Origin of the sequence: Labrys sp. (in: a-proteobacteria), from assembly GCF_047605565.1 — a bacterium.
Taxonomy (GTDB): domain Bacteria; phylum Pseudomonadota; class Alphaproteobacteria; order Rhizobiales; family Labraceae; genus Labrys; species Labrys neptuniae.
Genome location: NZ_JASGFM010000021.1, coordinates 1 through 56,008, shown reverse-complemented (window position 1 = coordinate 56,008; position 56,008 = coordinate 1). Strand labels below are relative to the sequence as shown.

Genomic DNA, 56,008 nt, shown 5'->3' with positions numbered 1-56,008 from the left:
TCTCTATCGCTGGGGTGCAGAACGCGAGATCACCGCCCTCTTCGTCGACATCCGCGCCTTCAATGCGATGACGAGGCTGCAGATCCCCTACGATATCGTGCTTTTGATGAACCGCTTCGTGCAGGAAATGACCCAGGCCGCCGAGGCCCATGGCGGGCGCGTCGATGCCTTTGCGGCCGACGGGCTGATCGCGATCTTCGGCCTGGGTGACGAGCCCTCCCGCGGCGCTGCCGATGCCATCCGGGCGGCCCGGGGCATGCTCAAGAGCGTGGAAGGCCTCAACACCGAATTCGGGGCGGCCCTTTCGATCCCCCTCAGGGTGGGCATCGGCATCCATTCCGGCCCCGCCATCATCGCCCGGGTCGGCGACAGCGAGCGCGGCATGCGCCTGGTCGCGCTCGGCGACACCGTCACCATCGCCGGCCGGCTGGAAGCCGCCACCAAGGACTACCTCACCGACTGCCTGATCTCCGAAGAAGCCATGCTGCGTTCGGGCATGTCGCTGCGCCGCCAGAACGGCAAGCATCTGCACATCGTCGGCCGCGACAAGCCGATCACGCTCTATACGCTCGACGAGACGCCGGTACCGGCCGAGTGAAGGGTCACGCCGGCCCTTCAGCGCAAGCCTTCCCGGATCGTCGCCGGGAGCGGCGTATCGGCTGGAGCGGGCTTGGGCGGCGTCGCAGATTGCAGAGGTGAGGCAGGCTGCGCGGTGCGCGGGCGACTGCGGGCCTCGGCCGCCCGTCGCTGGTTGGCATCATACTCCCGCCGGGCCCTGCGACCCTCCTCTATGCCCCATTGCCGCGCCGTGCGGACCAGCCAGGCATCGGCGGCAGCCTTGCCGTTGCGCAACACGCGGCGGCGGTATTCGGGTTCGATCTCGCGCATCTTCTGCTGCACGCGCGCCGGATTCGGCCGGACGGGAATCGCCTGCGCGGTCTGAGCATGAACCGGAGGAACAGCCAATCCGGACATGCCGGCGAGGCCGACGAGCGCAGCCATGGCCAGCAACGGGATCTGCCTCTTCAGCTGCATTCATCTTCCTTCCGGACCGGGACCGACAGGATTGTCGCCTCAGATTCCCTGAAGTCGTCGCCATCGTCAAACCCGGCTGGGATCCGGTACGGTCCCGAACGGGATTTTTCCGGCATCCGGCACGCCATATCCTGCCGGAACCGCCATCACTCGAATTTGAGCGCGGCCTGTCGCACTCCCGCCAAATCTGCGCTACACACGGGCTCAAGCCACCGGCCTTGACCCGGTGTGCCGGATGGAGAAGACCGTGCTTGACCTGACTGCGATTGGAACCAAATCCGCCGCCCCCAAGCTGCTGCACCGCGTGCGTGACAAGGTGACGGACCAGATCCAGAAATCGCCCCTGGCCCGCAAGGCGTTCACCTATGCCGCCAGCCATATTCCGCTCAGCTATTTCAAGAAATTGCCGACGATCATCGTCGTCGACGTCACCAATTCCTGCAATCTGCGCTGCCCCGTCTGCCCGGTCACCTTCGCCATGACGCGTCCGCGCGGCCTGATGAAGATGGAGATCTTCCGGCAGATCGTCGACGATTTCGTCGACGAGCCGCTCAAACCGGCGATGTATTTCAACTTCTCCGGCGAGCCGACCATGAACAAGGCGCTGCCCGAGATGATCGCCTATGCCAATGAGCGCGGGCACGACACCTTCGTCTCGACCAATGCCACCAAGCTTTCTTCCGAGCTGATCGAGAAGATGCTCCAGGCCGGGCTCGGCCGCATCAACCTGTGCATCGACGGCTTCGACGCCGAGGCGCAGGAATCCTACCGCGTCGGCTCGAAGTTCGAGCAGGTGAAAGCCAATATCGAGAACTTCCTCGCCATCAAGCAGCGCCTCGGCAACACCAAGACGGTGACCGTGCTGCAGACGCTGCTGACCTCCTATTCGGAAAAGCAGATCGACGCGATGGTGGAGTGGGCGGACAATATCGGCTTCGACCAGGTACGCTTCAAGACCTTCAGCCTCGGTTCCTACACCGACGACGACCAGCAGACGAAATATGGCCACCTCGTGCCGAAGAACCATGATCTGCAGCGCCACCAGAACGAGAAGATCAGCCTGCTCTGCGACGTGCCGCTCTATCAGACCGTGGTGTTCTGGGAAGGTGACCTCGGCCTGTGCTGCATCGACTATGACCGCATGATCAAGCTGCCCAATGTCGACAAGGTCGGCTTCAAGCAGGCCTATCTGTCGGACGAGGCGGCCAAGGCCAGGCGCCACGGCTATACTAAGCAGTTCGATATCTGCCAGAGCTGCTCCTATTCCAACGCCGACAATATGGGCTTCAAGATCAAGCTCAACAAATTGCGCCGGCAGAGGGCCGCCGAGCTGCAGAGCAAAGCGGCGTGAACGCCCGGCTGCGCAGCGTCGCCGGCGCGAGCTTCGCCGTCGCCGACGACAAGGACGGCTTCTGGGACAAGGCCGAGAGCGGGGCCTGGGAGCCCGAGACACTGGCGAGTGTGCATGCGCTCGCCGGTCCCGGTACGTTGTTCATCGATATCGGCGGCTGGATCGGACCGATCACCCTGACGGCCGCCGCACTCGGAGCCGATGTTCTCGCCTTCGAACCCGATCCACGCGCCTTCGAGCTCATCAGCGCCAATGTCGCCGCCAATCCGGTGCTGGCATCGCACATCCGCCTCCACCATGCCGCGGTGTCGCCGACGCCGGGGCGCGTCAGGCTGGGTTCGCCCAAGAAGCCCGGCGACAGCATGGGCAGCATCCTGGCCGCCGACAGCGGCGCCGCGCTGTGGGAGGCGGAGGCGATCCTGCCCGCCGACATCGCCGCCATGGCGAAGAATGCCAAGCGCATCGTGCTCAAGATGGATGTGGAAGGGGCCGAGTATCAGCTCCTGCCGCATCTGGCCTCCCTCCTCGGCCCGCGCACCGTGGCAGCCCTGATCGCCTTCCATCCCCGCCTGCTCGCCAAAGCCGGCCGTTCGGCCGCTGAGATCGAAACCCTGACGGCGACGGCCCAGTCGGCACTTGCCGCCTACACGCTGCGCAGCCTTGATTGCGAGGGCGCGCCGATATCCCGGCAGGCCAATTCCACCGTGCTGGCAACGCGAAAGTAGCGGCTTGCCGATACGGGGCCATTGACCGGCTCTTCCGCCTGTGTCGTGAATTGGTTGCAATCCGGTCGGCAGCACGCGCTATGTGCGACCGCCTGACGGCAGCGGGAGCAAGGCGGGTTCGCGGCTGAAGGCTCGTTTGCGCCAGCTCTGTGTTTCCAGCCAATCCGGCGGGATTGGCTATAGCGTCTTTGCGATTCTCGGCGTAGCCCGCAAATCGCAAAACGCCTTGGGAGGACGTTCGTCTTGAGACTGCCTGGCGGGTTGCGTTGGCTCTTCGTGGTTTTCGCCTTGGCCGCCTGGCCGTGCTGGGCGCAGGGAACGCCGTCTCCTGCCGCTCCCGCGCCTCCCGCCATGAGCCAGCAGCAGATGGACACGATGGTCGAGGCCATCAGCCAATCCGTGATGAAGAAGCTGCAGGCCCAGGGCGCCCAACCTACTCCGCCCAGCCCCGACGGCAGCGGCATGCAGATGGCAAGTGCCCAGCAGACCGAGATGTTCATGCATGTCGGAGGCCTCGTCACCGGCCTGCCGGCTCTCTGGGCCGAATTTGGCAAGCTCGTCACCAGGCTCGATGCCGATTACAACGATGGCCGGGGCCTCGGCCGCTATTTCCTGCTGCTGATCGGCGCGCTGGCGGCAGCCCTCGCGGCAGAATGGGTGGTCCGGCTGCTGCTGACGCCACTACGGCGCCGGCTGGTGATCCGGATGCACGGCCTGCATGGCATCAGGGCGCTGCTCGGCCTCGGAGCCCTGGAACTGCCGCCCCTGATCGCGCTGTGGATCGTCGGCAATGCCAGCGAAGCGGCTCGCTTCATGGGTGACCTGCCGCAGACCCGCTTCTCCATCGCCATGCTCAAGACCATGCTGATCTGGCGCCTGCTCCAGGCCGTGTTCCGCTTCACCCTGCAGCCCCGCCTGCCCGAGGCCCGCCTGCCCGATCTCGGGGACGCCGATGCGCGCGCGATCTACCGTGGCGCTTCCTTCGCGATCCTGCTGCTTTTGTTCAACGCCGTGCTCGCCGATGTGCTGCGTGCCCTGCAATCCCCGCCGCTGGCGGTCGGAACCGCCCAGCTCTATGGCGCCGTGGTCATGATGCTGGGCATGGTGGCCGTCTGCATCCGCCTCAACGGCCCGATCGGCCGCTGGTTCATCGGCGTCGCCAATCCCGCTCAAGCCAGCCCGGTCAAGACCGCGATCGCCAAGCACTGGTTGCTGGGGGCCCTGCTGCTGTTCGCCCTGTTCGTCACCGCCGATATCTACGCGGCCGTGGCCGGCCAGACGCGCATCTCCGGTGCCCTGATGCTGACGCTGGCGATCCTGGTGGCCCTGCTGGTGGTCGAATCGCTGGTGCACCGTATCCGCATCATGCTCCAGCACCAGACCGATGGCGTCCGTCTGATCCATCCAAGGGGCGCGGAAGCGCTGGCGCGCTGCGCCCGCTTCGGCGTGCTGATCCTGGCGATCGGTGCCCTCGGCCGCACCTGGGCCGTCGATGTCAGCGGCGTCATGGCCGGCGATGACTTCAACCGGGTGGCGCGTAACCTGTTCTCCGCCGGACTGACAGCCTTCGCCGCCTATTGCGCCTGGGAGCTGGTGCGCTACATCACCGACCGTTATTCCGCGGGCCGCAGCGGCCCGGCCCTGCCGGGCGCAGCTGATGCCGAGGACGACGCCCCGGTTTCCACCGCCTCGCGCATTGCCACCATGATGCCGGTCTTCCGCATCGGCCTGGCGATCGCGATCTCCATCCTGGCCGTGCTGACCGTCCTGTCCCAGCTCGGCGTCAACGTGACGCCGCTGATCGCCGGCGCCTCGATTTTCGGCCTTGCCATCTCCTTCGGATCGCAGACGCTGGTGAAGGACGTGGTGTCGGGCGTCTTCTTCCTCATCGACGATGCCTTCCGGGTCGGCGAATATATCGATGTCGGCAAGGCCAAGGGTACCGTCGAGGGGTTCACCCTGCGCTCGCTGCGCCTGCGACACCAGAACGGCCCGGTGCATACCATCCCCTATGGCCAGCTCGGCCAGGTCACCAATTACAGCCGCGACTGGGCGACCATCAAATTCCCGCTGCGCTTCGCGCGCGAGACCGATCTGGAAAAGCTGCGCAAGGCGGTCAAGAAGATCGGCCAGGACATGCTCGAGGATCCCGAGATGAAGGAGGAGTTCCTCACCCCCCTGAAGATGCAGGGCGTGTTCGACATCACCGACAACGCCATCGTCGTCCGCTTCAAATTCACGGTCAAACCGAACAAGCCGACATTCATCCAGCGCGAGGCGCTCAAGCGCCTGGTCCGCATCCTACCCGAACAGGGCATCGAGTTCTCCACCGGCACCGTGGCGGTGCGCACGCTCGACGGGGAGGGCCGTGCCGGCCTCGGTGCCGCCGTCGCCGCCAATGCAGCCTTGGCCTTGCCTCCGGCCGCAGCCGGATAGGCCCGTAAAGATAGGAGGTGAGGAGGGCTGGCGCCACCTAACCCTTCCCCAAACGCGCATCCGGGTGTAGCAGACACCTACTTGATTTGTGCTGGCGGATTGTCGCGATGACGTTTCTACCCGATCTCCATACGCTTGCCCTCTATTCGGCCGCCTGCATCTTCCTCTTCATCACGCCCGGTCCCGATATGAGCCTGTGGCTGGCCAAGACCATCTCCGGCGGCCGGCGCGGCGGCACCGCCGCCATGCTGGGCACGCAGGTCGGCTGCCTGTTCCATACCTTCTTCGCCGCGGTCGGCCTGTCGGCCGTGCTGGCGGCCTCGGCCACCGCCTTCACGGCCCTGAAGATCGTCGGCGCACTCTATTTGCTCTGGCTTGCCTATGGCGCCATCCGCTCCGGTTCGGCCCTGAACGTGCGCGACGAGGGCAAGCAGGAGGCCGGATTCTGGCCGACCTTCATGGTGGGGCTCGGCATCAACCTCACCAACCCCAAGGTGGTGCTGTTCTTCCTGACCTTCCTGCCGCAATTCGTCGATGCAGCCGACCCCCATGCCTCCCAAAAACTTTTCTTTTTGGGACTCTATTTCATTGCCATCAATCTGCCGTTTGCGTTTCTATTGATTCTCGGGGCTGAGAAGGTGGTGTCGTGGCTGAAGGCCCGCCCGCGGGTCTTGCGAGGCATCGACTTCACCTTCGCCGGTGTCTTCGGGCTTTTCGCCTTCAAGATCCTGACCACGCAGACCCGCTGACGGAGTTCGCCTAAAGCGTTTTGCGATTTGACCGAATCGCTCCAAGTCGCAAAATCGCTTTGAATCAAAGAGTTAAAGTAAAAGCGTTTCTGCTCGAAATGCGCCTGGCTCTGGGGAGTTGTTGCTTGCCGTCGTTCCTGCGCCGAGCCCTGCTGGGCCTGGCAACCATCGTCGCTCTGATCGGTTCGGCCGTTGCAGCCGAGGCTGCCTGCGAGGACATGACCTCAAAGGGGCGCAGCTACATCGTGTGCCGTTTCGATCTGTCGAACGACAGTCTGGCCCTCTATTGGCGCGGTGCCGACGGCACGCCGCTCGGCAGTCCGGACCGGCTCGCCCAGGAACTGGACACCCAGGGCAAGAAGCTGATCTTCGCCATGAATGCCGGCATGTACGACAAGGCGCTCGGCCCTGTCGGCCTCTATGTCGAGAATGGCCGCATCCTGCACAATGCCAATACCCGCAACGGCTTCGGCAATTTCCATCTCAAGCCCAACGGCGTGTTCTATTTCGGCGACGGCAAGGCCGGCGTGATGGAGACGAGCCGGTTCCTGAAAGCCCGCATCAATGCCCGCTTCGCCACGCAATCGGGCCCGATGCTGGTGATCGACGGCCAGATTCATCCCAAGATCCAGCCGGACGGGCCGTCGGAGAAGATCCGCAATGGCGTCGGCGTGCGCGACGGCAAGATCGTGATCTTCGCCATCTCGGCCGAGCCGGTGAGCTTCCACGATTTTGCCGAGCTGTTCCGCGACCGGCTGGGCACCCAGAACGCCCTCTTCCTCGACGGCTCGATCTCCACCCTCTACGCGCCGCCCATGCCGGCGATCGGCGGCTGGACCACGCTGGGGCCGATGGTGGGCGTGACGGAAGGACCGTAGCGCCGGCGCGACGCGCTCCTGCTTGCCGCAAGGCTGTTAGTTTTTACACTCTTTTCCAGACGGGCATTTTTGACTACATCAGCCGTCAAAATCGCGTCACACTCTAGGAACAGCCATGGCTCCCCGCACGCTCTATGACAAGATCTGGGACGATCACGTCGTCGAAACCTCCGCCGACGGGACGAGCCTGCTCTATATCGACCGCCATCTCGTGCATGAGGTGACCAGCCCGCAGGCCTTCGAGGGCCTGCGCGTTTCCGGCCGCCAGGTGCATTCGCCCCAGCGCACTTTGGCCGTGGTCGACCACAACGTGCCGACCTCCGACCGCTCCAAGGGTATCGACGACCCCGAAAGCGCCATGCAGGTCAATACCCTGGCCCAGAACGCCAAGGATTTCGGCGTCGAGTACTATTCCGAACTCGACAAGCGCCAGGGCATCGTCCACATCGTCGGCCCCGAGCAGGGCTTCACCTTGCCCGGCACCACGATCGTGTGCGGCGACAGCCATACCTCCACCCATGGCGCCTTCGGCGCTCTCGCCCATGGCATCGGCACGTCCGAGGTCGAGCATGTGCTCGCCACGCAGACGCTGATCCAGAAGAAGGCGAAGAACATGCGTGTCACCGTCGACGGCAAGCTGCCGGATGGCGTGACCGCCAAGGACATCATCCTGGCCATCATCGGCGAGATCGGCACGGCCGGTGGCACCGGCCATGTGCTGGAATATGCCGGCGAGGCCGTCCGCGCCCTCTCGATGGAGGGCCGCATGACCATCTGCAACATGTCGATCGAAGGCGGCGCCCGCGCCGGCCTGATCGCGCCCGACGAGAAGACCTACGCCTATCTGAAGGATCGCCCCAAGGCGCCGAAGGGCGAAGCCTGGGATAGGGCCCTGGCCTATTGGAACACGCTTTACACCGAGGATGGCGCGCATTTCGACCGCGAGGTGAAGCTCGACGCCGCCGCCCTGCCGCCGATCGTCACCTGGGGCACCAGCCCCGAGGACGTCGCCTCGATCATGGGCAAGGTGCCGCATCCGGACGATGCGCCGAACGAGCACAAGAAAGCCGCGATCCAGCGTGCCCTGGCCTATATGGGCCTGCAGGGTGGTGAGCGCATCCAGGACCTGGCGCTCGACCGCGTCTTCATCGGCTCCTGCACCAATGGCCGTATCGAGGATCTGCGCGCCGTCGCCGGCATCGTTGCGGGCCATACGGTCAACGCCAACGTCAATGCCATGATCGTGCCGGGCTCGGGCCTGGTGAAGATGCAGGCCGAGGCCGAGGGTCTCGACAAGATCTTCCGGGCCGCCGGCTTCGACTGGCGCGAGCCGGGCTGCTCGATGTGCCTGGCCATGAATGCCGACAAACTCAAGCCCGGCGAGCGCTGCGCCTCCACCTCGAACCGCAATTTCGAGGGACGCCAGGGCTACAAGGGCCGGACCCACCTGGTCTCGCCGCAGATGGCCGCCGCTGCCGCCATCGCCGGCCATTTCGTCGACATCCGCGAATGGGAAAAGATCGCGGCCAACGCGTAAGCGGGCAGCGCCCTCCCGCGCTTTCCCCATATGCGGGAAGAGAGCAAGGGTGCGTCCGTCAAAAAGGGGGCTGAATTGGCTCCGACATTTGTCATTGCCGGGCTTGACCCGGCAATCCAACCCCTTCCCCGCAGGCATCACAGACGAGGCCTCTGGATGCCCGGGTCAAGCCCGGGCATGACAAAGGTGGCGTTTCAGTTATTTCTAGGCGAGACCTAGAGCAAAACGCGTTCAAGTGTGAACGCTTATTCACTCTAACTCTTTGTTTGGACGCGTCTTTGCGATTCTTGGTGACGCCGTCAAATCGTAAAACGCTATAAGGGTGAGGGGCGGCGCGACCGTGCACGAACAAGTCCTCATGCCCCAACTCTCGCCCGCCGATGCCCGTCGTCTGCCGCCCTTTGCCCCCGGCATGACCATCGGGCTGTTCGGCGGCAGCTTCAATCCGCCCCATGAAGGCCATCGCCATGCCAGCCTGGTGGCGCTGACGCGGCTCGGGCTGGACCGGGTCTGGTGGCTGGTGACGCCGGGCAATCCGCTCAAGGACAACCGTGCCTTGCCCCCGCTGGAGCTGCGGGTGGCCGCCGCCCGCCGGCTCGCCGATCACCCGCGCATCGAAGTAACCGGCATCGAGGCCGATATCCACACCCGCTATACCTATGACACCATTGCCTGGCTGCAGCGCCGCTGCCCGGACGTGACCTTTGTGTGGATCATGGGCGCCGACAATCTCGCCGGCTTCCACCGCTGGCAGCAATGGCAGGCCATCGCCTCGCGGGTGGCCATCGCCGTGGTGGCCCGCCCCGGCGCCACCACCAAGGGCCCGCTTGCCAAGGCGGCTCGTGTACTTGCCGCCTATCGCGTCCCCGAATATCAGGCCGCGACGCTGAAATATCGCCGAGCCCCAGCCTGGATCTTCCTGCACGCACCGCTCGACGCCAATTCCTCAACCGCTTTGCGGGCCAGCGGCCAGGGCTTGCCCACAAGGTAAAAATTAACCACTTATTAACCATGTCGGAGCAGGCTTAATTCTATTGGCGTCATTGAATCGACGCGATGGCTTGCTAATATTGTGGAGCGAGTGGAATTCGCGGAGGTCCGCGAATCAATGAGCAAGAGGGTGTGCCCCTGACCACGTTGGTGAGACGCGAAGCGGACGTGATTCCGCTTCATCCCGTGAGCCGAGCGATCCGCCCGGACGTTGAAGCTACGGTTCGCCTGATCCTCAATGGCCTCGATGACATGAAGGCCGAGGAGATTGTGGAAATCGATCTGCGCGGCAAGAGTGCAATCGCCGACGTCATGATCATCGCGACAGGCCGGGTGGCCCGCCATGTCGCCGCGATCAGCGATCGCATCGCCAAGGATCTCAAGGAAAACGGACACGGCAATCCCCGCATCGAAGGCGTCCCGGTCTGCGACTGGGTGCTGATCGATACGGGAGACGTCATCGTGCACGTGTTCCGCCCCGAGGTCCGCGCCTTCTACAATCTCGAGAAGATGTGGTCGTCAGGCCGCCCGAACGAACTGCTTCCGAGCTGACCTGAATGCGCCTGATGATCTGCGCCGTCGGCCGGCTCAAAGCCGGCCCGGAACGCGATCTCGTGGCCCGTTATGCAGAGCGGCTGAACGCCAGTGGCCGGAGCCTCGCCCTCGGCCCGCTCGACATCATCGAAATCGACGAAAGCCGCGCCCGGCGGCCCGAAGACCGCAAGGCCGAAGAGGCCGACAAGCTGCTCTCGGCCGCCGGCCAGGCCTCCATCATTGCCCTGGATGAAACCGGCAACTCGCCCGGCAGCGAGGCGTTTGCCGCCAAGATCGCGGGCTGGCGGGACAGTGGAACCCAATCCCTTGCCTTCCTGATCGGCGGCGCCGATGGTCATGGTGACGCGATCCGGTCGCGCGCGATCCTGTCGCTGTCCTTCGGCAAGATGACCTGGCCTCACCAGATCGTGCGCATTCTCCTGGCCGAGCAGCTCTATCGCGCTGCCACCATCATCGCCGGCCACCCCTACCACCGGGTGTGACGCACGCTCGCCCCGAGACCATCTTCCCAAAAGCCCCCCTGACCGTGCCGGCACTTCCAAAGCCTGGCGCGAAGGCACAAAGTCGCCGAGGCCAATGACCGGGCCGATCTCAACCACCGCCGTCGCGAACGCCTCCCCCACACATCGTCCTTTTGTCGGCGATCCGTGGAGTTCGAATAAATAATGCAAGGTACCTTGCATTAAAAGGTACCTTGCATTATTCTCCATCTCGAAGCATAGGGAGGCCATGACCGATTCCATCGATATCCAGCTCAAGAAGGGCGCCCTCGAGCTCTGCGTCCTCGCTCTGCTGCACCGGCGTGAAAGCTATGCCTATGAGATCGCCAGCACGCTCACCGAGCGGGTCGGCATGGGCGAAGGCACCATCTATCCGCTGATGCGCCGGCTGCAGACCGAGGGACTGGTCAGCACCAGGCTGGAAGAATCGGCCAGCGGCCCGCCGCGCAAATATTACCGTCTGACGCCCGCCGGCCAGGCCGCCTATGCGGCCCGCCAGCGCGAATGGCGGGATTTCGTCACCGCCGTCGACCGACTAATGGAAGGCATGCCATGACTCGCCAGGACTTCTCTCGCCAGGAATTCCTCGACGCGTTGAAGGCCGGTCTCGATGGGCTGCCGTCGGCGGAGATCGAGGACGTCCTGCGCGACTATGCCGCCTATTTCACCGATGCGCAGGAGGCCGGGCGCAGCGAGGACGACGTGGTGCAGATGCTCGGCGATCCCGTCCAGCTCGCCCGGGCGCTCAAGGCGGAAAGCGGCCTGCGCCAGTTGCAGGCGCGACCGAGCCCGTCGACCGTGCTGGGCGCGATCGCCGCGCTCACCGGCTTGGCCATGCTCGACCTCTTCGTGCTGCTGCCGGTTCTTTCGATCCTTCTGGTGGTCTTTCTCGTCCTCGGCCTGGTCGCCTTCGCCCTGGCGCTCGGCGGCTCGGCGATGGTGCTCCATTCGGCTTTCATGTGGGATGGCGCGCCCCTTCTCGCCCATCTCGGACGGGCCTTCATCGGCTTCGGTTTCATCGCCATGGCGGTGTGCCTGAGCTGCCTCTTCCTGCTCGGTCTCAATGCCGGACTGAAGGCGATGGCCGCCCATGCCCGGCGCTATACCCGCTTGCTCACTTCCCCTCCACGCTCCGTCGCCACGCCGTGACAATGTTCGCGCCCCGCAGGCGCCATGGGAGGCACCATGCCCTCGAAACTCGGAAAACTGGCGGCCTTCTCCTTCCTGATCGCCTTGGCCTGCCTGTTCCTCGGCACCAGCCTTGCAGGCCCGAATTACGGCTCACCGTGGCGAGGCTGGCACCGAGCGGCGCTGACGGGATGGGGAAGCTGCCCCGAAACACCGCAAAGCAGCGATGCCAAGGCCGGTTCGGTCACCTTGCCTTGGGACAATGACGGCTCGCTCGTCATCGCCGTTCCGGCCAGCGTGAGCTATGCTCCCGGCTCGCAATCCAGCGCCGTGATCAGCGGTGATCCCGCCCTGATCGGCCATGTCCGCCTTTCGGCGGGCCGCCTTGAGCTGGACGAGGACTGCGATCTCCCGGACGGCGCCATCGCGGTGCGGCTGACAGGTGGCACCGTCAGGGACTGGACGGTGAATGGATCCGGCGAACTCCATCTCGCGGCGATCGCGCAGGATCGACTCGATCTTCGCCTCCATGGCAGCGCGCAGGCGACCGGCGAAGGCTCGGTGGACCAGTTGAACCTGCGCATCTCCGGCTCCGGCAACGCGGATCTGGCCAAACTCTCCGCCAAGGCGGCCGAGATCCGCATCAGCGGCAGCGGCGAGGCAGGCATCGCCGCCAGCGAGAGTGCCGACGTCACTCTTTCCGGCAGCGGCAATGTCACACTGCGCGGCAAGCCCAGGCTTACGACACAGATCCACGGCAGCGGCCGGATCGAGGCAATTCCATAAATCACAGTGTGACTAGACGGAATCACCTCGACGCAAGGAACGGGAACAAGCAAGTGCCGTCACCAGAACGCGCTTTGCACTAGCCGCCCCGACTCAAAGCACTGATTCCTTCCCGTCGCCTCGAGCGGCGTCGGGGATGGCTGTCCCTTCGCGTCCCGCGTCCACGGATAAACCCGTGGAATTCCAGGCTTATTCCGGTCGAAGTCTCGCTGTTCCCATCTCCCCGTCACACCTTGCAAGGAGGCGCTCATGCGACCCCATAGCTTTTCCGTTGCCTTGGCTATTCTTCTGACCGGCATGACCACGGCCGGGCTGTCAGGCCCGGCGGAGGCCCAATCGACCTGTGGCGCGCCCGGGAAGGGCAGCGAGGGATTGGGCACATCGGGCTGGCCGGTCGCCACGCCCGACGATGTCGGCCTCGATCCGCAAAGCCTGTGCACGCTCGCCCAGAGGCTCGACTTGGCGAAGGAGGACAATGTCCATGCCGTGCTGATCGCCCGGCACGGCAAATTGGTGTTCGAACGCTATTTCACCGGCTCCGATTCCCATTGGGGCCAGCCCGAAAAGGACGTTACCTTCGGGCCGGACGTTCCGCACGATCTGCGTTCGATCACCAAGAGCGTGGTGTCGCTGCTGGTCGGCATCGCCGTGGGCGAGGGCTGGGTCGCCTCGATCGACCAGCCGGTGCTGGGGCTGCTGCCCGCTTATGCCGATCTGAGCACCCCGCAAAAACAGGGCATCACGCTGCGTCATCTTCTCACCATGTCGCCGGGCCTGGCCTGGAGCGAGCAGCTCCCCTACAGCGATCTTCGCAATAGCGAGAACGGCATGGACATGGCCAAGGATCCCTGCCGCTATGTGCTGGAGCAGCCCGTGACCCATGACCCCGGCACGGTATGGACCTATAGCGGTGGGACCACCGGCTTGCTTGCCTGTGTGCTGCGCCAAGCCACCGGAAAGCCTCTTGACGCGTTCGCCCGCGAAACCCTGTTCGAGCCCTTGGGCATCACCAAGGTCGACTGGGCGCGTTATCCGCAAACTGGCGAGCCGGTTGCGGCTTCGGGCCTGCGTCTCCTGCCGGCTGACACCTTGAAATTCGGCCAGCTCGTGCTCGACAAGGGCGCCTGGAACGGCAAGCAGATCGTGCCGGCCACGTGGATCGAGATGGCGACGGCGCCGCAGGTCAATGCTCCCAACGCGATGTTCTACGGCTTCCAGTTCTGGCTCGGGCGCTCCCTGGTCGACCGCCGCACCATCGAATGGATCGCCGGCTTCGGCTATGGCGGGCAGCGCCTCTTCATCGTGCCGTCGCTCGACCTTACCATGATGGTGCAGGCAGGGCGCTATGGCGGCCAGGACGAGGGCGGATTCGCCGCCGCCATCCTCAACCGCTACGTGCTGCCGGCTGCCAAGCCGTAGGTCGCACGGAGTGTCAGGACCCGATCGCCGCCCTGATCAGCGCCTTGGCATCCTCGCTGGCCCACTCGGCCGGGCCGGCCATGGCGCCGATGCGGCAGCCCTGCTTGTCGATCAGCACCGAGGTCGGCAGGCCCTGGCCGAGGCCCTCGTTGCGCAGGCTCTGCAGGATGCCGGTCGAGGGATCGGCATAGCGATGCAGCTTGTCGATCTTGGTCTCGTTCAGGAAGGCCTCGACCCGCTCGGGTCCCTGCGTGTCGATATTGACGGCCACGACCTCGAAATCCTTGCCGCCGAGATCGGCCTGCAGCTGATTGAGAGCCGGCATTTCCTTGCGGCAGGGCACGCACCAGGTCGCCCACAGGTTGAGCAGCACGGTCTTGCCCTTGAAATCGGCCAGGGTCGTCTTGCTGCCATCCGCCTTCTGGAAGCTGATCGGCACCAGCGGCTGGGGCGCCTTGGAAACGGCGAGGGCCGCCACCTCGCCCTTGGCCAGCGGGTCGACGCGAGCGGCAATCGCCGCCGAAGCAGGGCAGGACGCGCTTTCCTGATTGCCCGAGCCGCCCTTTGTCCCGTATACCGCGGCAACACCCACCACGGCTCCCGCCAGGATTGCCGCGCCGATCAGCCAGCGCCGGTTCGATCCTTGCGGTGGCTGACTCTCAGAATGTTCCTGCCGACTATTCTCGTTCACTGAAAGCCTATCCGGATGAGCAACAAAATGTGGGGCGGCCGGTTCCAGTCGGGACCGGACGCGATCATGGAAGAGATCAACGCCTCGATCGACTTTGACAAGCGCCTATGGGCCCAGGACATCCGCGGCTCTCTGGCGCATCTCGCCATGCTGGAAAAGCAAGGGATCGTCGCCGCCGCCGATGCCAAGGCCATCGCGGATGGTCTAGAGGCGGTCCGCGGCGAAATCGAGAGCGGCTCGTTCACTTTTTCGCGTGCGCTCGAAGACATCCATATGAATGTCGAGTCGCGCCTGGCAGCGATTGCCGGGCCGGCGGCCGGCCGCCTGCATACCGCCCGCTCGCGCAACGACCAGGTCGCCACCGATTTCAAGCTGTGGGTGCGCGACACCATCGACGATCTCGACGCCCAGCTGAAAGACCTGATGACCGCGCTCGCCGAGAGGGCGCTCGCCTTCGCCGGTGCCGTGATGCCGGGCTTCACCCATCTGCAATCGGCCCAGCCGGTCACCTTCGGGCATCATTTGCTCGCCTATGTCGAGATGCTCGGCCGTGACCGCGGCCGCTTCGCCGATGCGCGCCGTCGTCTCAACGAATGCCCGCTCGGCGCCGCCGCGCTCGCCGGTACCTCCTTCCCGATCGACCGCCATGCCACGGCCAAGGCGCTCGGCTTCGACCGCCCCACCGCCAATTCGCTCGATTCGGTCTCCGATCGCGACTTCGTGCTGGAGGCGCTCGCCGCCGCCTCGATCACCGCCATGCATCTCTCCCGCTTTGCCGAAGAGATCGTGATCTGGACGACGCCGCAATTTGCCTTCGTGGCGCTGTCGGACAAGTTCACCACCGGCTCGTCCATCATGCCGCAGAAGCGCAATCCCGACGCAGCCGAACTGGTGCGCGGCAAGGCCGGCCGGGTCATCGGCGCGCTGGTCGGCCTGATCACCATGATGAAGGGCCTGCCGCTCGCCTATGGCAAGGACATGCAGGAGGACAAGGAACCGGCCTTCGACGCGCTGCAGACCCTGTCGCTGTGCACGGCGGCCATGGCCGGCATGGTCAGGGACATGGTGCCCGACCTCAAGCGCATGAAGGCGGCGGCTGGCTCGGGCTATGCCACCGCCACCGACCTTGCCGACTGGCTGGTACGCGAGCTCAACCTGCCCTTCCGCGAGGCCCATCACGTCACCGGCCGCCTGGTCGGCATCGCCGCCGAAGCCAAGCTGCCGCTGGAGAAGCTCTCGCTGGCGCAGATGCAATCGGTGGAGCCACGTATCCATCAGGGGCTTTTCGCCGTACTCGGCGTGGAAAAGTCGGTCCGCAGCCGTATCTCCTATGGCGGCACGGCGCCTGTCAACGTCAAGGCCCAGGCCAGGAAGTGGCTGAAGGCACTGGCGAAATAGCCGAAGCGCGGACATCACAGCAACATGCTTGCATGTTGCGATGTCCGCTCTTGGAACCACCATGCCGACAGGATAGGAAGAGCGGACAAGATGTCCGCGCTCCAAAGAACACCAAATCAAAATTCGTGCTACACAGCGTCAAACACTGGAGTTCCCCATGGCTGGTAATGCGTTCCGCATCGCGCTTGCTTTGACGCTGGTCACGACCCTCGGCCTGGCTGGTTGTGGCCGCAAGGGCAAGCTCGAGCCGCCGCCCGAGCAGCATGTCACGACCGGCGATGGCAATGGCTACAACAAGAAGAAGGATCCGGGCTATGTGAAACCGGACCGCAAGCTGCCGATGGACTTCCTGTTGAACTGATTTCGAACCGAACCGACCATGCATCACTTCACTTATCGCAACGGCGTGCTTCATGCCGAAGATGTCGCACTGCCGGCGATCGCCGCCGCCGTCGGCACGCCCTTCTACTGTTATTCGGCCGCCACGCTGCGCCGGCACTACAAGGTGTTCGCGGGCGCCTTCAGCGATGTGCCCTCGCTGGTCTGCTTTGCGGTGAAGGCCAATTCGAATCTCGCCGTGCTGCGCCTGCTTGCCAAGCTCGGCGCCGGCATGGACGTGGTTTCGGAGGGTGAGCTGCGGCGCGCCCGCGCCGCCGGCGTGCCCGCCAGCAAGATCATGTTCTCGGGCGTCGGCAAGCTCGTGCGCGAAATCGACTATGCGCTCGACGAGGACATCCTGTGCTTCAACGTCGAGTCCGAGCCCGAACTGGAGCTCTTGTCGCAGCGCGCCAGCGCCAAGGGCCGGATAGCCCGGGTGTCGCTGCGCATCAACCCGGACGTCGACGCCAAGACCCACAAGAAGATCTCCACCGGCAAGTCGGAGAACAAGTTCGGCATCCCGATCGCCCAGGCCCGCGCCATCTATGCCCGTGCGGCCAAGCTGCCGGGCATCCTGGTCACCGGCGTCGACATGCATATCGGCAGCCAGATCACGGCGCTCGAGCCCTATGATGCCTCGATCGAACGCCTGGTCGGCCTGGTCAGGGACCTCAGGGCCGACGGCCATGTCATCGATCACATCGATTTCGGCGGCGGCCTCGGTATTCCCTATCGCGACGACAACGAGCCGCCGCCCCATCCCGACGACTATGCCGCGGTGGTCAAGCGCTATGCCAAGGATCTCGGCGCCACGCTGGTGTTCGAACCCGGCCGCCTGATCGCCGGCAATGCCGGCATCCTGGTGAGCGAGGTCGCCTTCGTGAAGGAGGGCGAGGGCAAGACCTTCGTCATCGTCGACGCCGGCATGAACGACCTGATCCGCCCGACGCTCTATGAAGCCTATCATGCGATCTGGCCGATCAAGGAACGCCCGCTCGGCGGCGCCATGGTGACGGCCGACGTGGTCGGCCCGGTCTGCGAGACCGGCGACTATCTCGCCCTCGACCGCGATATCCCGGTGGTGGCGCGCGGCGACCTGGTGGCGGTGATGTCGGCTGGCGCCTATGGCGCCGTGCAGTCGGGTACCTACAACACCCGTCCCCTCATCCCGGAAGTGCTGGTGGACGGCGACAAGTTCGCGGTGATCCGGCCTCGCCCGAGCTATGACGAACTGCTCGGGCTCGACAAGGTGCCGGACTGGCTGTGATCCCGCGACGGGAACGAGCTCCCGGGAACAGAGAGTGTTTCCGGGAACAACTCGCTTCCCGATCTTGTCGTAAGGCCGTCATTCCATCTGGAACTCCGAGGATCCATGCGCAGTCTCGTTGCACTTTCCCTTCTCGCCAGCGTCGCCGCGGCCACGCCCGCCTTGGCGGACGCCTATCGCTGGCAGCTTCGCCAGTCGCCGGAATCGGTGGTCGTGGCCTATGAGGTGCCCGACACCGACGACCAGCCGCTGGGTCTTTTTTGTGAACCCGAGGGCAAGGCCTTCTCGATCACCTATCGGCCTGGTGCCGACAAGATCCGCAAGGGCTGGAGCGGCGTGGTCAGTTTCAGTTCCGACGGCGGGCAGGTCGATGTGCCCATGCAGGCGGTCGAGGACGAACTGAGCGGGCTCACCTTGGAAGCCAAGGCAGCCTTCGACCCGGACTGGACCGTCGTCCTCGGCAAGGGCCGCACCCTCAAGATCGCCTTCAGTGGCCAAAGCGAGAGGATCAAGCTGGCCGGCGTCGCCAAGGGAGCCGCTGCGCTGGCCAAGGCCTGCGGTCGATAGGACGATTGCTTTTGTAGCGCAGTGCCGCCCCTCACCCGTACCCTCCCCCCCGTAAGAACGGGGCGAGGGGGCACGGGCGTCGCGCTCGATCCTCAGACCCTTCATCTCGCCCGGCGGTTGAGCGAGACGATCGGGGTTGTATATGAAATACGCGATCAAAGTCCCCCTCGCCCCGTTCTTACGGGGAGAGGGTATGGGTGAGGGGCTACGCTACCCCGACAATTTCTGCGGGAAATGGTCCCTCGATCAGCCCTTTTGATCCGCGCTTGCTCCGTGCTCACCCGGCAATGCCGAAGCACTTGGCCAGCTTCGCCGCGACGGCGTCATAAGTCGCCGCTTCCTTGGCTGGATAGGTCAGGCGGAAGGCGCGGATGGTCTCGACCGCGCCTGTTTTGTCCTTCTGCAAGAGGACCTTGGCATAGAAGATCTCGCCATCCTTGCGGCCTGAGACCACCACCCCGCTCTTCGCCGCGCTGCGGTAGGTGATCTTGCCGTCACCGGCGACGCCGTTGACGATCACCTCGATGTCTTCCTCGGCTGCATTGTAGGAGCCCCATACCCGCAGGCTCGCGCCGGAAGGGGCCGAGAAGACGCGTCCGTCGCCATTGTCGGCCTCGGGTTCCGCCGTCATGAGGTCGGACGGATAGCAGATGCGGTAGCCGAAACGCGCATTGGCGTAGTCGCTCCAGTCACGCGCCGCCGCCGGCCCGGTCGCAATGGTGAGGCTCAGGAGCGGGGCGATCAGGGCGCAGAAACGGATCAGGCGGCGCATCGGCCTCTCCTTGCGATATGAACGCCATCGCGGCGGAGAGGCTCCGCGCGACGGCTGTCCTGTCTTAGGTTGCTTGGCCCGGGCCGACTGTTCTGCAGGGAACCAGCGCGGCCGGCTCAATGCCGGCGCCGGCGGCGCACCTCTTCGCCACCGCCTGCCTTGGGCGGGGCGACCAGCGGACCGATCTCGGCGATCACCTTGGCCGCATCCGGGCGCTCGGCGCGGACATGGCCGTCGATGGCCTGGCGCATGGCGGCGAGATGGGCCGGCGAGGTGCCACAGCAGCCGCCGATGATGCGCGCGCCTGCATCGATGGCGAGCCGCGCATAATTGGCCATCAGCTCCGGCGTGCCGGAATAGTGGATATGATCGCCGTGGAATTGCGGGATGCCGGCATTGGCCTTGGCGATCACCACCACATCGGGATTGGCCTCGGTCATCGACAACACGGAGACCAGCAGGTCGGAAGCCCCGACGCCGCAATTGGCGCCGACCGCGACGGGATTGGGATCTACGCCGCCGGCAACCTCCGGCATGGCCGAGGGCGGAATGCCCATCATGGTCTTGCCGGCCGTGTCGAAGCTTGCCGTCACCGTATAGGGCATGCCGGCCTTGACCGCCGCCTTGGCCGCGGCGCGCATCTCCTCGGCGGCCGACATCGTCTCGATCCAGATCACGTCGGCGCCGCCTTCCTTGAGCCCTTCGATCTGCTCGACGAAGATCTCGACGGCCTCGTCCTCGGTCAGCGGCCCGAGCGGCTGGAACAGGTCGCCGGTCGGGCCGACCGAGCCGGCCACCACCACCGGACGGCCCGCGCCGTCCGCAACCTGGCGTGCATTGCGCGCCGCCGCGGCATTGAGTTCCTTCACGCGCCCGTCGAGCTTGTGCAGCGCCAAGCGCCGGCGATTGCCGCCGAAGGAATTGGTCAGGATGATATCGGCCCCGGCATCGACGAAGGATTGATGCAGCGCGTGGATGCGGTCGGGATGGTCGAGGTTCCACATCTCCGGCGGATCGCCCGACATCAGGCCCATCTCGAACAGATTGGTTCCGGTGGCCCCATCTGCGAGCAGCACGGGCTTTTGAGCCAGAAGTTCGGTCAGGCGCATGGCGTGTCCTTCATCGAGAAACCATGCTTCCACATAGGCCTTTGCGGGCGCGATTCAAGCAGGAATGTCCGGGAACGGCCTCGCTCCCAAAAACAGCAACGCCGGGACAAGCCCGGCGTTGCAGAAGCGGTGAAGGAAGAGACGGCCTCAGTTCGGCACGCCCGCCTTCGGATCCGGCGGGAAATAAGCGCTCTTCTGCACGCCATGCAGCAGGTCGATCGCCTTGTTGAGCTGGGTATCGTCCTTCTCGTTGGCGGGCACATAGGCCGAGGAGCCGCCCTCTTCGGTCTTGTCCGCATCCGGATTGGCCAGATGGCCCTTCAGGCCGGACTCGCCCTTGGTCTGATCCTTGCCCTTGAGATCGTCCGGCACGTTCTCCTGCACCACGATCTCCGGATCGATGCCCTTGGCCTGGATCGAGCGTCCGGACGGGGTGTAGTAGCGCGCCGTGGTCAGGCGCAGCGCGCCATTGCCCTGCAGCGGGATGATGGTCTGCACCGAGCCCTTGCCGAAGGAACGCGTGCCCAGGATGGTGGCACGCTTGTGGTCCTGCAGGGCGCCGGCGACGATTTCCGAAGCCGAGGCCGAGCCGCCATTGACCAGCACGATCACTGGCTTGCCATTGGTCAGGTCGCCGCCACGGGCGGAATAGCGCTGCACGTCATCGGCCTGGCGGCCGCGCGTGGACACGATCTCGCCGCGCTCGAGGAAGGCATCGGAGACCTGGATCGCCTGGTCGAGCAAGCCGCCCGGATTGTTCCGGAGGTCGATGATGTAGCCCTTGAGCTTGTCCTGCCCGATCTCCTTGCTCAGCTTGTCGATATTCTTCTTCAAGCCGTCGAAGGTCTGCTCGTTGAACTGGGTGATGCGGATATAGCCGATGTCGTCGCCGGTCTTCTTGGCCTTGACCGACTGCACCTTGATGATGTCGCGCACCACCTTGATGTCGATCGGCTCGCCCTTGTTGCGCAGGATCTTCAGGGTGATCGGCGTGTTGACGGCGCCGCGCATCTTGTCGACGGCCTGCTGCAGCGTCATGCCCTGCGTCGCCTCGCCGTCGATGGCGGTGATCAGGTCGCCCGCAAGCACGCCCGCCTTGGAAGCCGGCGAATCATCGATCGGCGAGACCACCTTGATGGCACCGTCTTCCTGGGTCACCTCGATGCCGAGACCGCCGAACTCGCCCTTGGTCTGGACCTGCATGTCCTGGAAGCTCTTGGCATCCATATAGCTCGAATGCGGATCGAGCGAGGTCAGCATGCCATTGATGGCCGCTTCGACCAGCTTGCCGTCCTCAGGCTGCTCGACATAGTCCGAACGCACCCGCTCGAACACGTCGCCGAACAGGTTGAGCTGCTTGTAGGTGTCGGTGACGGCGGCGTTGGCACCGCCCATCAGCAGCAGGTGGGGCTGCGTTACCGCGATCGTCGCGATCGCGCCCATGGCCACGCCGCAGAACAGAATGGGAAGCTTGCGAATCATCCGCGTGCCTTCTCGCCTTGATTGGCCCACCACGGGGTGGGGTCTATGGAAACACCGTCTTTGCGAAACTCTATATATAGGGCGGGTTGCCTTGCGCTTGAAGCACCGCCAAACGCCGCAGCCGTCGCCTGCATTCCCGTATCTGTCTTACCCAAGCCCGCCTGTGATCCCGGATCGGCATCCGATCCCAGAGACGGACCTGAACCCATGGCGGCAACCGGCTCGCCCGTCAAGACAAACTGGCCCAGCCCCACATTGATCTTATCCATGCCGGCCATCACGATATGATACCCGCCACCGGCATTGATGATCAAGAGTTGGCCGTAGGAGCGGAACTTGCCGGCGAAGACGACCCAGCCGTCGCAGGGCGCGGTGACGCTGGCGCCGGGCGTCGCTGTCAGGGTCATGCCCTTGGCCGCGCCGCCATTGCCGTCATCGGCACCGAAGCCGCGCAGCATCGCGCCAGTTACCGGCAGGCGCAGCAGGCCCTTGGCCTGGTCGAAGGGCATGGCCGGGGTCAGGCGGCTCGGATCCTGCAGGGCGGCAAGGGACGGCCGAGCCTGGTTCGTCGCCGCATCGGCCGTGTCGGCGGCACGCTTGGCCGGCGCCACCTCGCGCTCCATGCGGGCGATCAAATCTTTGAGATTGGCCGCTTCCTGCGCCAAAGCGGTGGCATGGGCCTGCTCGGTGGCGAGGGTATTCTGCTCCTGGGCCAGCACCTTCTGGCGCTCCTCGACCAGAAGCTGGGTGCGGGTGCGTTGCTCGGCCAGGGTGATCAGCGCCTGTTTGAGCGTGTCGCGTTCGACGGTGATCTCCCCGCGCACCCGGGCCAGTTCCTTGAGATCGGCCACGAGGGCCTGCATTTCCTGGCGCATTTCCGGCAGCACTGCACCCAGCAGCATCGCCGTGCGCACCGCTTCCAGCGCGTCGTCCGGACTGACCAGCAGGGCCGGCGGCGGATTGCGCCCCATGCGCTGCAGCGAGGCCAGCACCTCGATCAGCAGGCCGCGCTTGGAATCGAGCGAGACGCGGATATTGTCCTCGTTGCTGTCGAGCGAAGCCAGCCTTGCCTCCGCCCCCAGCACCTTGGCCTCGGTCTCATGCGTCTGGTTGCCGGTCTCGACCAGTTGCTGGCGCAGCTTCTCGCTGTCGGCCCCGATGGCCTGGATCTCCTTGCGCAGGCGGGCCAGGGTCTCGTCGGACAGTTTGATCTCGCCCTGGATGCGTGCGAGGTCCTGGCGCTTGGCGGCCGCCCCGTCGGTGGCGGACGGGGCCGCAGCCGGAACATCCTGGGCCGCTGGCGGCGTCTCGGCTCTTGCCGACGGCAAGGCCACGCACAGCGCCAGCAACGCCCCGGCAAGGACGGAGCCGATGATCGAGTTTGCGCTGTCGTGGTTCATTCCAGATTGATGCGACCAATATGGTTAACGAAGTTTCAATCGTTAACGATTCTTCATTGTTGTCGAGGGATAGTGGCGTGTCATCCCGTCTTTTCTGGGGCAGACCGGCCATACCACCGGGAAATGGCCTGTCGCGATGTCATGCGAATCGCGATTTTTTTCCAATTTGGCGCTTTGACGCATTTTCTCAACCAAAAATGCTGTAAGGGGCCTCATCCCGCCGCGAACATGCCGCAATCGCACTGCCGTCATGCCCGCCTGCCATTCAACCATGCAGTCGCTTCGGTGGCTGCATCGAACAAGGTGCGATTTCCTTGGATCATGCCTTGTTCAAATTGCCTGTTTGACGCGCTTTCTTAATCGACAAGTCTGTCAACTTTTCAGGAAAGCGCTTTAGGGACGATCATGCTGCGCCGCTTCTACGACTGGATGATCCGCATTTCGGAAAGTCCCCGGGCCGTCTGGGCCCTCGGCATCGTTTCCTTTGCCGAAAGCTCCTTCTTTCCCTTTCCGCCCGACGTCATGCTGGTGCCGATGGCGGTCGCCAAACCCAAGAGGGCCTGGCTCTATGCCGCCGTCTGCACCGTCACCTCCGTGCTGGGCGGCGTGTTCGGCTACATGATCGGCTGGCTGCTCTACGACACCGTCGGTTCCTGGCTGATCCGGGCCTATGGCTATGAGCACGGCGTCGAGCAATTCCGCTGCCTCTATGCCCAGTATGGCAGCTGGATCATCCTGATCAAAGGCCTGACGCCGATCCCCTACAAGATCGTCACCATCACCTCCGGCTTTGCCGGCTACAGCCTGTTCTGGTTCGTCCTGCTGTCCCTGCTCACGCGCGGCGCCCGCTTCTTCATCCTGGCCGGCATCCTCAACCTGCTGGGCGAGCGTATCCGCACCTTTATCGAGAAGCACCTGACGGTCGTCGCCATCGCCTTCGTGGTGGTGCTGGTTGGCGGGTTCTTCGTCGTCGAACATCTGATGCCCACCGGTGGTAGTGCCACATGCCAGTAAATCTCAGTTCCCGCGCCGCATTGGCGGCCGGATTGATCGGCCTCGTCGTCATCGTCAGCGCCCTGGTGCTGCAGCATGGCTTCGGCTACGCCCCCTGCCCGCTCTGCCTGGAGCAGCGCTGGCCCTATTACATCGGCGTGCCCATCGCCTTCATCCTCGCTTTCATCGGCGACAGACTGCCCCGGAAGGTCATGGCCGCGGCGCTGCTGCTGCTCGCCATCCTCTTCGCCTATGGCTGCGGCCTCGGCATCTACCAGGCGGGCGCGGAGTGGGAATATTGGCTCGGTCCGGCCAATTGCGCCGCGGGCAATATCGGCTCCAACCCAGCCAATGTCGGCGGGCTGCTCGATGCGATCGACAGCTCCACCGTGGTATCCTGCACCAATCCGAGCCTGCGCATCCTCGGCCTCTCCCTGGCCGGCTGGAACGCCATCGTCATGGCCGTGATGGTGCTGATCTCGCTGAAGGGGGCTTTGAGCGCGGCCAAGTCTGGCTGAGGAAGCGCTGTCATCCCGGACGCGGCGCAACACGAAGTGATGCGGCGCAGATCCGGGATCGCCTTCCCGTTCGAGCACCTTCTTCGCCTTACGATCCCGTGCGCGATGCAGCATGCAATGCTGCGTCGCTGACACGGGATGACCACATTTCAGATCACGTTGAGCTCGAAGACCGGCCTGTTCTCGATCACGCGCGAATAGTCGAATACCGAGAGGTCGAGCGTCTGGAAGCGGCCCGTCGTGATCAGTTCGGCAACCGCGCGTCCGGCGGCGGGTGCCTGCTGCAGGCCGTGGCCTGAAAAGCCGTTGAGGAAGAAAAAGTTCGGCATGGAAGGATGCGGGCCGATCACCGCATTCTGGTCGAGCGTGTTGTATTCATAATGTCCCGCCCAGGCGCGCACGAGCTTGAGCTCCTCCAGCGCCGGGACCTGGGTGGCGAGCGCCGGCCAGACCGCCTCCTCGAACAAGCTGTAGTCGACCTCGAAATCGCCATCGGCCCGCTTCTCGCCGCGTTCGTCCTCGGCACCGCCGCAGATATAGACGTCGCCTTCCGGCCGGATATAGATGCCGCCCGGCTCGACCAGCAGCGGCATGCGCGGCAACTCGGTCTTGCAGCGCACCACGAAGACGGAACGCTTGCGCGGCTCGACCGGCAAGGCGAGGCCGGCGAGGGCGGCAACGTCGCCGCCCTGCGGCCCCGCCGCGTTGACCAGCGTGCCGCAGGCGATGCGCCCGCCCGATTTCAGCCTGACCGCCTCGGCCTTGCCATCCCGGTGATCGATGCCCACCACCTCGTCCTTGACATAGACGGCGCCGGCATCCCGGGCCGCCTTGCGGAAGAGATCGAGCAGGGAATGGGCATCGAACCAACCCTCGCCCCGGCGGCCATAGGCACCGGCGGCGATGCCCTCGACATTGAGCCAGGGAAATTCATGGCTGAGGGCCTCGGGGCCGAGCAGTTCGATCGCCGTGCCCTCGGCCTGCTGGACCTGCCAGTTCTGCTCGAGGATCGCCTTGCCACCCTCGCTCGCCAGCAGGAGGTAGCCGCCCTCATGAAAGCCGATATCGGCGCCCGGCCCGAAGCGCTCCTTGAGACCGCGCATGATCTCCAGCCCGAACAGGCTCATGCGGATGTTCTCGGGCGTGGAGAATTGCTGGCGGATCGAGGCCGCCGAGAGGGTGGTGGAGGAATGGGCGTAGGTGGGATCCCGCTCGATCACGGTGACGGTGCCGGCAAAACCGAGCTGGACCTTGAGGAAATAGGCGGTAGCGGAGCCCATGGCGGCGCCGCCGACGATGACGATGTCCGAGGAGGAAGGGATCACGAGAAACTCGCTGGCAGAAGGGGCGATTGCACCCGGGGGTCGGCCTTTCTATGATCGGAGACGGGATATGCGCAACGTCCTCGAGCAAAGCGCGTTCAAGCATGAACGCTCATTTGCTCTATCTCTTTGTTTCCAAGCCAATCCGAGGGATTGGCTCGAACGTCTTTGCGATTCGAGGCGACTCCGTCAAATCGCAAAACGCCATGGGAGAGTGTCTGTGAGTTCCTGGCGGCCGCAGCCTGCAAGCGACCTGCCCGACGGGCTGATCCTGTTCGACGGGGTCTGCGTGCTGTGTTCAGGCATGGTGGCCTTCGTGATCCCCCGCGATGCCGTCGGCCGGTTTCGATTCGTCGCCGTCCAGAGCGAGGCGGGCACCACGCTCGCCCGCCGCTTCGGCATCCGGACTGACGATCCCGAGGCTGTCGCCGTGGTCAGCGACGGCATGGCCTATTTCAAGGCGGACGCGGCCATCGCCATCGGCCGGGGCCTGCCGGGCTGGCGCTGGGCGATCGTGCTGAAGGCTCTTCCCCGGCCCGTGCGGGACTTTCTCTATGACCGCATCGCCCGCAACCGCTATCGCCTGTTCGGCAGGCGCGAAAGCTGCCTGATGCCGACCCCGGAGATCCGTTCGCGCTTCATCGCCACCTTGCCCGATCTGGCGAGCGCGGCATGATCGAGGCCGACATCACCGTCCGGCGCGCCGGCTTCACGCTCGAATCGGCCTTCACCTCCGATGGCGGCATCACCGCCTTGTTCGGACGCTCGGGCTCGGGCAAGACCACGCTCCTCAACGCTATGGCCGGGCTGATCCGGCCCGACAATGGCCATATCCGCCTGGATGGGCAGACGCTGTTCGAAGCCTCCACGCGCATCTTCCTCGCCCCGCATCGGCGCCGGATCGGCCTCGTCTTCCAGGACGCCCAGCTTTTCCCGCACCTGACCGCCCGGCAGAATCTTCTTTATGGCCGCTTCTTCAACCGCCGATTCTTCAACGTCGCGGCCGGCCCGAAGCTCGATTTCGACGCAGTGGTCGGCGTGCTCGGCATCGGAAAGCTGCTGGAGCGCCGCCCAAATGCGCTTTCGGGGGGCGAGAAGCAGCGCGTCGCCATTGGCCGCGCTCTGCTGGCCTCCCCTCGCCTCCTGCTGATGGACGAGCCCCTCGCCGCCCTCGACACCCCGCGCAAGCTCGAAATCCTGCCGCTGATCGAACGCGTGCGCGACGAGATGAAAGTGCCGATTCTCTATGTCTCGCACGCGGTGGAGGAGGTCGCGCGCCTCGCCGCCCGTGTCGTGGTCCTGGAAGCCGGCAAGGTCAGCCGTATCGGCACGCCGCAGGAAGTGCTGGCGCCGGCTCCAAATTCACTCCTTGGCCCGCTCTCCAATCAGCGCTTCGAGACGGTCTCACTGCTGGAAGCGCGGGTGCGCAGCTACGACGAGCATTACGGCCTCTCGACCCTGGATCACCCCGCCGGCCCGATCAGCATTCCCGGCCGCGCCGGCACGCCCGGCGCCAAGGTCCGCGTGGTGGTGCGCGGCTCCGACGTTTCGCTCGCCATGAAGCGCCCGGGAGCGGTGTCGATCCGCACCATGCTGGCGGGTGAGGTCAAGACGATCGATGCCGATGATGGTCCGGTCGCCCGCGTCGATCTCGCGCTGTCCGGCGGCGACATGCTGTCCGCCTTCATCACCCGCAACGCCGTGGATGAACTGGGCCTGGGCCAGGGCGACACCGTGCTGGCCATGATCAAGGCCGCCTCGATCGATGCGCGTTGAGGGCTAGCGGGCCTTCTTCACCTCGTCCAGCCAGCGCCGGGCCGCTTCGTGATGGCGCGGCTGGATGGCGCCGGAGACCATGCGGATGGCGGCATAGAGGATGGCGGCATCGTCGGTGAAGCCGAGGCCGACGATGAAATCGGGAACGACGTCGAAGGGCAGCACGAAATAGGCAAGCGCAGCGGCCAGCGTCGCCCTTACCTTGAAGGGCGTATCGCGATCGAGCACCGCGTAATAGGCGGCCAAGAGATCGGAAGCAAAGGGGACATGGGCGAGCGCCAGCTTCAGCTTGGGCAGGAAATCGGCCTTGAGCTGCTCCTTGCGCCGCTCGAAACGACGGCCGGCATCGTCATACATACGCGACTGTGTGACCATGGTACCCTCCTCAACGCGAAAGCATGTGGCCCCGCCTTCAGCGGTTTCAAGCGCTACATACCCTTGCGTCATGAAAATATTTCGATCTGCATGGCTGCTCTGCGCCCAAAATCCGCCAGGATCTCGGGATTCGCGTTCTAATCCATTGCACTGAGCCCGCCGACAGGATATCGCATCGCAGCAAGATTATAACGGGTCGAAACTGGAGGTCCTTCCGATGGCCGATCCAAACGCGTCCGCCGGCAAATCTGGTCTGGCTGATTCGCGTCCCTTGTCGCCGCATTTGCAGATCTATCGCTGGCCGATCACCATGACGATGTCGATCCTGCACCGCGTCACCGGCGGGGCTCTCTATGTCGGTACCTTGCTGCTCGCCTGGTGGCTTCTGGCCGCGGCGACCAGCCCCTCGGCCTTCGCCTGGGTGCAATGGGTGATCGGCAGCCCGATCGGCCTCCTGATCCTGTTCGGCTATACCTGGGCCCTGATGCACCACATGCTCGGCGGCATCCGCCACTTCATCTGGGACTTCGGCCACGGCCTCGGACCGGGCGAACGCGATACCTATGCCTGGGCCAATCTGATCGGGTCGGTGGTGCTCACCGTGCTGATCTGGCTCATCGGCCTGCTGGCCTTCTGAGGATCCGACATGAGCAAGAGCCTCAAGACCCCTCTCGGCCGCGTGCGTGGCCTCGGTTCGGCCAAGTCCGGTACCCATCATTTCTGGCTGCAGCGCCTCACCGGCGCCGCCATGGTGCCGCTCACCATCGCCTTCGTGCTGACGGTGGTCTGCCTTGCCGACGCGAGCCAGGCCACGGCGATCGCCACCTTGTCGTCGCCGCTCGTCGCCATTCTGCTGTTCCTGTTCATCATCGCCGGCATCGTCCATATGCGGGCCGGCATGCAGGTGATCATCGAGGATTACGTCGAGACCGAAAGCCTGAAGATCCTGGCGGTACTCGCCAACACCTTCTTCTCGCTGCTTGTGGGGGCTGCGTGCCTCTACGCTCTGCTGAAATTGAATTTCGGGATGTAACCCAGTTTCGGGGTATTTATTTATGGCCGAAGGCACTGTTAACAATCCCTCCGCCCTGGGCACCGCCTATCCCATCACCGACCACACCTATGACGTCGTGGTCGTCGGTGCCGGCGGTGCGGGCCTGCGCGCCGTGGTCGGCTGTTCCGAGGCCGGACTGCGCACCGCCTGCATCACCAAGGTCTTCCCGACGCGCTCCCACACCGTGGCCGCCCAGGGCGGCATCGCCGCCTCGCTCGGCAATATGGGCCGCGACGACTGGCGCTTCCACATGTACGACACCGTCAAGGGGTCGGACTGGCTGGGCGACCAGGACGCCATCGAATATCTGGTGCGCAACGCGCCGGCCGCCGTCTACGAGCTCGAGCATTGGGGCGTGCCCTTCTCGCGCACCGAGGACGGCCGCATCTACCAGCGCCCCTTCGGCGGCATGACCACCGATTTCGGCAAGGGCATCGCCCAGCGCACCTGCGCCGCCGCCGACCGGACCGGCCACGCCATGCTGCACACGCTCTATGGCGCGGCGCTCAAGCACCAGGCCGAGTTCTTCGTCGAATATTTCGCCCTCGACCTGATCATGGACGAGGAGGGCCGCTGCCGCGGCATCGTGGCGCTGAAGATGGATGACGGTACCATCCATCGCTTCCGCGCCCACCGCACCATCCTGGCGACCGGCGGCTATGGCCGTGCCTATTTCACTGCGACCTCGGCCCATACCTGCACCGGCGACGGCAATGCCATGGTGCTCAGGGCGGGCCTGCCGCTGCAGGACATGGAGTTCGTGCAGTTCCACCCCACCGGCATCTACGGCGCCGGCTGCCTGATCACCGAAGGCGCCCGCGGCGAAGGCGGCTACCTCACCAATTCGGAAGGCGAGCGCTTCATGGAGCGTTATGCCCCCTCGGTGAAGGACCTCGCCCCGCGCGACATGGTCTCGCGCGCCATGACCATGGAAATCCGTGAGGGCCGCGGCGTCGGCAAGCGCAAGGATCACATCTTCCTGCATCTCGACCATCTGGATCCCAAGATCCTGGCCGAGCGCCTGCCGGGCATCTCCGAATCGGCCCGCATCTTCGCCGGCGTCGACCTCACCAAGGAGCCGATCCCGGTGCTGCCGACGGTGCACTACAATATGGGCGGCATCCCCACCAATTATCACGGCGAGGTGCTGACCAAGAAGGGCAACGATCCCGATGCGATCGTGCCCGGCCTGATGGCGCTGGGGGAAGCGGCCTGCGTCTCCGTGCACGGCGCCAACCGCCTCGGCTCCAATTCCCTGATCGACCTCGTGGTCTTCGGCCGTGCGGCGGGCCTGCGTTGCGCCGAGATGCTCAAGCCTGGCGAGAAGCATGCCGACCTGCCGGCCGATTCGGCCGAGAAGGCCCTCTCCCGCTTCGATCGCCTGCGCTATGCCAAGGGCGGCACGCCGACGGCGGAGCTGCGGCTCTCGATGCAGCGCGTGATGCAGAACGATTGCGCGGTTTATCGCACCGGCACCTCCCTTGCCGAGGGTAAGGAGAAGATCCACCAGGTCTGGCAGAGCGCCGACGACGTCCGCGTCACCGACCGCTCGCTGATCTGGAACTCGGACCTGATCGAGACGCTGGAATTCGACAATCTGATCAGCCAGGCCGTGGTCACCATGGATGGCGCGGAGAACCGCACCGAAAGCCGCGGCGCCCATGCGCGCGAGGATTTCCCCAACCGTGACGACCAGAATTGGATGAAGCACACGCTGGCCTGGGCCGATACCGAGAAGAAGTCCGTCAGCATCGATTACCGGCCAGTGCACACCTACACCATGTCGAACGACGTCCAGTACATCGAGCCGAAGGCACGCGTTTATTGAGAAAGGCAGCTCGCTGACGCGAGCCGCCAGCCTGACATCATCAGACTTATCCGGGCGCCTTGCCGCAGCCCACGAGAGACCCGAAAATGGTTCAGCTCACACTTCCCAAGAACTCCCGCATCGTCGGCGGCAAGGTCTGGCCGAAGCCGGAGAACCAGAAGAATCTGCGCGAGTTCAAGATCTACCGCTACGATCCGGACGGTGAGACGAATCCGCGCACCGATACTTATTTCGTCGATCTCGACGATTGCGGCCCGATGGTGCTGGACGCCATCATCTGGATCAAGAACACCATCGATCCGACGCTGACCTTCCGCCGCTCCTGCCGCGAAGGCATTTGCGGCTCCTGCGCCATGAACATCGACGGCGCCAACACGCTCGCCTGCACCAAGGCGATGGACGACATCAAGGGCGTGATCAAGATCTATCCGCTGCCGCATATGCCGGTGGTGAAGGACCTCGTGCCCGATCTCACGCGCTTCTACGCCCAGCATGCCTCGATCGAGCCCTGGCTGAAGACCGACACGCCCCAGCCCGAGAAGGAATGGCGCCAGACCCATGGCGACCGTGAAAAGCTCGATGGCCTCTACGAGTGCATCCTGTGCGCCTGCTGCTCCACCTCCTGCCCGAGCTATTGGTGGAACGGCGACCGCTATCTCGGCCCGGCTGCCCTCCTGCAGGCCTATCGCTGGCTTATCGACAGCCGTGACGAGCGCACCGGCGATCGCCTGGACGAGCTGGAGGACCCCTTCAAGCTCTATCGCTGCCACACCATCATGAACTGCGCCCAAACCTGCCCGAAGGGTTTGAACCCGGCCAAGGCAATCGCCGAAATCAAGAAGATGATGGTGGCAAGGCAGGTGTAAGCATGGCACTTGCCTCGCAAGAGCCTGTATCGGCACCGATGCGCCGGGCTATCCAGCAAAGGCTCGAGCAGATTCGGGCCGAAGAGAATGCCCGAATTTTGCTGGCAGTCGAGTCGGGCAGCCGTGCTTGGGGGTTCTGGTCTCCCGACAGCGATTACGATGTCCGCTTTGTCTATGTCAGAGACGCCCAGGACTATCTGTCCATCGAGCCACCTCGTGATGTGATTGAACGACCCATTTCCGATGAGCTCGATTTCGCCGGGTGGGATCTCGCCAAGACGCTGAAGCTTATCTTCAAGTCGAATGCAGTGATTCTTGAATGGCTGCAATCGCCCATTCACTATGGGGGCGATGACGCTTTCGCTTCTGCCATCCTCGACTTTGCCAGGCCCCGGCTCGACGAGAAGGCTCTCGCCTATCACTATCTCAATCTGGCACGCAGCCAGATCAATCGGTTCCTGGATGATCCAGCCCTGGTCCGCGGCAAGAAGTATTTCTACGTCATTCGGCCTGCACTGACATTGCGCTGGCTCCGTTTGCACGGTGCGACTGCCGTCCCACCGATGGACTTCGGGAGGCTCACCCGGGAGACGTGCCTGCCGGACGCCATTCTCGAAACCCTGGCAGGACTGCTCGAACAGAAGAAGAAGGAGAGGGAGTTCGGCTTGATCCCCCGGAATCCCGCGTTGGACGCCTTGATCCATGCCGAAGTGCAGGACGGAGAACAACGCGCCCGGCGCCCTGCCCAGCGCAAATCAGCGAACGACATAGAAGCCGCAGACGCCTTTCTTCGCACATGGATTCACAACGCCGCGTAGGTATCACGGCCGAATGCCGGCCGGGGCTCGCGGATGGTTCTCCTCACCGCACCGGGCCGGTGACGTCAACGTCTTCCACCGGCGGCTGCCGGCCGAGTTCGTTGCGATCGAGCCGCGGCGAGGCGGCGGCCGGCACCGTGGCGGGCGCGTGGAGCGTGAGCTTGGGCAGTTCGAGATTGCTGTCGACGCGGCCGATCGGAGCGGCTGCAGACGTCATCGTCGACAGGGCAACCAGCACTGCAACGGCGCTTGGGGCAGCCATGGGGTCTCTCCGGGACGTGTGACGTTCAGGCCACACCTTGGCGGAATTGATTTAAGCAAGCCTTAAGATCATCCGGCCTATCAAAGAATCGACACAGAACCAGCTCAACAGGGTCGTGCATTCTCGCTATCCGACTTCCCCTACGGTATGCGGGATTGTCCGGCCGATTATCGCATGCGGCATTACGCTTCTTGCTGTCGCCACCTGCCTCGATCTGATATTGGCAGTACCTGTTAACTCTGACTGGGACCGGATGGACCGATGAGATTTTCCGCGCTGGCAATTCTACCCTGTGCCCTGCTGCTGGCGTCGTGTGCGTCATCCACTCGTCTTGGCGACGCTTTCGATTTCGGCAGTTCCCAACGTCCCCCGCCGGATGCCGGCCGGCCCGTACCGGCGCCGGAGCCGCTGATGGCGGCACCGACGGAGGACGTGACCTCCCAGCCTTTGCCGCCCGCCGGCGGCGAGGCGACGCCCGGCGGCACCGCTGCTGCGCCGTCCACCTCGCTTGCCCCGCCGAGCAACCAGGTCGCAGCCCTGCCGACAGCACCGCGCCCCTCTTCTACCAGCAGCATCTCCGGCAGTTGGAAGATCTCCGATGCCGCACGCGGCAGCTGCAACATCTCGCTGACGCGCCAGGCCCTGCTCGACGTCTACCGCGCCTCCCCCTCGGGCTGCCAGGCCGGTTCGCTCGCCAAGGTCAATGCCTGGCAGCAGCGCGGCCAGGAGATCGACCTGCTCGAGCCGGGTGGCCGTACGGCTGTGCGCCTGTTCCCGACGGGCGACGGCGCCTATGAAGGCGCGGCCACGCTGTCGGGCGCCAAGATCCGGATGACCCGCTAGAGAGGGCTGCTTTCAGCAAGCAGGCGTCCCGGGGCAGGCTCACAGCCTGCCCTTTGTCTTTGTAGATCCCGGCGGACAAGGAACGGCAGGCCGGCGGACGAGCCGGCCCTGTCCAACTCATCCCTGCACAGGCGCACGCCCATAGGGATGGATCAGCGTGTCGTGCTCGGTGATGAAGTAGCGCCGGGCTACATCCCAATAGCCGTCATAGACCAGGCCGCCATTCTCGCGAATCACCCGCTCGCGGTTGGCGCGATACCAGGCCGGGATCTCGTACCAGGGCATCATCGGATTGTCGTGATGCACGACATGCAGATTGTTGTAGAGGAAGAGCAGCCCGAAGACCGGCGCATTCTCGACGATGGCCGTACGCTCTTCCACCTCGTTCTCGGCACGGTGCTCGGCGAAGGAACGCACCAGCATCAGCGCCGTAGCCGGATAGACGATCGCTGCAAAATACACGAGCGGATTGAGATCGCACACCAGCACCAGCCAGGCCAGCACCACCAGGAGCTGCAGGGCATGGCTGGTCCAGATTCGGCGATGCATTGGCTCGCCATTCCATACGGCGCGGGCTTCGCGGGTGAGGAAGGTCGACATCGCCCGCGCCGGACCGATGGTCATCCGGCCGAGGAAGGTGGAATTGGCGCGAATCGCCCAGGCATGGAAGCGGCCGAGCCGGTCCCACTGCTCCTGCGTCCAGTAATGTGATTCGGGATCATCGAGCGGGTCGGTCAGCCGCTCGTCCCGGTGATGCAGCAGATGGCTGATGCGATAGGATTCATAGGGCAGCCACAAGAGCAGCGGCCAGCAGCCGATCCAGCGGTTGAGGGCGCGGTTCGCGGTCGGATGGCCGTGAATGACCTCGTGCTGGAGGGAGGCGTGCCAAGCGACCGTCCAGGCCCCGAGCGGGATCCAGATCCAGAGCGGGATTGCCGCATGAAAATAGGTCAATAACCCCCAAAGACTATAGATTATAGACGCAAGAACGACCGTCGGCCACTCGACCGCCTTCCGTCTCCGCCGCGCCTGAATCTCAGCCTTACGCATTCAAATCACTCCACAATTACAGTGATGATGCGGTGAAAGCCCAAATCACACAAGGATTGTGTTGTCGCATAACATTGACATTTGTCGTCTAATGCTCTCTCTTGTAGATTATTCTATTCTTTGTTGACCAATATAAACATCCAGGGCAAAAAATGGCGCATCCCTCCGCGGCACAGAGCTTTCGTGACCGACTCGAACGGGTCATCGCCCAGACGGGCCTCAACCAGGCGGGCTTTGCCCGCCATGTCGGCATCGACCGCTCCACTCTGTCGCAATTGCTCTCGGCGGAGAACGACCGCCTGCCCCGGGCCGAAACCTTGGCGGCCATCGCCAAGGGGTGCCGTATCTCGATCGACTGGCTGCTGGGCCTGAGCCAGCGCGAGCAGATCGGTGCGGAACTGGTGGAAGCCGTGCTGACCATCGAGACCCAGGCCCACGCTCCCTTCAATGAGCGCTTCCTGCGCTGGCATGCCGAGGCAGCCGGGCGCAAGCTGCGCACCGTGCCGATGAGCTTTCCCGACTTCCTGAAGACCGACGAAGTGATGCAGTTCGAATATGCGGCGGCGCTCGGCCCCGATTCAAAGCCGGCACTGGCCGAGCGGCGGCGGCTGACCATTGCCTCCATCCGCGATGGCGGCGAGATGGAGGCCTGCGTCTCCGTCCAGGCGCTGGAACTCTTCGCCAGGGGCCACGCTCAATGGGAGGGTTTCGATGCCGCCGCCCGCAAGGCCCAGTTCAACACCATGGCCAGCCTGGTGGACGAGCTCTATCCGACGTTGCGGCTCAATCTCTACGATCTCAGGCAGACCTATTCGGCCCCCTTCACCATCTTCGGCAACTCCCGCGCCGCAGTCTATCTCGGGCCGACCTACCTGGTGCTCAATGCCAGCGAGCATATCCGCATGTTGACGCGCCGTTTCGAGGACATCGTACGCACCGCCACGGTTCAGCCCCATGTTGCGGCAGCCTATCTGCGCGATCTCGGCGCCTCTCTCGACTGAGAGGCCCGACGGGCGCATCCTCCACGCAAGATGAACGCCACGTGAACGGGTGCTTGCATGATTGTTCACACTAATCCGGTTATGGTCCGCCTCAAGTCAAGGGCATTCGCGATCGAATGCTCGTCTGCGCCAACGTTTCGTCTCGACGTCTCTTTGCGACCTCCGGTGATTCCGACTGGTCGCAAAGCGCTCTAGCATCTGGTCTGGAGAAGCTTCATGCCCTGCCGAGCCCTTTTGGGGGTGATTGCCGGTCTGGCCCTGCTGACCCTGGGCCTTCAGACCGACGTGAACGCTGCTTTCGCACAAAATTCGCTGAATAATTATGCCCAGACGCCACAGCAGGCACCGGCGCTGGGGCGCAGTCGAGGCCTTCCCCAGGCTCCCGACGAGATCGGCCAGGGACCGGACCAGGGACCCGACATGGCAGGCAATCCGCGCCTGTTGCCACCGCGCGCCATCATTTCGAGCCTCGCCGGCCGGGGATACCACAATGTCGTCATCAAGCGGGTACGCGGCGACAGTTATATCGCCGAGGCGGAGGGTTCGGAAGGCGGGCGCGTGCTCATCGTCATCGACGGCCATACCACCGAAATTACGGGATTGCGGCAATTGGGCTGGGCTCGCCCGCCCCGACAATGGGACAATGACAGTTGGGTCCCGCCGCGTCCCTGGAGTGGTCCACGCTGGTAGGCTCGAGCCGAAGTTCAGTTCCTGGCTCGATAGCTCGGCGTGCTCCGGAGCGGTCCGGCAGCCCGCCTGCGCCCTCGGCGCGGGCGGGCTCGTTATTTGACGCTGCCGCGGCAAAAAATGCTAAGGAGCAAGTCATGCTCCAGCCTACTGGCCCCCGGCTCCACGACAGCCCCGACAATCCCTGCCCGGCCGGCGCCATCGTCGAGGCGCTCACCACCCGGGACGGCATCACTTTGCGCACGGCGCGCTGGCCCTCGCTGTCACCGCATCCCAAGGGAACGGTCTGCCTGTTCCAGGGGCGCTCCGAATTCATCGAGAAATATTTCGAACTCATCCGCGAATTGCGGGCGCGGGGCTTTGCCGTGGCAACCCTCGATTGGCGGGGGCAAGGCGGATCCGGCCGTCTGCTGCGCGACGGCCGCCTCGGCCATATCGACGATTTCGGCGATTTCGGGCCGGATCTCGATGCCTTCATGCGCAAGATCGCCTTGCCCGAATGTCCCGGCCCCTTCTATGGGCTGGCCCATTCGATGGGCGGCGCCATCCTGTTCGCCAATCTGCCGCCCGGCTCGATCTGGTTCGATCGGCTCGTCGTCACCGCGCCCATGATCGAGATCGACCGCAAGCCCCCCGGTGCGCGCTGGCTCGCCCGTTTCCTCGGCGGGCTCGGGCTGGGACGGCTGATCGTGCCGGGCTGGTCGCCCCGCCCGGTCGGGCTCAAGCCTTTCGACGGCAATCCGGTGACCTCTGACAAGGCCCGCTATGACCGCGCCGCCCGCATCGCCCGCGACGCCCCCGAGCTTGCCATCGGCGGGCCGACGATCGGCTGGGTCCGGGCTGCCTTCCGGGTGATGGACCGGCTGGCCGACCCGCGCTTCGGAGCGGATTGGCGGATCCCCACCCTGGTCCTGCTGGCGGGCGACGATCACGTCGTCTCCTCACCGGCCGCCCAGCATTTCGCGGCCAAGCTCTATGCCACCCGGACCTTGACCCTGCCCGGCTCGCGCCACGAGATCACCCAGGAACGCGACGCCATCCGCGAGGCCTTCTGGGCCGCCTTCGACGCCTTCGTGCCGGGCACGCAGGCGTAAGTCCGGGACCGCAGGAGATCCTCAGCCCTGTGCCTGCAGCAGGGAAAGCGCCGCCGCATGCACGCGCGCATCGCCCGCCGCGACGATGCGGCCGCCGGCCTGGGCTGGACCGCCATCCCAGGTGGTGATGACGCCGCCGGCGCCTTCCACGATCGGGATCAGGGCCGTGATGTCGTAAGGCTGCAGGTTGGATTCGATCACCAGGTCGACCAGGCCCATCGCCAGCATGGCATAGGCATAGCAGTCGCCGCCATAGCGCGAGAGCTTCACCTTCTCTTCCACGACGGAGAACAAGGCCCGATCGGCCTCGGCCATCAGGCGGGGGCTGGTGGTGTAGAGCACGGCGTCGGCGAGGCCTGCGCAGGAGCGGGTGCGCATGGCGCGCTCGCCACCGGGGCCGCGATATTTGGCCGAGCCGCCATCGCCCGAAAAACGCTCGCGCGTGAAGGGCTGGTGCATCATGCCATAGCAGGGCTGGCCATTGCGCAGGAGGCCGATCAGCGTGCCCCAGCCGACCATGCCGGAGATGAAGGACTTGGTGCCGTCGATCGGGTCGAGCACCCAGACGAATTCGGCATCCAGGCGTTCGGAGCCATATTCCTCGCCCATCACGCCATGGCTGGGAAACATCGCTCGGATCTTCTGGCGGATCACCGCCTCGGCGCCTCGGTCGGCCTCCGTGACAGGATCGAAATTGCCGCCGCCGGACTTGTCTTCCGTGGCCAGGGCCGAACGGAAGAAGGGCAGGATCGTGGTGCCCGAAACATTGGCGAGCTCATCCACGAAGGCTTCGAAATCCACCGGTGCCATCTTTTTCTCCGCGCGGCCAGAGCGCTTCGTCTGTGCCGGTCTCCCCCTAGAGCAAAACGCGTTCAGGCGTGAACGCTTTTTTCTCTAGTTCGTTGATCCGACGCGTCTTTGCGATTCTTGGTGATTCCACCAAATCGCAAGACGCTTTAGAGCCTTTTGCGATCCGGCGAAATCGCCGGGGCACGCAAAGGCATGTCAACGAGGAGTTGGGGCAAAGCGCGTCTCGGTCTGAACGGGCTTTGCTCTAGAGCAGATTCCCGCCGGAGCAAACCGGTTTTTGAAAATGAAAACCCCGCCTCGCGGCGGGGTTCCGGGGCCCTGCTGCCAGCCGCCTGTCGGGGCCGGTGCCGGGACGCTACCGTGAAATTCGATTAGCGGCAGACGCGCACGCGCTCGACATGATAGCCGTAGTCGTACTGGTTCGGCACGCGCTGGCGCTCGAACCAGCAGCGGGGCTGCACATAGACCGGAGCGGGCTCGTAATAGCCATCGTCATAATCATAGCCGCGATCGCGGTTGCTCAGCGCGCCGCCCAGGAGCAGGCCGCCGACGAGGCCGGCTGCCGCACCGCCGGCGAAGGCGCCGCCGCGGCCGTAGCGAGCTTCGGCGGTACCGGTGGTCGCCATCGAGGCACCGGCAACAGTGGCAACAACCAGGGCCGATGCGAGAATTTTCTTCAACATGATCAATTCCTCACGGGGGGCGCTCCAGAAGCGCCACCATCGGTAGCTGCTTTGTGCCCTTGAACTCATGGGATGCACTTTAGGGGGTACAAGCTGAATGGACTATGAACGCTTCCGTCAGCTTTCGGACGGGTTTTGCGGGTCCAGCGCGACGATGTCGACGGCCGGTCCCAGGCGTTCGCGGGCGATCTCTATCACATGGCGATGGTGGGTGAACAGGATCTTCTGGAGCCCCGATTCCTTGGCCGCCAGCACCTGCAGCGCAGCGGCGACGCGCTCCTCGTCGAAGGTCATCACCAGATCGTCGCCGACGAAAGGCGGCACCTCCCGCCGCGCCGCCATGGCTTCGAGATGGGCGAGGCGTAGCGACAGATAGAGCTGGTCACGCGTGCCCTCGCTCAGGCCGCCGATGTCGGTGGTGCCGCCATCGGGCCGGCGTGCGGCCAGGCGCAGCCTGTCGGCTTCGTCATAGAGCGTGGCGATGCCGGCAAAGCCGCCGGCGGTGATGGTGGCGAACAGGCCGCCCGCCCGTGCGAGCAATGGCCCCTGCTCGGAGCGGAGCTGGCGCTCAAGCCCCGCCTCGAGCAGCAGGGAAGCCGCCTTCAGCACCAGATAGTCACGGGTGATGCGGGCAAGGTCGCTGCGGGCATCCTCCAACGCCTGGGCCGCCCCGGCAGCGCCGGCTTCCCGCTCGATCGCCTCGCGCCGCCGCCGCAATTCCCCGAGGGTCAGGGCCGCCTGCTTGTCCGCTTCGATCAGGCCGTTGAGTTCGGCCTGCACTGCCTCGCTCTCGCCCGCGGCCTCGTCGACGCCGATCTCGGCCACTTCGGCCCTTAGAGCCGCCTCTTCCAAACCGTCGCCCTGTCCGCCGAGTTCGGCCCGGGCCGCCGCGAGTTCACGGTCGAGGCCGGCGCGCAGGGCGAGATCGGCCGCCAGCGCGGCAAGCGCCGCTGGCTCGCGGCCGGCCTTGGCCGACAGGCCGGCAATGGCCTCGTCATGACCGCCTTGAGCCATCCCCGCCTTGGCCAGCGCTTCGCGGTAGCGATCCAGGCCTTCCCGTGCAGTGCGGCGACGGATCGCCGCATCGCGGGCGGCCGTCAGAGCCGCCATCAGGCCGAGAGCCGTCTCCGCCGGCTCGCCGCTCGCCTCGGAGGGGAGCCTGTCGACGAGGCCGGCAGCCCGCTGCGCGAAGGTGGTGCTGTCGTCGAGAATACTGGCGATGCGGTGCTCCAGGCTGCCGAGCTGGGCCAGCTTGCCCTGCACGGCGATCCAGAGCTCGCTCGCCTTGGCTGCTTCCTGGGGGCTCGCTTCCGGCGCCAGCCCGAGAACGGCGAGAGCCGCTGCCCAATCCGCCCGGGTGGCGTCGCGGGCGGCCTCGGCCATCCCTCGCGATTTTTCCGCCCGGGCAAGCTCGGTGCGGCTGGCTTCCAGCTGGTCGGCGAGAGAGCGGGCCTCGCGGGCCCCGAGTTCGAGCGCAGCGAGGCCATCCTCGATCAGCCGCACCAGACTGGGCAGGCTCTGTGTCGACGTACCCGCAATGCCGATTTCGGCGGCAAGGGCCTCGAGGCCGGGCCGCTCCCCGGCCAGACGTCGCTGGCCCCGCTCGATCCTGAGCTCCAGATCCCGCAGCGCCTGGCGTTCCTCGCGCAGCCGCGCCAGTTCCACCAGAAAGCGGCGCATCGCCACCGGCGTCTCCGCCTGGCAGCCCAGCGGTGCGAACAGGGCCTGCCAGTTTTGACTGACCTGCTCGCTTTCACGCAAACGCGCCGCGATCCCGACCTCGGTCCGGGCAAGAGCCGCGGCGTCCCTGTCACGCGTCCGCCGTACCACCTCCCGGCGAGCCAGATGCTCGGCCTGCGCCAGCCTGCGGTCGGCAAGTTCGTCCACGGTAGCGACGATCTTGCGATAGGCCTTTGCCGCCGCCGCCGAAGGTTGGCTGAGGATGGCATCGAACAAGGCATCGCGCTCCGACCGTTCGCGGGCCAGCATGGCATCGTCGATCAGTCCATCCCTGTCCCCCGTCTGGGCCAGGAGCGCGTCGGCTTCCGCCAGGGCGTCACGCAGGCGCCGGACTTCGGCTTCCTGTTCCCGGGCCGTGCTCTCCAGCGCCGCCAGGGCCCGTTCGGCCTGGGCGATCGCTTCCTCGGATGGCTCGCGCCAGGCCCAGAGCCTGTGCTCGTCCGCCACCGCCGGCGACAGCCGCGCCAGCCTTTCCTGCTGCAACGCGCGGCGGCGCGCCAATTCGCCTTCCTGCTCTTCGATGGTGCCGGCTTCCGCCAGGGCCGGCTGCATGGCCTTCAGCCGCTGGCGCAGGGGACCGGGATCGGCGCTCGCCTGGAAGGCAGCCGCCTTGCGTTGCAGGGCCTCGATGGCTTCGCGGGCCCGTTCGGCGGCGCGGGCGCTTTCGCCCGCCTCCCGCTCGATCTCGCGCCGGCGCTCGGCCAGCACGCGGATACGTTCGAGAGCGAGATCGTCCGGGCTCAGGGCCGAAAGGGCGGCCCGGTTCTTCTGGCCGAGCCGCCGGGCGAGGTCGTCGAGGTCATCGGCTATTTCCCGTGCCTCTGCCTCCCGGCGCGGCAGGTCCAGCATCGCCTTGGCCAGGGCGGCGCGCTCCTCGTTGAGAGCCGTGATCGCCTCGCCCGCCGCCAGCACATCGTCATCGACGATGATCGCGGCCAGGGCCCGCTCGGCATCCTCGACCTCCCGCTCGAGGCGCGCCAGGGTCTCCCGCCCCGCCTCGGCCCGGGCCAGCGCCACCTCGATCTCGGCGGCAAAACCGTCGGGCAGATCCGGCAGGGCCTCGAGAGCGGCCAGGGCCGACTCGGCCTTGCCAATCCGGGCGAGCAGGGGCGCGACGCGGCGGACGCGATCGATGCGGGCGCGCCGGATGCCGGCCTGGCGCAGCTGCTCGGCCAGGGCGCGCGCCCGCGCCTCGCCGGCTTCGATCTCGGCTTCGAGGGCGCGCACGTCATCGGCCCGCAGTGATCGCTCGCGCAAGGCACGGCGGGCCTGGTCGTAGCGCTCCTGCGCCTCGTAGAAGGCGCGCTTGCTCGACTTGCGCGCGCCGAACAAGCCGTCCGCCTCGCCCTCCAGCCCGGCACGGACCGAGACCAGGGTCTTCAAGCCGGAAGCGGCGGCGAACAGGCTTTCACCCACCTCGCCCTCGGCCGCCAGCATCTGGCGGGCGCCTTCCCGCAGGCCGGCCTGGTCGAGCCCGAAGGCGGCCAGGAAGACCTCGCGCGAGATGCCGCTCAGCAGCGGCTCGAGCAGCCCGTCGTCGAGCGGTGTGTCCTCGGCGTCGGTGAGGGAATGCTTCAGCCGCTTGCGCCGCCAGAACCGCAAGGCGCTGCCATCGGCTTGCTGCAGTTCGGCGCCGACCTTCAGATCCTCATAGCGATGCCTGAAGTTGGCGGGGCTGCGCGGCTCGAAGCCATAAAGCAGGTCGGTGATCGCCGACAGTGCCGAGCTCTTGCCGGCTTCGTTCGGGCCATAGACGATGTGCAGGTCGGCATCGGGACGAAAATCGAGATGTGTCCCGGTGAAGGGGCCGTAGCGGTCGAGATCGAGACGGGTAAGCTTCATGCCGCCTCCCCGGCGCCGGCCCTGCCGCCGCGGCGCAGGCGCGCCAAGGCAACGGCGCGCGCCTCCTCCACCAGTGCAGCGCCGATCTCCTCGCCACGCACGGCCTGGCGGACCTCATCCGGCAATTTGGCGAGGATGTCCTCGACGATGCCGGCCAGCGCCTCGCTGAAATCCGGCTCCGTCTCCAGCCCGGCCAGCAGGCCCTGCGGATCGGCAAAGCCCACGGTCTCGTCCACCGCGATTTGCGGGGACGTGGTCGCAAGCTCGATGCGCTCGATATAGAGCCGTTCGCTCACCCGGTCGGCCGCCGCCTGGATCTCGGCCCGCAAATGCTGAGCATCTGCAGCAAGCCCGTCATGGGTCGGGGTTTCGCCCGTCAGCGTCAGGCGCAGAGCGAGCGGGCGTTCGCCCGCCGCGTCGATTTCCTCCCGCAAGGCAGTCTCGACCCGTACCAGCACCTCGGCCAGCGTCGTGGCCTCGCCGATCGCCACGCGGCGATGCCCCCAGCGCGCCTTGTCGAGCACCAGGGGCGTGAGCGCGGCGACGGTGCCATCCTCGACCTCCACCAGCATGGCGCCTTTCGGCCCGCTTTCCCGCACATGGCGGCCCTGGAGATTGCCGGGGAAGACGACAGGGGGATCGGTGGCGACGATTTCGGCGGCATGGATATGTCCGAGCGCCCAATAGTCGTAATTGCGAGCCTTGAGATCGGCGAGGGTGCAGGGCGCATAGGAAGCATGGCCCGCCCGACCATCCAGCGAGGTATGGAGCAAGCCGAGATTGAACCAGCCCGGGCGTGTCGGCGGAAAATCGCGCACGATATTGTCGCTTAGGGAGCGCTCTGCGAAGCTGCGTCCGTGCAGGGCGACCTTGAGCTCGGGCAGCTCCATGGTCTCGGCCTTGCGGGTGCCGAAGGAATGCACCAGGGGCGGCAGCGTCACCTTGCGCGAGATCTGGCTCTCGGCGTCATGATTGCCCTGGATCAGGTAGGTGGGAATGCCGGCGCGCGACAGCCGTGCCAGCTGTGCGGCGAAGAACAGGCCGGTGTGATAGTCGCGCCAGTCGCCGTCATAGACGTCGCCCGAGATCACCAGGAAGGCGGCCTGCCGAGCCAGCACCTCGTCGATCAGCGCCTCGAAGGCCTCGCGCGTCGCCCGGGCGAACAGCGCCGCCAGCTCGGGCTGGCGGGCCGTCAGGCCGTGCATGGGGCTGTCGAGATGCAGATCGGCGGCGTGGACGAAGCGAAAGCGCATCACCGCTTTTAGGATCGATTGCGCTGCTTTGTCGAGGCGGCCCGCCTGGGCCCCTGGCCCGTCAGTCGAATAGCGGGCCGAGATAGTCCTTCTTGCTCAGTTCCACGCCGTTGGCGCGCAGGATGGCGTAGGCGGTTGTGGCGTGGAAGAAGAAATTCGGCAGGGCGTAGAAGTTGAGATAGTCGTCGGGCTTCAACTCGCGCTGCGTACCGGCGATCTTCAGGCTGATCACGCGTCCGCCGCCAGCCTCGACATCGGCCTGCGGCACGGAGCGGATGAACTCCAACGTCCTGGCGATGCGCGAGCGCAGCTCGGCGAAATCCTTCTCGTCATCGTTGAATTTCGGCGCCTCCACGCCGGAAAGCCGCGCCACACACAGCTTGGCAAAATCACAGCTCGTACTGACCTGGCGCGAGAGCGGCAGCATGTCGGCGGTGAGCCTGAGCCCGCACATCACCACCGGGTCAACCTTCTTGGCCTCGGCAAAGGCAGCAGCCTTGTCGAGAATGGCCGAGAGGGCGTCCAAGGTGTGCACGAAAACCGGCACGGTGGCCTGATAGTATGAGAGCGACATGGGTTCCTCCGAGCCTGTTTTGGCATTGGGGATGTTCTGGGTGGAGGTGTTTTACTTGGCTCGGCGACCGATGGCCACGGCTTCTTCGCCTCACGCCCCGAAGATCGACCAGCCCATGCGGCGGGTGAGGGCCTCCAGGGCGATGCGGCCGAGATGGGAATTGCCGTTGGCGTCGAGCCCCGGCGCCCACACCGCGATCGAGGCCTTGCCCGGCGCCACCGCGAGGATGCCGCCGCCCACCCCGCTCTTGCCGGGCAGGCCGACGCGATAGGCGAATTCGCCCGAGCCGTCATAATGGCCGCAGGTCAGCATGATCGAATTGATGCGGCGGGCCCGCTCGGCCTGCACCACACGGTGGCCGGTGGAGGGATTGAGGCCCTGCCAGGCAAGGAAGCGCCCTGCCATCGCCAGCTGCCGGCAGGACATCGCAATGGCGCAATGATGGAAATAGACGCCGAGCGTGTAGTCGACGGGATTGTCGAGCACGCCGAAGGATTTCATGTAGTTGGCGAGAGCCGCGTTGCGGAAGCCGGTGCGCTGCTCGGAGGCGGCCACTGCCTCGTCGATGGCGATCGAGGGATCGTCGGCGAGAAAGCGCATGAAATGCAGGATCTCGCCCAGGGCCTCGCGCGGCTGGTGCCCTGAGAGGATCAAATCGGTGACGGCGATGGCGCCCGCATTGATGAAGGGATTGCGCGGGATGCCCTTCTCGTTCTCCAGGAGCACGATCGAGTTGAAGGCGCTGCCCGAGGGCTCGCGTCCCACCCGGCGCCACAGCCGGTCGCCGGCCTTGCCGAGGGCGAGGGTCAGGGTGAAGACCTTGGAGATGCTCTGGATCGAGAAGGCCATGTCGCCGTCGCCCCCGACATGGGCGTTGCCCTCGGCATCGATGACGGCGATGCCGAAATGCTTGGGGTCGATGCGGGCAAGCTCGGGAATATAGCTCGCCACCTCGCCGCGGTCGCTGTAACAGGCCATCTCCTGCGCGATTTCGGTGACGATCTCATCAAGCTGGGGCAAGGCGGGTCTCGGGTTTCGTGTCGGTCTTCTCCCTTAGCGCAAATCGGCGGCGGTTTGGGAAGAGGTGACTTTGGGAGGGTGACGTTTCACCCCTCATCCCCTTGCGGGTGTCGTCAACTCCCTTGAGTTGACTAGAGGTCCCGGCAGGGGGATGAGGGGTGAAACACCCTCTTTCCTTGACTCTCGCCCCCATATCCCCTACATCCCGCCCCGTTCTTACACAGTAAGACGCCCTTCCGCCGACCATCCCGGGAGGATGGAGGCCAACGCCCGTCAGCGCGATGCGCCCACGGGCGTGTTTTGCGTTGTGCGCCTTGCCTTGCGGGACGATGGCTCCGATATCTTTCTCGAAGCCAAACAGGAAAAGACGAATGTTCGATGGTCTCTCCGCACGTCTGTCCGATGTGCTCGACAAGCTCACCCGGCGTGGCGCCCTCACCGAGGCGGATGTCGGCGAAGCCATGCGCGAGATCCGCCGTGCGCTGATCGAAGCGGACGTCGCGCTCGATGTCGTGCGCTCCTTCACCGACAAGGTCCGCGCCCGTGCCATCGGCGCCGAGGTGCTGAAATCGGTGACGCCCGGCCAGATGGTCGTCAAGATCGTCAACGACGTCCTGATCGAGACCCTCGGCGGCGAGGGCCAGGCCATCGACCTGCAGGCGGTGCCGCCGGTGCCGATCCTGATGGTCGGCCTGCAGGGCTCCGGCAAGACCACCACCACCGCCAAGATCGCCAAGCGCCTGACCGACAGGTTCGGCAAGAAGGTGCTGCTGGCCTCGCTCGATACCCGCCGTCCCGCCGCCATGGAGCAGCTTGCCGTGCTCGGCAAGCAGGTCGACGTCTCCGTGCTGCCGATCGTCGCAGGCCAGTCCGCCGTGCAGATCGCCAAGCGCGCCATGGATGCAGCCCGCTTCGGCGGCTACGACGTCGTCATGCTCGACACCGCCGGCCGCACCACGGTCGACGAGGCGCTGATGGCCGAGGCCGCCGAGGTCAAGGCCGTCACCGAGCCGCATGAAGTGCTGCTGGTCGCCGATGCCCTCACCGGCCAGGACGCCGTCAACACCGCCCGCGCCTTCGACGGGCGCCTAGGCATCACCGGCATCGTGCTGACCCGCCTCGACGGCGATGGCCGCGGCGGTGCGGCCCTGTCGATGCGCGCCGTCACCGGCAAGCCGATCAAGCTGGTCGGCACCGGCGAGAAGGTCGACGCGCTCGAAGATTTCCACCCCGCCCGCATCGCCAACCGCATCCTCGGCATGGGCGACATCGTCTCCCTGGTCGAGAAGGCCGCCGAGACGATTGACGCGGAAAAGGCGGCCAAGATCGCCGCCAAGATGCAGAAGGGCGCCTTCGATCTCGACGATCTGCGCGAGCAGCTCGTCCAAATGGAGAAGATCGGCGGCATGTCCGGCATGCTTGGCCTGTTGCCCGGCATGGGCAAGATCAAGGACCAGCTCGCCAACGCCAATCTCGACGAGAAGCTGTTCAAGCGCCAGCGCGCCATCATCGAATCGATGACGCCCGAGGAGCGCCGCAAGCCGGAGATCCTCAAGGCCTCGCGCAAGCGGCGCATCGCCGCCGGCTCCGGCACCACGCCCGAACAGATCAACCGCCTGCTGAAGATGCATATGCAGATGGCGGACATGATGAAGAAGATGGGCGGCGCCAAGAAGGGTGCGCTCGGCAAGATGGCCTCGATGTTCGGCCTCGGCGGCGGCATGCCACAATTGCCGCCCGGCGCCATGGACGCCCTCGCCAAGGGCCAGATGCCGGCAGGCCTGCCCTCCGAAATGCCCAAGCTGCCGCCCCAGATGCCGAATTTCGGCCCGGGTGGCCCCAAACTGCCAGGCTTTCCCGGCCTCGGCGGACCGAAATTGCCGGGCGGCCTGCCGCCGGGCTTCCCCTTCGGCGGCAAGAAGAAATAGCCGCCCGAAACCTTTTCACCTCACCGACGAACAAACTGACAAACGGAGTTACCCATGTCCCTCAAGATCCGTCTCGCCCGCCGCGGCGCCAAGAAGCGCCCGTTCTACGCGGTCGTCGTTGCCGATTCGCGCTCCCCGCGCGATGGTCGCTTCATCGAGAAGCTCGGCACCTATGACCCGATGATCGCCAAGGATTCGGGCAAGTCGCGCTGGACCGTCGACCTGGAAGCCGCCAAGGCCTGGATCGCCAAGGGCGCCCAGCCGACCGACCGCGTGCTGCGTCACTTCGCCGATGCCGGCCTGCTGGCTCGCGAAGCCCGCAACAACCCAGTCAAGGCCGTTCCCGGCAAGAAGGCGCAGGACCGCGCCGCCGAGAAGGCCAAGAAGGCCGAGGCTGCTGCCAGCGCAGCCGCCGAGTAAGCTGATCCTGCTCCCCTCTCCCAACTTGGGAGAGGGGTCGGGGGGTGAGGGCCTACGCACCCGAGAACCGCTTGCGCGTCACTGCAAGCGCAGCAAAGCAATCCAGCTTGTCAAAGGCCGGGAACCCGATTGCGTCGCTGCGCTTGCAATGGCGCGATTCAACGAATCGAGGCCTGATCCCTACCCCTACCCCTCTCCCCACTGGGGAGAGGGGATCTCGCGCCCCTTCGCTAAAGGCTCCCCATGCCCCCTGCCCCGCAAAACCTGGTTCTTCTCGGCGTTTTCGGCGCAGCCCATGGGCTCAAGGGCGAGATCCGGCTGAAATCCTATACCGAGGAGCCGTTGGCCATCGCCAATTACGGCCCCCTGCTCACCAAGACCGGACGCCGGATCAAGCTGGCCACCGTGCGCCAGGCCAAGGACGTGCTGATCGCCCGGGTCGAGGGCGTCGGCGACCGCACCGGGGCCGAACAACTCGTCAATCTCCAGCTCTTCGTCGAGCGCGAGGCACTGGGCACGCCCGATGACGAGGACGAATTCTTCCATGCCGACCTCATCGGTCTCGTCGCGCGCGATGAGGACGGCCACAAGATCGGCATGGTCACCGGCCTGTTCGATTTCGGTGCCGGCGACATCATCGAGGTCACGCCCGAAGCCACCAAGGAAGCGCCTGGCAGCGCCAAGCCCCTGCTGCTGCCCTTCACCAAGGCCGTCGTGCCCGCGGTGGATATCAAGGCCGGACATATCGTCGTCATCCTGCCTGAGGAAGGTGGGGCGGCTGATGAAAACGAGGAGACAGGCGACGATGAGCGCTGACCACAGTTCCACCGGCAGCCTGGACGGCGATTTCAGGCAGCTCGCCGGCACGCCGGTCGCCGGTCTGATCTTCGACATGGACGGCACGCTGGTCGACAACATGCATGTCCACAACGATGCCTGGGAAACCTGGCATCAGCGTCATGGCCTGCCCTTCGACCGCGAACGCTTCTTTCGCGACACCGCCGGCCGCGCCAATCGCGAAGTGGTCGGCATGGTCAAGCCCGATGCGAGCGAGCATGAGCTCGACACGCTGGGCCTGGAGAAGGAAGCGATCTACCGCGAGATCTATCGCAGCCAGATGGCGCCGATGCCGGGCCTGATGGCACTGATCGCTGCCTGCGAGGCTCGCGGGCAGAAGATGTCGGTCGCCACGGCCGCCACGCCGGAGAATGCCGCTTTGGTGCTCGACGGGCTCGATCTGCGCCGCCATTTCGTCACCGTGGTCTCGCCCTCCATGGGCTATCGCGGCAAGCCCCATCCCGACCTCTTCCTCGCCGCTGCCGAGGCGATGGGCCTGGCGCCCGGCCAATGCGTGGTGTTCGAGGACGCGCCGCTCGGCATCGAGGCCGCCCGCAATGCCGGCATGCGTGCCGTAGGCGTCAAGACCATGCTGGACGATGCGGCCCTTGACGGCCCGAACACCGTGTTCTCGATCAAGGACTTCACGGACGAGAGGCTGAAGGGGTTGCTCGAAGGGTAAAGTATGAAACGCAACTCGCCTTCTCCACGCCGTGGGGAAGTCCGTAACATGTTCGCGAGCGAACATGTTACTGCGCCCGACGAAGTCGGGTCGGATGGGGTGCAGCCCGCTAGCGGTGCCCCTTCCGGATAGAATGCACTAGCGGGCTGCACCCCATCCGTCATTGCTGCGCAATGACACCTTCCCCACTGCGTGGAGAAGGCTTTGGCGCCCGTACCTCAAGCGAGATTGTCCATGTGGCGCGCCTCCATCCTCACCCTCTATCCCGAGATGTTCCCGGGGCCGCTCGGCATCTCCTTGTCGGGCGAAGCTCTGGCAACCGGCACCTGGGCGCTGGAGACGCGCAATATCCGCGATTTCGGCCAGGGACGCCATCGCTCCGTCGACGACACGCCGGCCGGCGGCGGCCCGGGCATGGTGATCCGTGCCGACGTGCTGGCGCAGGCCATCGATGCCCTCGGTGATGACGGCCGCCCGCGCCTTTTGATGTCGCCGCGCGGCCTGCCCCTGCAGCAGGCCCATGTACGGGCGCTGGCGGCCGGGGACGGCGCCGTGATCGTGTGCGGGCGCTTCGAGGGCATCGACCAGCGGGTGATCGAGGCGCGCGGCCTCACCGAGGTCTCGATCGGCGACTATGTGCTCTCGGGCGGCGAACTCGGCGCCATGGTGCTGATCGACGCCTGCGTCAGGCTGCTGCCGGGCGTGATGGGCGGCGCCACCTCCGGCGACGAGGAGAGCTTCGAGAACGGCCTGCTCGAATATCCGCACTACACCAGGCCCCTCACCTTCGAGGACCGCGCGATTCCCGACATCCTGCGCTCGGGCCACCACAAGAACATCGCGGCCTGGCGCCGGAGCGAGGCGGAGGCGCTGACGCGTGAGCGCCGGCCGGACCTGTGGGCGGCCTATGAGGCGCGCCAACCGCCGCCGAAGAAGAAGCGGTGATCCCCCGGGTGCACGGGCATCTTGCCCACTCTTCCATCGTCGAGCACAGCGGTCCCAAGAACGGGCGGGACGCCCGCGCACCCGGAAGGTGCGAATTCGGTGGACTCGCCTTCCGTAATGGCGTATTGGCACGCCTCCACCTCAAGTAAGAGCAAGATGCGTCCTTCGGGTACGCGCGGAGACATGATCATGAACCTGATTCAGACTATCGAGCAGGAAGAAATTGCCCGCCTTTCGGCCGGCAAGGACATTCCCGAATTTCAGCCCGGCGACACGGTCATCGTGAACGTCAAGGTGAAGGAAGGCGAGCGCACCCGCGTTCAGGCCTATGAAGGCGTCTGCATCGCCCGCGACGGCGGCGGCCTGCAGGAGAGCTTCACCGTCCGCAAGATTTCCTACGGCGAAGGTGTCGAGCGCGTGTTCCCGCTCTACTCGCCGATGATCGATTCCATCAAGCTGGTCCGCCGCGGCAAGGTCCGTCGCGCCAAGCTCTATTACCTGCGCGATCGCCGCGGCAAGTCTGCCCGCATCGCCGAGCGCGTCGACTACAAGAAGTAAGTCCGACGCTTCTGACGGATTTCGACGCCGGCCCGGCAACGGGCCGGCGTTTTGCGTTTCCCCGGGACCGCCGGCTTCCAGCCGGCTCTGGGAATCAAGAAGAGCCGGCTGGAAGCCGGCGGTCCCTGGAAACTACGTCTTCTTGGCCCACCACAGATCGGGAATGCCGCGGTCGTAGATCACGCCCGGGTCGCCATGCTCGAACTCGTCCCAATAGGCCAGCCAGTGGTTCGGGCGGTTGTACATCGGCACCCAGTAATAGCCCGCGCGCAGCACGCGGTCGAAGGCGCGGCACGCCGCGACGAGCGCGACCCGGCTGTCGGCGGCGGCGATGGCGTCGATCAGGGCATCGAGCACTGGATCGACGATGCCGGAGATATTGCTCGAGCCCGGCACGGCGGCCGTCCGGCTGGAAAAAGGCCCGCGCATGTCTTCGCCCGGGGTCAGGCCGTAAGTGGCACGGCGAGAGATGATGTCATAGTCGAACGCATCGGTGCGGCGCTGATATTGCGAGGAGTCGACGGCGCGGAAACTCGCCGCGATGCCGAGCCGCCCCAGGCTCTGGATGAACGGGGCCGTGATCTTGTAGAGGAAATCGCTCTCCTCCAGGAACTCGATGGTGAAGGCCTCGCCCTTGGCATTCTTGAGGACGCGGTTGTCGAGGCTCCAGCCGGCCTCCTTGAGGAGCCCCAGCGCCGTGCGCAGATTGGCGCGATCGAAACCGCTGCCATCCGAGACCGGCGGCAGCAGGGCTTCGCCGAAGACGGCATCGGGCACCTTGCCGCGATAGGGCTCCAGCAGAGCGAGTTCGTCCGGCCCGGGCCTGCCCTCGGCCTTCAGCGGCGAATTCTCGAAGATCGAGGCCGTGCGCTGGTAGGACGAGTACATCACATTCCGGTTCACCCATTCGAAATCGAAGACGAAACCGAGGGCCTGGCGCACGCGGGGATCGGAAAACTTGGCGCGGCGCGTGTTGAAATACCAACCCTGGGCGCCCGAGGGCGTGTGGTCGGGCACCGTCTCGCGCTTGATGCGGCCGTCGCGCACGGGCGGGATGTCGTAGCCCTTGGCCCAGTTCTCGGAGCTCGTCTCCTCGCGGAAGCGATAATTGCCGGCGCCGAAGGCGATGAAGGACACCGAGGGATCGCGGTAATAGTACCAGGTCAGGCGGTCGAAATTGTTGGTGCCGACCTGGGCGGGCAAGCTCTCTCCCCACCAATTCGCCACGCGCTCATAGCTGATCGCTTCGCCCACATCGACCTTGCCCACCTTGTAGGGCCCGCTGCCGAGCGGGGCTTCCAACGTCGATTTGGTGAAATCGCGGCTCGACCACCAGGCCTTCGAGAAGATCGGCAGGCCGGCGACGATCAGGGGCAGCGAGCGCCCGCGCCCGGGCAGCAGCGTGACGCGCACCAGGTCGGGGGCCTCCGCCACCGCCTCCTTGAAGAAGCGCAGCGGCTCGGTGATGAAGGGATGCCCCTTCTCCTTCAATGTGTTGAACGACCAGGCGCAGTCCTCCGCCGTCAGCGCCGAGCCGTCATGGAAGCTGAGGCCGGGGCGCAGGCGGAAGCGATAGGTCTGCCTGTCGGCTGAGACGGCCACCGATTGGGCGGCGTAGCCATACACCGCATCCGGCTCGTCCACGGCCCGCGCCATCAGCGTGGCGAAGGTGGCGTCCATCCCCACCGCGCCCGTGCCCTTGAGGACGTAGATGTGCAGGCTGTCGAAAGAGTTGAAGGACTGGTTGTAGCCGGTCTGGTAGACCAGCTGCGAGAAGGCGCCGCCCTTGGGCGCGTCGGCGCGCACATAGTCGAATTTCTTGAAGTCGGGCCCATATTTCAGGTCGCCGAAGGTCGACAGGCCATGGCTCTCGACCTCCTGCCCCCAGGCGCCCGCCGGCAGCAGCGCACAGGCTGCGCCGAAGAAGCCGGTCTTCAGAAGCGTGCGGCGGTCGAGTTCGGCCATGGGCGGGATCCTTATGGGTGTCGTCATCCCGGACGCGCTGCAGCACGCAGTGGTGCGGCGCAGATCCGGGATCGCGAGACGAAAAGCGCTCCTTTACCCGGAGCGCGGTCCCGCGTCAGCGAAGCAGCATTGCATGCTGCATCGCGCGCGGGATGACTAGGCTATTTGGCCGCCCCGGTCTTGGCGGCCAGGGCCGGGTCATACCACCAGACGGTGGGGAAACCGCCGGTCGGGCTCTGCGTGGGCAGCACGGCCGGCTGGCCGAAGCGGTTCCAGCGCAAAGTGTGCCAGACATCGTTGTACCACATCGGTACCACATAGTTTCCGGCGAGCAGCACCCGGTCCAGCGCCTTGGTGGCGGCGACCAGTTCGGCCCGATCCTTGGCATAGACGATGCGTTCGGCCAGCGCATCCACGGCGGGATCCTTGATGCCGATGATGTTGCGCGAGGTCGGCTTGTCGGCGGCGACAGAGCCCCAATAATCCCGTTGCTCATTGCCGGGCGACTGGGTCTGGCCCACGCCGAACAGGATCATGTCGAAATCGCGATTGTTCTCGCGCTGGTTGAACTGCGTGTCGTCGACCACCCGCACCGAGGCCTCGATGCCGATACGCTTGAGATTTTCGACATAGGGCAAGGCGACCCTGGTGAAGGTATCGCTGGAGAGCAGGATCTCCACCTTCATCACCTCGCCAGTCTTCACATTGGTGAGCTTGCGGTCCTTGAACTCCCACCCGGCCTCCTTCAGGAGGCCGATGGCTGCGCGGATATTGGCGCGCTGGACCTCGTCGCTGCCATTGACCGGATTGGCATAGGGCATGGTGAACACCTCCGGCGGCAGCTTGTCCTTGACCGTTTCGAGGATGTCGCGCTCCTGGCCCTCAGGCAGCCCGCTGGAGGAGAGTTCGTCGAGCCCGGCGAAATAGGAGCCGATGCGCTTGTATTGGTTGAAGAAGATCGTGCGGTTCAACGTCTCGAAATCGAAGACCAGGTTGAAGGCCTTGCGCACCCTGACATCCTGGAATTTCGGCCGCCTGAGATTGAAGGCGAAGGCCTGCATGCGGCCGACGGTGTTGGACGGGAAGTCCTGCTTGACGATACGCCCTTCCGTCACCGCCGGGATGTTGTAGAGCGTCATCCAGTTGGCGATGATATTCTCCAGGCGGAAGTCGTAGGAATCGCTCTTGAACAGTTCCGGAAGCTGCTGGGTGTTGGTGTAGTAGTCGTAGCGGATCTCGTCGAAATTATAGTGGCCCTTGGCGGTGGGCAGGTCGGCACCCCACCAGTCCTTGACTCGCTCATAGACGGCCCCGCGCCCGGCCTCGAAGCTCTTGAGGCGATAGGGGCCGGAACCGAGCGGCGGCTCGAGCGTGGTGTTGGCGACGTTGCGCGGCTTGCCGTCGGGCCCATTGGCCAGCCACCAATGCTTGGGCATGACATAGAGCTGGCCGAGGATCTGCGGCAGCTCGCGATTGCCCTTGGTGGAGAAGGTGAAGGTCACCTGATCGGGCGCGCTGACCTCGGCCTTGGTGACGTCGTGATAATATTGCGCGGTCTGCAGATTGTTGGCCTTCTGCACCTCGAAGGACCAGACCACGTCTTCCGGCGTCAGCTTGGTGCCGTCGTGCCAGCGCGCCTTGGGATTGATGCGGAAGGTCACCGAGGAGATATCGTCGGGAAAGCGCACGGCATCGGCGATCTCGCCATATTCGGTGGAAGCCTCGTCCTGCGCCGAGGTCATCAGGTTCTGATAGACATTGGTGACACCGGCCTCGATGTTGCCCTTCACCGAGACACCGTTGATCGCCATCAGCGCGATGTTGAAATTGTCGAAGGTGCCACCGATCGCCAGCCGCACCTGGCCGCCCTTGGGCGCATCCGGATTGACGTAGTCGAAATGGTCGAACGCCTCCTTGTGTTTGGGCTCGCCCAGCAGGGAGATGCCGATCCGCCAGGGTGGTGCCGCGCCCGCCGCCGCGCCGGCGGAGGCTTCGGCCGGCTTGGCCGCCTCCTCCGCCAGGACCTGCTGCGAGGCGAACATCGCCAGTGTCACGAAAGCGGCGAAGGCAGCCGAAGCGAGCGGGGAACGGACGAGGCGCATGGGATCTCCGTTGGTTTCCCTTGCCATCGGCAGGGAGGCGGGCCTGGGGCGGCCGGGACTTGCGGGCACGGCCTGCAGGCGCCACTGGCGGGCAGCGGCGGCAAACCATCGAGGATAGGAGCCAATGCGGCGGAAATGCAGCTGATTCGGCAAGATGACATCGTGTTCACCTTGCAGGGCATTCGCCGCTTTGATCCACGCCCGCCATCGCAAGGATGCACCGAGCTCACGGAGCGAGACTAGCCACGCTCGTGGCTGAACATGCCTTGCCCCCGCAACAATCTGCCAGGAAAGCACGTGCCAACACGCTCGGCCGGGCTTATCCTTGTGACCGCATCTCGCATGGCATGGCGGCGCCCTCGGCGCGGGCCGATGCAGCGGGACTGCAAGAGGCGCGATCCGGAGGCACCGCCATGCTGGGAGCAAAGCTCGCCGTCGCCACTTTGCCTGTGCGCGACCTCGCCACGGCCCGACGCTTCTACGAGGACCTGGTGGGGCTGGAGATCGCCTTCGAGCACGCCGGCAGCGCCATCGCCTACAAGGCCGGCCCCTCGATCGTGCTGGTCTACGTCTCCACCAATGCCGGCACCAACCACGCCACCGCCGTGACCTGGGTGGTGGGCGACGACATGATCAGCCTGGTCGAAACACTCAAGGCCAAGGGCGTCGCCTTCGAGCATTACGAGATCCCCGGCACCACGCTCGACGGCGACATCCACCGCACCGGCGACCTCGAACTCGCCTGGTTCCGCGACCCCGACGGCAACATCCATGGCCTGGCGAGCGGGTGAGCCCCGGGTGCACGGGCGTCTCGCCCGTTCTTCCCTGCCAGCACGCGCGGCGCTCCCAAGAACGGCGAGACGCCCGTGCACCCGAAGAAAGTCTCTTCTCTCCAACACGCCCGCAATCGCGGATTGACGCCGCCTCATCCCTCGCTATAGTGCCGGCCGCGTTGCCCCTATGGCGGAACTGGTAGACGCGTCCGACTCAAAATCGGATTCCGCAAGGA

At 65.3% G+C, this 56,008-nt stretch carries 56 protein-coding genes (1 of these 56 cut by a window edge); 38 read left to right on the top strand and 18 right to left on the bottom strand.

The features are described 5' to 3' along the window. A protein-coding gene (locus QM672_RS18925) for an adenylate/guanylate cyclase domain-containing protein (RefSeq protein WP_415084400.1) crosses the window boundary here: on the top strand, positions 1-598 show its 3' end. The gene continues 1,070 nt to the left of window position 1, outside the view; the window shows 598 of its 1,668 coding nt (coding positions 1,071-1,668); its start codon lies off the left edge, out of view; it ends in the stop codon at positions 596-598. 17 nt (positions 599-615) lie between these two features. On the opposite strand, the gene QM672_RS18920 is transcribed toward QM672_RS18925, so the two are convergent. Then, positions 616-1,035, bottom strand: a complete 420-nt coding sequence (locus QM672_RS18920; RefSeq protein ID WP_415084398.1) for a hypothetical protein — start codon at positions 1,033-1,035, stop codon at positions 616-618. 247 nt (positions 1,036-1,282) lie between these two features. Between QM672_RS18920 and QM672_RS18915 the strand changes: the two genes are divergently transcribed. The 13 genes from QM672_RS18915 to QM672_RS18855 all read left to right on the top strand — a co-directional run bounded on the left by QM672_RS18915 (position 1,283) and on the right by QM672_RS18855 (position 14,089). Continuing rightward, a complete protein-coding gene (locus QM672_RS18915) occupies positions 1,283-2,386 on the top strand; it encodes a radical SAM protein (RefSeq protein ID WP_415084396.1) in 1,104 nt (367 codons plus the stop codon). Continuing rightward, positions 2,383-3,111: an FkbM family methyltransferase gene (locus QM672_RS18910; RefSeq protein WP_415084394.1), complete on the top strand. Its 729-nt coding sequence runs from the start codon at positions 2,383-2,385 to the stop codon at positions 3,109-3,111. The genes QM672_RS18915 and QM672_RS18910 overlap by 4 nt, the downstream gene beginning before the upstream one ends. A 243-nt stretch (positions 3,112-3,354) precedes the next feature. Beyond that, positions 3,355-5,547, top strand: a complete 2,193-nt coding sequence (locus QM672_RS18905; protein ID WP_415084392.1) for a mechanosensitive ion channel family protein — start codon at positions 3,355-3,357, stop codon at positions 5,545-5,547. Positions 5,548-5,654: 107 nt separating this feature from the next. After that, positions 5,655-6,296, top strand: a complete 642-nt coding sequence (locus QM672_RS18900) for a LysE family translocator (RefSeq protein WP_311934528.1) — start codon at positions 5,655-5,657, stop codon at positions 6,294-6,296. Positions 6,297-6,421: 125 nt separating this feature from the next. After that, a complete protein-coding gene (locus tag QM672_RS18895) occupies positions 6,422-7,174 on the top strand; it encodes a phosphodiester glycosidase family protein (RefSeq protein WP_394310945.1) in 753 nt (250 codons plus the stop codon). 115 nt (positions 7,175-7,289) lie between these two features. Further along, positions 7,290-8,711 (top strand): 3-isopropylmalate dehydratase large subunit, encoded by a 1,422-nt coding sequence (gene leuC / locus QM672_RS18890; protein ID WP_415084390.1) that lies wholly within the window; start codon positions 7,290-7,292, stop codon positions 8,709-8,711. Positions 8,712-9,069: 358 nt separating this feature from the next. After that, complete coding sequence (locus QM672_RS18885) at positions 9,070-9,702, top strand: nicotinate-nucleotide adenylyltransferase (protein ID WP_415084388.1); 633 nt, start codon at positions 9,070-9,072, stop codon at positions 9,700-9,702. A gap of 167 nt (positions 9,703-9,869) precedes the next feature. Then, positions 9,870-10,253, top strand: a complete 384-nt coding sequence (rsfS, locus tag QM672_RS18880; protein WP_376717645.1) for a ribosome silencing factor — start codon at positions 9,870-9,872, stop codon at positions 10,251-10,253. A gap of 5 nt (positions 10,254-10,258) precedes the next feature. Further along, the gene (gene rlmH, locus QM672_RS18875; RefSeq protein ID WP_367626220.1) at positions 10,259-10,738 is read left to right on the top strand and encodes a 23S rRNA (pseudouridine(1915)-N(3))-methyltransferase RlmH; all 480 of its coding nucleotides are present in this window, start codon (positions 10,259-10,261) and stop codon (positions 10,736-10,738) included. 247 nt (positions 10,739-10,985) lie between these two features. Next, the gene (locus tag QM672_RS18870; RefSeq protein WP_311934523.1) at positions 10,986-11,312 is read left to right on the top strand and encodes a PadR family transcriptional regulator; all 327 of its coding nucleotides are present in this window, start codon (positions 10,986-10,988) and stop codon (positions 11,310-11,312) included. After that, complete coding sequence (locus QM672_RS18865) at positions 11,309-11,905, top strand: DUF1700 domain-containing protein (RefSeq protein WP_415084385.1); 597 nt, start codon at positions 11,309-11,311, stop codon at positions 11,903-11,905. The genes QM672_RS18870 and QM672_RS18865 overlap by 4 nt, the downstream gene beginning before the upstream one ends. 36 nt (positions 11,906-11,941) lie before the next feature. Continuing rightward, positions 11,942-12,670, top strand: coding sequence for a GIN domain-containing protein (locus QM672_RS18860; protein ID WP_367626222.1), 729 nt, complete (start codon positions 11,942-11,944; stop codon positions 12,668-12,670). A 249-nt stretch (positions 12,671-12,919) separates the two neighbouring features. Then, a complete protein-coding gene (locus QM672_RS18855; protein WP_367626223.1) occupies positions 12,920-14,089 on the top strand; it encodes a serine hydrolase domain-containing protein in 1,170 nt (389 codons plus the stop codon). Positions 14,090-14,102: 13 nt separating this feature from the next. On the opposite strand, the gene tlpA is transcribed toward QM672_RS18855, so the two are convergent. Next, the gene (gene tlpA / locus QM672_RS18850; RefSeq protein ID WP_311934519.1) at positions 14,103-14,780 is read right to left on the bottom strand and encodes a thiol:disulfide interchange protein TlpA; all 678 of its coding nucleotides are present in this window, start codon (positions 14,778-14,780) and stop codon (positions 14,103-14,105) included. Between the two features lie 15 nt (positions 14,781-14,795). On the opposite strand from tlpA, the gene argH reads away from it, so the two are divergent. The 4 genes from argH (at position 14,796) to QM672_RS18830 (ending at position 18,390) form a co-directional block, all read left to right on the top strand. After that, positions 14,796-16,178: an argininosuccinate lyase gene (gene argH, locus QM672_RS18845; RefSeq protein ID WP_311934518.1), complete on the top strand. Its 1,383-nt coding sequence runs from the start codon at positions 14,796-14,798 to the stop codon at positions 16,176-16,178. A gap of 157 nt (positions 16,179-16,335) precedes the next feature. Continuing rightward, entirely contained in the window at positions 16,336-16,539 is a 204-nt protein-coding gene (gene lptM / locus QM672_RS18840) for an LPS translocon maturation chaperone LptM (RefSeq protein ID WP_068291140.1), read from the top strand. Between the two features lie 18 nt (positions 16,540-16,557). After that, positions 16,558-17,823 (top strand): diaminopimelate decarboxylase, encoded by a 1,266-nt coding sequence (gene lysA, locus QM672_RS18835; protein WP_415084381.1) that lies wholly within the window; start codon positions 16,558-16,560, stop codon positions 17,821-17,823. Positions 17,824-17,928: 105 nt separating this feature from the next. Beyond that, positions 17,929-18,390 carry a hypothetical protein gene (locus QM672_RS18830; protein ID WP_367626225.1) on the top strand — a complete coding sequence of 154 codons (462 nt, stop codon included), beginning with the start codon at positions 17,929-17,931 and terminating at the stop codon, positions 18,388-18,390. Positions 18,391-18,667: 277 nt separating this feature from the next. On the opposite strand, the gene QM672_RS18825 is transcribed toward QM672_RS18830, so the two are convergent. From QM672_RS18825 to QM672_RS18810, 4 genes are all read right to left on the bottom strand, one after another. Beyond that, positions 18,668-19,162: a hypothetical protein gene (locus QM672_RS18825; protein ID WP_415084379.1), complete on the bottom strand. Its 495-nt coding sequence runs from the start codon at positions 19,160-19,162 to the stop codon at positions 18,668-18,670. A gap of 116 nt (positions 19,163-19,278) precedes the next feature. Next, positions 19,279-20,271, bottom strand: a complete 993-nt coding sequence (gene bmt / locus QM672_RS18820) for a betaine--homocysteine S-methyltransferase (protein WP_367626227.1) — start codon at positions 20,269-20,271, stop codon at positions 19,279-19,281. 147 nt (positions 20,272-20,418) lie between these two features. After that, positions 20,419-21,753 (bottom strand): S41 family peptidase, encoded by a 1,335-nt coding sequence (locus QM672_RS18815; RefSeq protein WP_311934512.1) that lies wholly within the window; start codon positions 21,751-21,753, stop codon positions 20,419-20,421. Further along, on the bottom strand, positions 21,750-23,153 hold the full coding sequence (locus tag QM672_RS18810) for a murein hydrolase activator EnvC family protein (protein ID WP_415084376.1): 1,404 nt from the start codon (positions 23,151-23,153) through the stop codon (positions 21,750-21,752). The genes QM672_RS18815 and QM672_RS18810 overlap by 4 nt, the downstream gene beginning before the upstream one ends. Positions 23,154-23,558: 405 nt before the next feature. Between QM672_RS18810 and QM672_RS18805 the strand changes: the two genes are divergently transcribed. Both QM672_RS18805 and QM672_RS18800 read left to right on the top strand, forming a co-directional pair. Further along, positions 23,559-24,167: a YqaA family protein gene (locus tag QM672_RS18805; RefSeq protein ID WP_311934510.1), complete on the top strand. Its 609-nt coding sequence runs from the start codon at positions 23,559-23,561 to the stop codon at positions 24,165-24,167. Then, on the top strand, positions 24,158-24,664 hold the full coding sequence (locus tag QM672_RS18800; protein WP_367626229.1) for a disulfide bond formation protein B: 507 nt from the start codon (positions 24,158-24,160) through the stop codon (positions 24,662-24,664). Before QM672_RS18805 ends, QM672_RS18800 begins: the two co-directional genes overlap by 10 nt. Positions 24,665-24,813: 149 nt before the next feature. Here QM672_RS18800 and QM672_RS18795 read toward each other — a convergent pair whose 3' ends face one another. Next, positions 24,814-25,986, bottom strand: a complete 1,173-nt coding sequence (locus tag QM672_RS18795) for an NAD(P)/FAD-dependent oxidoreductase (protein ID WP_415084454.1) — start codon at positions 25,984-25,986, stop codon at positions 24,814-24,816. A 220-nt stretch (positions 25,987-26,206) separates the two neighbouring features. Here QM672_RS18795 and QM672_RS18790 point away from each other — a divergent pair, with 220 nt between their 5' ends. Then, complete coding sequence (locus QM672_RS18790; protein ID WP_415084374.1) at positions 26,207-26,662, top strand: thiol-disulfide oxidoreductase DCC family protein; 456 nt, start codon at positions 26,207-26,209, stop codon at positions 26,660-26,662. Beyond that, positions 26,659-27,762: a molybdenum ABC transporter ATP-binding protein gene (modC, locus tag QM672_RS18785; protein WP_311934507.1), complete on the top strand. Its 1,104-nt coding sequence runs from the start codon at positions 26,659-26,661 to the stop codon at positions 27,760-27,762. Before QM672_RS18790 ends, modC begins: the two co-directional genes overlap by 4 nt. A 3-nt stretch (positions 27,763-27,765) precedes the next feature. Here modC and QM672_RS18780 read toward each other — a convergent pair whose 3' ends face one another. Next, on the bottom strand, positions 27,766-28,137 hold the full coding sequence (locus QM672_RS18780) for a YkvA family protein (protein ID WP_394310924.1): 372 nt from the start codon (positions 28,135-28,137) through the stop codon (positions 27,766-27,768). A gap of 217 nt (positions 28,138-28,354) precedes the next feature. On the opposite strand from QM672_RS18780, the gene sdhC reads away from it, so the two are divergent. The 5 genes from sdhC to QM672_RS18755 all read left to right on the top strand — a co-directional run bounded on the left by sdhC (position 28,355) and on the right by QM672_RS18755 (position 32,703). After that, positions 28,355-28,774 carry a succinate dehydrogenase, cytochrome b556 subunit gene (gene sdhC / locus QM672_RS18775; RefSeq protein WP_311934505.1) on the top strand — a complete coding sequence of 140 codons (420 nt, stop codon included), beginning with the start codon at positions 28,355-28,357 and terminating at the stop codon, positions 28,772-28,774. A gap of 9 nt (positions 28,775-28,783) precedes the next feature. Beyond that, complete coding sequence (gene sdhD, locus QM672_RS18770) at positions 28,784-29,170, top strand: succinate dehydrogenase, hydrophobic membrane anchor protein (protein WP_149252777.1); 387 nt, start codon at positions 28,784-28,786, stop codon at positions 29,168-29,170. 22 nt (positions 29,171-29,192) lie between these two features. Further along, complete coding sequence (gene sdhA / locus QM672_RS18765) at positions 29,193-31,019, top strand: succinate dehydrogenase flavoprotein subunit (RefSeq protein ID WP_311934504.1); 1,827 nt, start codon at positions 29,193-29,195, stop codon at positions 31,017-31,019. 86 nt (positions 31,020-31,105) lie between these two features. Then, positions 31,106-31,885, top strand: a complete 780-nt coding sequence (locus tag QM672_RS18760; RefSeq protein ID WP_311934503.1) for a succinate dehydrogenase iron-sulfur subunit — start codon at positions 31,106-31,108, stop codon at positions 31,883-31,885. 2 nt (positions 31,886-31,887) lie between these two features. After that, a complete protein-coding gene (locus QM672_RS18755; RefSeq protein WP_082979894.1) occupies positions 31,888-32,703 on the top strand; it encodes a nucleotidyltransferase domain-containing protein in 816 nt (271 codons plus the stop codon). Positions 32,704-32,746: 43 nt separating this feature from the next. Here QM672_RS18755 and QM672_RS18750 read toward each other — a convergent pair whose 3' ends face one another. Continuing rightward, positions 32,747-32,965 (bottom strand): hypothetical protein, encoded by a 219-nt coding sequence (locus QM672_RS18750; protein WP_311934502.1) that lies wholly within the window; start codon positions 32,963-32,965, stop codon positions 32,747-32,749. A 261-nt stretch (positions 32,966-33,226) separates the two neighbouring features. Here QM672_RS18750 and QM672_RS18745 point away from each other — a divergent pair, with 261 nt between their 5' ends. Next, positions 33,227-33,808 (top strand): AprI/Inh family metalloprotease inhibitor, encoded by a 582-nt coding sequence (locus QM672_RS18745; RefSeq protein ID WP_082979895.1) that lies wholly within the window; start codon positions 33,227-33,229, stop codon positions 33,806-33,808. Positions 33,809-33,925: 117 nt separating this feature from the next. Here QM672_RS18745 and QM672_RS18740 read toward each other — a convergent pair whose 3' ends face one another. Beyond that, positions 33,926-34,762: a fatty acid desaturase gene (locus QM672_RS18740; RefSeq protein ID WP_415084368.1), complete on the bottom strand. Its 837-nt coding sequence runs from the start codon at positions 34,760-34,762 to the stop codon at positions 33,926-33,928. Between the two features lie 248 nt (positions 34,763-35,010). Between QM672_RS18740 and QM672_RS18735 the strand changes: the two genes are divergently transcribed. The 3 genes from QM672_RS18735 (at position 35,011) to QM672_RS18725 (ending at position 37,640) form a co-directional block, all read left to right on the top strand. Beyond that, positions 35,011-35,859: a helix-turn-helix domain-containing protein gene (locus QM672_RS18735; RefSeq protein WP_311934500.1), complete on the top strand. Its 849-nt coding sequence runs from the start codon at positions 35,011-35,013 to the stop codon at positions 35,857-35,859. Positions 35,860-36,075: 216 nt separating this feature from the next. Beyond that, on the top strand, positions 36,076-36,549 hold the full coding sequence (locus QM672_RS18730) for a hypothetical protein (protein WP_415084366.1): 474 nt from the start codon (positions 36,076-36,078) through the stop codon (positions 36,547-36,549). Between the two features lie 134 nt (positions 36,550-36,683). Beyond that, on the top strand, positions 36,684-37,640 hold the full coding sequence (locus QM672_RS18725; protein ID WP_415084364.1) for an alpha/beta fold hydrolase: 957 nt from the start codon (positions 36,684-36,686) through the stop codon (positions 37,638-37,640). A 21-nt stretch (positions 37,641-37,661) separates the two neighbouring features. On the opposite strand, the gene hisN is transcribed toward QM672_RS18725, so the two are convergent. The 6 genes from hisN to QM672_RS18695 all read right to left on the bottom strand — a co-directional run bounded on the left by hisN (position 37,662) and on the right by QM672_RS18695 (position 45,562). Further along, positions 37,662-38,450, bottom strand: a complete 789-nt coding sequence (gene hisN, locus QM672_RS18720) for a histidinol-phosphatase (RefSeq protein WP_311934497.1) — start codon at positions 38,448-38,450, stop codon at positions 37,662-37,664. Between the two features lie 371 nt (positions 38,451-38,821). After that, positions 38,822-39,133, bottom strand: coding sequence for a hypothetical protein (locus QM672_RS18715; protein WP_156771603.1), 312 nt, complete (start codon positions 39,131-39,133; stop codon positions 38,822-38,824). A gap of 117 nt (positions 39,134-39,250) precedes the next feature. Continuing rightward, a complete protein-coding gene (locus QM672_RS18710; protein ID WP_415084362.1) occupies positions 39,251-42,715 on the bottom strand; it encodes an AAA family ATPase in 3,465 nt (1,154 codons plus the stop codon). After that, positions 42,712-43,968, bottom strand: a complete 1,257-nt coding sequence (locus QM672_RS18705) for a metallophosphoesterase family protein (RefSeq protein ID WP_367626235.1) — start codon at positions 43,966-43,968, stop codon at positions 42,712-42,714. Before QM672_RS18705 ends, QM672_RS18710 begins: the two co-directional genes overlap by 4 nt. 61 nt (positions 43,969-44,029) lie before the next feature. Further along, on the bottom strand, positions 44,030-44,542 hold the full coding sequence (locus QM672_RS18700) for a DUF1993 family protein (protein WP_311934494.1): 513 nt from the start codon (positions 44,540-44,542) through the stop codon (positions 44,030-44,032). Between the two features lie 90 nt (positions 44,543-44,632). Beyond that, entirely contained in the window at positions 44,633-45,562 is a 930-nt protein-coding gene (locus tag QM672_RS18695; RefSeq protein WP_415084359.1) for a glutaminase, read from the bottom strand. A 371-nt stretch (positions 45,563-45,933) separates the two neighbouring features. Between QM672_RS18695 and ffh the strand changes: the two genes are divergently transcribed. The 6 genes from ffh to rplS all read left to right on the top strand — a co-directional run bounded on the left by ffh (position 45,934) and on the right by rplS (position 50,932). After that, on the top strand, positions 45,934-47,490 hold the full coding sequence (gene ffh / locus QM672_RS18690) for a signal recognition particle protein (RefSeq protein WP_311934491.1): 1,557 nt from the start codon (positions 45,934-45,936) through the stop codon (positions 47,488-47,490). A gap of 54 nt (positions 47,491-47,544) precedes the next feature. Then, entirely contained in the window at positions 47,545-47,910 is a 366-nt protein-coding gene (rpsP, locus tag QM672_RS18685) for a 30S ribosomal protein S16 (protein ID WP_311934490.1), read from the top strand. A gap of 243 nt (positions 47,911-48,153) precedes the next feature. Next, on the top strand, positions 48,154-48,726 hold the full coding sequence (gene rimM, locus QM672_RS18680) for a ribosome maturation factor RimM (protein WP_415084356.1): 573 nt from the start codon (positions 48,154-48,156) through the stop codon (positions 48,724-48,726). Beyond that, a complete protein-coding gene (locus tag QM672_RS18675; protein ID WP_367626241.1) occupies positions 48,716-49,429 on the top strand; it encodes an HAD family hydrolase in 714 nt (237 codons plus the stop codon). The genes rimM and QM672_RS18675 overlap by 11 nt, the downstream gene beginning before the upstream one ends. 234 nt (positions 49,430-49,663) lie before the next feature. Then, positions 49,664-50,374, top strand: coding sequence for a tRNA (guanosine(37)-N1)-methyltransferase TrmD (gene trmD, locus QM672_RS18670; RefSeq protein ID WP_415084353.1), 711 nt, complete (start codon positions 49,664-49,666; stop codon positions 50,372-50,374). 189 nt (positions 50,375-50,563) lie between these two features. After that, a complete protein-coding gene (rplS, locus tag QM672_RS18665) occupies positions 50,564-50,932 on the top strand; it encodes a 50S ribosomal protein L19 (protein WP_068291206.1) in 369 nt (122 codons plus the stop codon). A 132-nt stretch (positions 50,933-51,064) separates the two neighbouring features. Here the strand turns inward: rplS and QM672_RS18660 are convergent, their stop codons facing one another. Continuing rightward, the gene (locus QM672_RS18660) at positions 51,065-52,897 is read right to left on the bottom strand and encodes an extracellular solute-binding protein (protein ID WP_415084351.1); all 1,833 of its coding nucleotides are present in this window, start codon (positions 52,895-52,897) and stop codon (positions 51,065-51,067) included. A gap of 161 nt (positions 52,898-53,058) precedes the next feature. Then, positions 53,059-54,939, bottom strand: a complete 1,881-nt coding sequence (locus tag QM672_RS18655; RefSeq protein WP_415084452.1) for an extracellular solute-binding protein — start codon at positions 54,937-54,939, stop codon at positions 53,059-53,061. A 473-nt stretch (positions 54,940-55,412) separates the two neighbouring features. On the opposite strand from QM672_RS18655, the gene QM672_RS18650 reads away from it, so the two are divergent. Further along, positions 55,413-55,790, top strand: a complete 378-nt coding sequence (locus tag QM672_RS18650) for a VOC family protein (RefSeq protein ID WP_415084349.1) — start codon at positions 55,413-55,415, stop codon at positions 55,788-55,790. Positions 55,791-56,008 lie beyond the last annotated feature (218 nt).

Coding starts and splice junctions, on each gene's coding strand:
- QM672_RS18700 (WP_311934494.1), bottom strand. CDS start 44,542: ATGTCGCTCTCATACTATCAGGCCACCGTGCCGGTTTTCGTGCACACC.
- sdhD (WP_149252777.1), top strand. CDS start 28,784: ATGAGCAAGAGCCTCAAGACCCCTCTCGGCCGCGTGCGTGGCCTCGGT.
- QM672_RS18660 (WP_415084351.1), bottom strand. CDS start 52,897: ATGGCCGAACTCGACCGCCGCACGCTTCTGAAGACCGGCTTCTTCGGC.
- rimM (WP_415084356.1), top strand. CDS start 48,154: ATGCCCCCTGCCCCGCAAAACCTGGTTCTTCTCGGCGTTTTCGGCGCA.
- QM672_RS18750 (WP_311934502.1), bottom strand. CDS start 32,965: ATGGCTGCCCCAAGCGCCGTTGCAGTGCTGGTTGCCCTGTCGACGATG.
- argH (WP_311934518.1), top strand. CDS start 14,796: ATGAGCAACAAAATGTGGGGCGGCCGGTTCCAGTCGGGACCGGACGCG.
- modC (WP_311934507.1), top strand. CDS start 26,659: ATGATCGAGGCCGACATCACCGTCCGGCGCGCCGGCTTCACGCTCGAA.
- QM672_RS18745 (WP_082979895.1), top strand. CDS start 33,227: ATGAGATTTTCCGCGCTGGCAATTCTACCCTGTGCCCTGCTGCTGGCG.
- QM672_RS18805 (WP_311934510.1), top strand. CDS start 23,559: ATGCTGCGCCGCTTCTACGACTGGATGATCCGCATTTCGGAAAGTCCC.
- QM672_RS18870 (WP_311934523.1), top strand. CDS start 10,986: ATGACCGATTCCATCGATATCCAGCTCAAGAAGGGCGCCCTCGAGCTC.
- QM672_RS18705 (WP_367626235.1), bottom strand. CDS start 43,968: ATGCGCTTTCGCTTCGTCCACGCCGCCGATCTGCATCTCGACAGCCCC.
- trmD (WP_415084353.1), top strand. CDS start 49,664: ATGTGGCGCGCCTCCATCCTCACCCTCTATCCCGAGATGTTCCCGGGG.
- QM672_RS18760 (WP_311934503.1), top strand. CDS start 31,106: ATGGTTCAGCTCACACTTCCCAAGAACTCCCGCATCGTCGGCGGCAAG.
- QM672_RS18735 (WP_311934500.1), top strand. CDS start 35,011: ATGGCGCATCCCTCCGCGGCACAGAGCTTTCGTGACCGACTCGAACGG.
- rlmH (WP_367626220.1), top strand. CDS start 10,259: ATGCGCCTGATGATCTGCGCCGTCGGCCGGCTCAAAGCCGGCCCGGAA.
- QM672_RS18865 (WP_415084385.1), top strand. CDS start 11,309: ATGACTCGCCAGGACTTCTCTCGCCAGGAATTCCTCGACGCGTTGAAG.
- QM672_RS18655 (WP_415084452.1), bottom strand. CDS start 54,939: ATGTTCGCCTCGCAGCAGGTCCTGGCGGAGGAGGCGGCCAAGCCGGCC.
- ffh (WP_311934491.1), top strand. CDS start 45,934: ATGTTCGATGGTCTCTCCGCACGTCTGTCCGATGTGCTCGACAAGCTC.
- QM672_RS18710 (WP_415084362.1), bottom strand. CDS start 42,715: ATGAAGCTTACCCGTCTCGATCTCGACCGCTACGGCCCCTTCACCGGG.
- QM672_RS18920 (WP_415084398.1), bottom strand. CDS start 1,035: ATGCAGCTGAAGAGGCAGATCCCGTTGCTGGCCATGGCTGCGCTCGTC.
- QM672_RS18815 (WP_311934512.1), bottom strand. CDS start 21,753: ATGATTCGCAAGCTTCCCATTCTGTTCTGCGGCGTGGCCATGGGCGCG.
- QM672_RS18715 (WP_156771603.1), bottom strand. CDS start 39,133: ATGTTGAAGAAAATTCTCGCATCGGCCCTGGTTGTTGCCACTGTTGCC.
- QM672_RS18780 (WP_394310924.1), bottom strand. CDS start 28,137: ATGGTCACACAGTCGCGTATGTATGACGATGCCGGCCGTCGTTTCGAG.
- rplS (WP_068291206.1), top strand. CDS start 50,564: ATGAACCTGATTCAGACTATCGAGCAGGAAGAAATTGCCCGCCTTTCG.
- sdhA (WP_311934504.1), top strand. CDS start 29,193: ATGGCCGAAGGCACTGTTAACAATCCCTCCGCCCTGGGCACCGCCTAT.
- QM672_RS18755 (WP_082979894.1), top strand. CDS start 31,888: ATGGCACTTGCCTCGCAAGAGCCTGTATCGGCACCGATGCGCCGGGCT.
- QM672_RS18730 (WP_415084366.1), top strand. CDS start 36,076: ATGCCCTGCCGAGCCCTTTTGGGGGTGATTGCCGGTCTGGCCCTGCTG.
- QM672_RS18675 (WP_367626241.1), top strand. CDS start 48,716: ATGAGCGCTGACCACAGTTCCACCGGCAGCCTGGACGGCGATTTCAGG.
- QM672_RS18830 (WP_367626225.1), top strand. CDS start 17,929: ATGCGCAGTCTCGTTGCACTTTCCCTTCTCGCCAGCGTCGCCGCGGCC.
- bmt (WP_367626227.1), bottom strand. CDS start 20,271: ATGCGCCTGACCGAACTTCTGGCTCAAAAGCCCGTGCTGCTCGCAGAT.
- hisN (WP_311934497.1), bottom strand. CDS start 38,450: ATGGCACCGGTGGATTTCGAAGCCTTCGTGGATGAGCTCGCCAATGTT.
- lptM (WP_068291140.1), top strand. CDS start 16,336: ATGGCTGGTAATGCGTTCCGCATCGCGCTTGCTTTGACGCTGGTCACG.
- sdhC (WP_311934505.1), top strand. CDS start 28,355: ATGGCCGATCCAAACGCGTCCGCCGGCAAATCTGGTCTGGCTGATTCG.
- QM672_RS18810 (WP_415084376.1), bottom strand. CDS start 23,153: ATGAACCACGACAGCGCAAACTCGATCATCGGCTCCGTCCTTGCCGGG.
- QM672_RS18725 (WP_415084364.1), top strand. CDS start 36,684: ATGCTCCAGCCTACTGGCCCCCGGCTCCACGACAGCCCCGACAATCCC.
- QM672_RS18650 (WP_415084349.1), top strand. CDS start 55,413: ATGCTGGGAGCAAAGCTCGCCGTCGCCACTTTGCCTGTGCGCGACCTC.
- rpsP (WP_311934490.1), top strand. CDS start 47,545: ATGTCCCTCAAGATCCGTCTCGCCCGCCGCGGCGCCAAGAAGCGCCCG.
- QM672_RS18885 (WP_415084388.1), top strand. CDS start 9,070: ATGCCCCAACTCTCGCCCGCCGATGCCCGTCGTCTGCCGCCCTTTGCC.
- QM672_RS18800 (WP_367626229.1), top strand. CDS start 24,158: ATGCCAGTAAATCTCAGTTCCCGCGCCGCATTGGCGGCCGGATTGATC.
- QM672_RS18900 (WP_311934528.1), top strand. CDS start 5,655: ATGACGTTTCTACCCGATCTCCATACGCTTGCCCTCTATTCGGCCGCC.
- QM672_RS18825 (WP_415084379.1), bottom strand. CDS start 19,162: ATGCGCCGCCTGATCCGTTTCTGCGCCCTGATCGCCCCGCTCCTGAGC.
- leuC (WP_415084390.1), top strand. CDS start 7,290: ATGGCTCCCCGCACGCTCTATGACAAGATCTGGGACGATCACGTCGTC.
- QM672_RS18855 (WP_367626223.1), top strand. CDS start 12,920: ATGCGACCCCATAGCTTTTCCGTTGCCTTGGCTATTCTTCTGACCGGC.
- QM672_RS18860 (WP_367626222.1), top strand. CDS start 11,942: ATGCCCTCGAAACTCGGAAAACTGGCGGCCTTCTCCTTCCTGATCGCC.
- lysA (WP_415084381.1), top strand. CDS start 16,558: ATGCATCACTTCACTTATCGCAACGGCGTGCTTCATGCCGAAGATGTC.